This window comes from Ginsengibacter sp., from assembly GCF_057362405.1.
The window spans coordinates 1-41,684 of the sequence record NZ_JBMQQG010000273.1 but is presented as its reverse complement, the minus strand read 5'-3'; the positions used below and the strand labels follow the sequence as shown (position 1 = coordinate 41,684).

At 39.5% G+C, this 41,684-nt stretch carries 28 protein-coding genes; 21 read left to right on the top strand and 7 right to left on the bottom strand.

Going from position 1 to position 41,684, the window contains the following annotated elements:
- The 11 genes from ACO1O5_RS22675 to ACO1O5_RS22625 all read left to right on the top strand — a co-directional run.
- Positions 1 to 1,146, top strand: a 1,146-nt coding sequence (locus ACO1O5_RS22675) for an ABC transporter permease (RefSeq protein ID WP_486274379.1), incomplete at its 5' end; no start/stop codon positions are given.
- Between the two features lie 29 nt (positions 1,147 to 1,175).
- The gene (locus ACO1O5_RS22670; RefSeq protein ID WP_486274377.1) at positions 1,176 to 3,593 is read left to right on the top strand and encodes an ABC transporter permease; all 2,418 of its coding nucleotides are present in this window, start codon (positions 1,176 to 1,178) and stop codon (positions 3,591 to 3,593) included.
- Positions 3,594 to 3,971: 378 nt separating this feature from the next.
- A complete protein-coding gene (locus tag ACO1O5_RS22665; protein WP_486274375.1) occupies positions 3,972 to 6,386 on the top strand; it encodes an ABC transporter permease in 2,415 nt (804 codons plus the stop codon).
- Between the two features lie 201 nt (positions 6,387 to 6,587).
- Complete coding sequence (locus tag ACO1O5_RS22660) at positions 6,588 to 8,168, top strand: M81 family metallopeptidase (protein ID WP_486274373.1); 1,581 nt, start codon at positions 6,588 to 6,590, stop codon at positions 8,166 to 8,168.
- Between the two features lie 302 nt (positions 8,169 to 8,470).
- Positions 8,471 to 10,903, top strand: coding sequence for an ABC transporter permease (locus ACO1O5_RS22655; protein ID WP_486274371.1), 2,433 nt, complete (start codon positions 8,471 to 8,473; stop codon positions 10,901 to 10,903).
- 11 nt (positions 10,904 to 10,914) lie between these two features.
- Positions 10,915 to 13,287, top strand: coding sequence for an ABC transporter permease (locus ACO1O5_RS22650; RefSeq protein ID WP_486274370.1), 2,373 nt, complete (start codon positions 10,915 to 10,917; stop codon positions 13,285 to 13,287).
- A 114-nt stretch (positions 13,288 to 13,401) separates the two neighbouring features.
- Positions 13,402 to 15,789, top strand: a complete 2,388-nt coding sequence (locus tag ACO1O5_RS22645) for an ABC transporter permease (RefSeq protein WP_486274369.1) — start codon at positions 13,402 to 13,404, stop codon at positions 15,787 to 15,789.
- 44 nt (positions 15,790 to 15,833) lie between these two features.
- The gene (locus ACO1O5_RS22640; RefSeq protein ID WP_486274367.1) at positions 15,834 to 18,233 is read left to right on the top strand and encodes an ABC transporter permease; all 2,400 of its coding nucleotides are present in this window, start codon (positions 15,834 to 15,836) and stop codon (positions 18,231 to 18,233) included.
- Between the two features lie 77 nt (positions 18,234 to 18,310).
- A complete protein-coding gene (locus ACO1O5_RS22635) occupies positions 18,311 to 20,758 on the top strand; it encodes an ABC transporter permease (RefSeq protein WP_486274365.1) in 2,448 nt (815 codons plus the stop codon).
- A 45-nt stretch (positions 20,759 to 20,803) separates the two neighbouring features.
- Complete coding sequence (locus ACO1O5_RS22630) at positions 20,804 to 23,227, top strand: ABC transporter permease (RefSeq protein ID WP_486274363.1); 2,424 nt, start codon at positions 20,804 to 20,806, stop codon at positions 23,225 to 23,227.
- A gap of 67 nt (positions 23,228 to 23,294) precedes the next feature.
- A complete protein-coding gene (locus ACO1O5_RS22625) occupies positions 23,295 to 25,679 on the top strand; it encodes an ABC transporter permease (RefSeq protein ID WP_486274361.1) in 2,385 nt (794 codons plus the stop codon).
- A gap of 386 nt (positions 25,680 to 26,065) precedes the next feature.
- Here the strand turns inward: ACO1O5_RS22625 and ACO1O5_RS22620 are convergent, their stop codons facing one another.
- From ACO1O5_RS22620 to ACO1O5_RS22605, 4 genes are read right to left on the bottom strand one after another with little or no spacing between them, the layout of a single operon-like run.
- A complete protein-coding gene (locus ACO1O5_RS22620) occupies positions 26,066 to 26,554 on the bottom strand; it encodes a nuclear transport factor 2 family protein (protein ID WP_486274359.1) in 489 nt (162 codons plus the stop codon).
- A gap of 51 nt (positions 26,555 to 26,605) precedes the next feature.
- A complete protein-coding gene (locus tag ACO1O5_RS22615) occupies positions 26,606 to 27,592 on the bottom strand; it encodes an aldo/keto reductase (RefSeq protein WP_486274357.1) in 987 nt (328 codons plus the stop codon).
- A 39-nt stretch (positions 27,593 to 27,631) separates the two neighbouring features.
- Entirely contained in the window at positions 27,632 to 28,030 is a 399-nt protein-coding gene (locus ACO1O5_RS22610) for a putative quinol monooxygenase (RefSeq protein ID WP_486274355.1), read from the bottom strand.
- A 25-nt stretch (positions 28,031 to 28,055) separates the two neighbouring features.
- Positions 28,056 to 28,907 (bottom strand): aldo/keto reductase, encoded by an 852-nt coding sequence (locus ACO1O5_RS22605; RefSeq protein ID WP_486274353.1) that lies wholly within the window; start codon positions 28,905 to 28,907, stop codon positions 28,056 to 28,058.
- A 163-nt stretch (positions 28,908 to 29,070) separates the two neighbouring features.
- On the opposite strand from ACO1O5_RS22605, the gene ACO1O5_RS22600 reads away from it, so the two are divergent.
- From ACO1O5_RS22600 to ACO1O5_RS22590, 3 genes are all read left to right on the top strand, one after another.
- Positions 29,071 to 29,958 carry a helix-turn-helix domain-containing protein gene (locus tag ACO1O5_RS22600; protein WP_486274351.1) on the top strand — a complete coding sequence of 296 codons (888 nt, stop codon included), beginning with the start codon at positions 29,071 to 29,073 and terminating at the stop codon, positions 29,956 to 29,958.
- A gap of 166 nt (positions 29,959 to 30,124) precedes the next feature.
- Positions 30,125 to 31,273, top strand: coding sequence for a serine hydrolase domain-containing protein (locus ACO1O5_RS22595; protein WP_486274349.1), 1,149 nt, complete (start codon positions 30,125 to 30,127; stop codon positions 31,271 to 31,273).
- A 148-nt stretch (positions 31,274 to 31,421) separates the two neighbouring features.
- On the top strand, positions 31,422 to 31,976 hold the full coding sequence (locus ACO1O5_RS22590) for a pyridoxamine 5'-phosphate oxidase family protein (RefSeq protein WP_486274347.1): 555 nt from the start codon (positions 31,422 to 31,424) through the stop codon (positions 31,974 to 31,976).
- Positions 31,977 to 32,381: 405 nt separating this feature from the next.
- On the opposite strand, the gene ACO1O5_RS22585 is transcribed toward ACO1O5_RS22590, so the two are convergent.
- Positions 32,382 to 34,505 carry a PQQ-dependent dehydrogenase, methanol/ethanol family gene (locus ACO1O5_RS22585; protein ID WP_486274345.1) on the bottom strand — a complete coding sequence of 708 codons (2,124 nt, stop codon included), beginning with the start codon at positions 34,503 to 34,505 and terminating at the stop codon, positions 32,382 to 32,384.
- A gap of 128 nt (positions 34,506 to 34,633) precedes the next feature.
- Here ACO1O5_RS22585 and ACO1O5_RS22580 point away from each other — a divergent pair, with 128 nt between their 5' ends.
- Positions 34,634 to 34,894 (top strand): hypothetical protein, encoded by a 261-nt coding sequence (locus ACO1O5_RS22580; protein ID WP_486274343.1) that lies wholly within the window; start codon positions 34,634 to 34,636, stop codon positions 34,892 to 34,894.
- A 107-nt stretch (positions 34,895 to 35,001) separates the two neighbouring features.
- Here ACO1O5_RS22580 and ACO1O5_RS22575 read toward each other — a convergent pair whose 3' ends face one another.
- Positions 35,002 to 35,403 (bottom strand): VOC family protein, encoded by a 402-nt coding sequence (locus ACO1O5_RS22575; RefSeq protein WP_486274341.1) that lies wholly within the window; start codon positions 35,401 to 35,403, stop codon positions 35,002 to 35,004.
- Between the two features lie 744 nt (positions 35,404 to 36,147).
- Between ACO1O5_RS22575 and ACO1O5_RS22570 the strand changes: the two genes are divergently transcribed.
- Entirely contained in the window at positions 36,148 to 36,855 is a 708-nt protein-coding gene (locus tag ACO1O5_RS22570; RefSeq protein WP_486274339.1) for a hypothetical protein, read from the top strand.
- Between the two features lie 50 nt (positions 36,856 to 36,905).
- Here ACO1O5_RS22570 and ACO1O5_RS22565 read toward each other — a convergent pair whose 3' ends face one another.
- A complete protein-coding gene (locus tag ACO1O5_RS22565; protein WP_486274337.1) occupies positions 36,906 to 37,280 on the bottom strand; it encodes a hypothetical protein in 375 nt (124 codons plus the stop codon).
- A 320-nt stretch (positions 37,281 to 37,600) separates the two neighbouring features.
- Between ACO1O5_RS22565 and ACO1O5_RS22560 the strand changes: the two genes are divergently transcribed.
- The 5 genes from ACO1O5_RS22560 (at position 37,601) to ACO1O5_RS22540 (ending at position 41,665) form a co-directional block, all read left to right on the top strand.
- Complete coding sequence (locus ACO1O5_RS22560) at positions 37,601 to 38,158, top strand: hypothetical protein (protein ID WP_486274335.1); 558 nt, start codon at positions 37,601 to 37,603, stop codon at positions 38,156 to 38,158.
- A 479-nt stretch (positions 38,159 to 38,637) separates the two neighbouring features.
- Complete coding sequence (locus ACO1O5_RS22555; protein ID WP_486274333.1) at positions 38,638 to 39,171, top strand: DUF4251 domain-containing protein; 534 nt, start codon at positions 38,638 to 38,640, stop codon at positions 39,169 to 39,171.
- 141 nt (positions 39,172 to 39,312) lie between these two features.
- Positions 39,313 to 39,714 (top strand): hypothetical protein, encoded by a 402-nt coding sequence (locus ACO1O5_RS22550; protein WP_486274331.1) that lies wholly within the window; start codon positions 39,313 to 39,315, stop codon positions 39,712 to 39,714.
- A 91-nt stretch (positions 39,715 to 39,805) separates the two neighbouring features.
- Positions 39,806 to 40,909, top strand: coding sequence for a family 20 glycosylhydrolase (locus tag ACO1O5_RS22545; RefSeq protein ID WP_486274329.1), 1,104 nt, complete (start codon positions 39,806 to 39,808; stop codon positions 40,907 to 40,909).
- A gap of 342 nt (positions 40,910 to 41,251) precedes the next feature.
- Complete coding sequence (locus tag ACO1O5_RS22540) at positions 41,252 to 41,665, top strand: hypothetical protein (protein WP_486274327.1); 414 nt, start codon at positions 41,252 to 41,254, stop codon at positions 41,663 to 41,665.
- The last annotated feature ends 19 nt before the right edge of the window (positions 41,666 to 41,684 follow it).

The window sequence follows — 41,684 nt, the reverse complement described above, 5'->3', positions numbered from 1 at the left end:
GGCGTTATTAATTCAGGCGGAGGCGCTTCTTTTTCAAGAAAGACGTTGGTAGTAATTCAATTCAGTTGTTCAATAGCGCTTATCATAAGTACCGTGGTTATTTACCGGCAGATACAATATGTAAAAAATCGGCCCGCCGGGTATGATCTCAATCGATTGTTGTCAACGAATCTGAACGATGATTTGAGTAAAAATTATACTGCTCTTAAAAATGAATTGATAGGAAAGGGAATTGCAGAAAGTGTTACCACATCCACCAGCCCTGCTACGAACGTCTTTTGGCATACAGATATTGAGCAATGGCCGGGCAAAAATGCCGGTGAGACGGTAGAGATGGGAAATATTTTTGTTAGTGAAGATTATTTTAAAACCGTTGGAATGAAGGTAATTAGCGGAAGAAATTTTTCCAGTTCCAATGATACTACGAGTGTAATATTTAATGAAGCAGCTATAAAACGCCTTCGGCTGAAAAATCCTATTGGGCAAAAAATAACTGCTTACTTCAACGACAGGCAATATACCATTGCAGGAGTTGTGAAAGATGCATTGATGGTTTCGCCATTTAATACTGCCGATCCAACCATGTTTTACTGCTTTCCCGAACCGCAGAATGTTATGCTGTATAAATTATCGCCGCACATAAAAACGGGGGATGCCATAAACCAGCTAACGGCTATTTTTAATAAATACGATCCTGCATACCCGTATGTTTATTCTTTCGCGGATGCTGACTATGCATCGAAATTCAATCTTGAAATGCTCGTTGGGAAACTCGCAGGCTTGTTTGCGTGCCTTGCTATTTTTATTTCGTGTCTTGGATTGTTTGGCCTTGCGGCATACATGGCAGAGCAACGAACAAAAGAAATCGGGATACGAAAAGTATTGGGTGCTTCCGTATCGCAGGTTTGGCTATTGTTATCAAAGGAGTTTATACTGCTGGTCATTATTAGTTGTGTAATTGCCTCACCGGTTGCTTATTATTACCTCAGTAACTGGCTTACGCAATATTCGTACAGGATAACCATAGGGCCTTTTATATTTGTAATGGCAGGCCTCGCAGCCATACTGATAACAATAATTACAGTAAGCTTCCAGGCGATAAAAGCAGCGGTGGCGAATCCTGTAAAATCATTGCGCGCTGAATAAATCATAAGAAGTGAAGAGCAGTCAATAATATGAATACTTTTTTAAAAATATCGTTTCGTCATCTGCGGCAAAGCAGGTTGTACGCTATTATAAATATAGTGGGCCTGGCTACAGGTATTACCTGCATGTTGCTGGCTATTTTATATTGGAATGATGAACACAGCTTTGATAATTTTCATGCTAACAATCCCAATCTTTACCGCGTTACCACTACATTGACCGATGATAAAAATGAAAGCCCGCAAACCATTGGCGGCACGGGACAAGTACAGGGCCCTGCATTTAAAAATGAAGTACCTGAAGTAAAAAACTATGTAAGAGTAATGGGAGGTGATATTTACAGCGACGTTATCGCCAATGAAAAAGGAATGCATATAAAGCCACTGTTCGCTGATTCAAATTTCTTCAATGTTTTTAGTTTTAAGATTATCCATGGCAACGCGTCAACAGCTTTGTCGAATGCTTATGCTGCAGTACTAACTGAAAGTGCGGCAAGGAAATTTTTTAATAGTGATGATGTCGTTGGTAAAACATTAAGTATGGATGCAGATCCATCTTTTGACAAACTTGGCAGACCGTTAATAATTACGGCTGTTGTAAAAGATCCTCCTGCAAATTCTTCATTGCAATTCGATGCATTACTTAGTTTTCAGTTTATGCAGCTTTCATTTCAGGATAACAACTGGCTCAATGCGTACCTGGGAACATTTGTAGTGCTTGATTCGCATGCCAATATTCAAAATGTAGAACAGAAATTTGATGCAGTCTATGCATCACACGCCAGGGAACAACTTGCTCAAAATATAAAATTATATGGATATGATCCGCAGGTAAGCTATGGACTGCAACCTATAACTGATATACATCTCAACCCATTGATGCGAAGCAGTGGTAATGCGGAAGGCGGCATTGTTAATATTAGTAACCCGTCTTATTCTTATATGTTTTTGGGAATAGCATTTTTCATATTGCTTATGGCGTCTATAAACTTTATAAATATCACTATTGCTAATTCTCTTAAGCGCTCGAAGGAAGTTAGTATTAGAAAAATTTCCGGCGGAAGCAGGGGCCAAATTATCATGCAGTTTATCAACGAGTCTTTTATACTGTGTTTTATTTCATTCTTATTTTCCATGGTGTTGTTGAATATTTCTTTGTCGTTATTCAATAATCTTACCGGTAAGCAAATTGAGTTGGCACAGGCCTTCAATGGACAATTACTTTTATACTTCGTGGAATTGTTTTTATTGATCATTGGGCTAACCGGTATTTACCCCGCGGTTGTGGTGTCGCGATTCAAACCATCAGAAGTATTGTATAACCGGCAAAAATTGTCGGGACGTAGTGTATTGGGCAGAAGCCTGGTTGTATTGCAATTTTCATTAGCATTGTGTTTATTGATGGCAACTCTTGTTTATTACAGCCAGATGGATTACATGCGCACCAAAGACCTTGGTTATAATCCAAACCAAATTATAAGAACAAATATTAATGGTGACAGGGATTACAGGTCTGCCATCACGTATCTAAAAAATGAATTTGCAAAGGAGCCTTCCATTAATGCGGTATCATTTGGTAATGATGGCTACCCGGAGAATATAGAAGCAGATGGAAAAAATATAAAAGCACAATATCAAAATGTCGATGAAAATTTTCTTTCCGTTATGCAAATTCCATTGATAGCTGGTAGCAACATTGGTTCATCTTTTACGGCTTCAAAAAACGAAGTCCTTGTGAATGAAACCTTCGTTAAACAATCCGGAATGGAGAACCCTGTTGGTGCGCAAATTAAAGTGTACAGGTACGGAGATAGTGCATTGAAAACAATCACCGGCGTCATAAGGGATTTTCATTTTGCTTCATTGCGTGAGCCAATAGCTCCCATGGTGATGTATGCAAGCGAAGTTCCAGGTGGTGGTATCTGGATCAAATTTAACCGGGCAAAACAAAAAGAGGCATTGATGGCTATTGAACGCATTTATAAAAAAGCAATGCCGGGTGCGGTGTATCAATATAATTTTCTTGATGAAATAAATGCACAGCAATACTTCCAGGAGCAGCGCTGGCAGCAGGTTGTAAGCGTAGCAACTATTTTAGCATTTATTATATGTTCCCTGGGTTTATTTGGATTCGCTCATCTTTCCACCAACCAGCGCACTAAAGAAATTGTCGTGAGGAAAGTTTTAGGAGCATCAGTTGGCCAGATCGTAACACTACTGTCCAGGGATTTTCTGAAGCCGGTCGTCATCGCATTTTTAATTGCATCACCATTGTCATGGATAGTAATGAATAAATGGTTGCAGGACTATGCCTATAGGATAAACATTGGCTGGGCCGTTTTTGCGATTGCAGGATTTTTTGCCATTGCGGTTGCATTACTTACTGTCTGCTTCCAGGCAATTAGAGCGGGGCTGGCAAACCCGGTGAAGTCATTGCGGGCGGAATAATTTATAAGAAATAAAATTGCTGCCAGTTTAAGAACAACCTAAGGAGCTATCATCTTTCCATGGCGTTACCTTAATACACGCAGGCATGCAGGTTAGCAATATTTCCTGATATTTAAAACCATAGTTAGCAGTTTGCGTTCTTTAATCTTTGCAGAGAAAATACATCACTGTCCGCTTTTTTTAATTGAACTGTTCATATTCGGACACCTTCGCATCAATTGTTTTCTTATTACTTATTCTTAATCAATATTATACAGCATTGGTATGATGGTTGAAATTGTTTTGCAGATTTCAATGCCCGACGAAAGAATTGTAGGCTTACACGATAATGAATTGTCAATTGGCGAGAAAGAAATAACGGCTCAATAAGAAAAAATTATGCTCAAGAATTATTTCAAAATCGCATTTCGAAGTTTTGAAAGGAATAAAGTTTATTCCCTCACCAATATTTTCGGACTCGCTGTGGGAATAGCTGTTTGCCTGCTGATATTTTTGTTTGTTAGTAACCAGCGTCATTTCGATTCGTTCCAGGAAAAAAATATTTACAGACTATGTGAGGTTCAGCAAAAAGACGGATACGAATCTTCAAGGAAAGTAGCACAAACTATGTTTCCTATGGCCTCTACGCTGAAAGCAGAATTTGCAGAGATAAAAAATGTTGTTCAGATTATCTCATGGGAAAGGGTGCCTCTTAAAAGTGAGGACAAAGCGCCTGTAATGGGGACTTTATATGGAACTAATGAATCATTTTTGAGTGTGTTTAATTTCAGGTTGCTAAGCGGTAACGCCGCCCTGGCTTTAAAAGAACCGAACAGCATTGTGCTGACACAGGAAACGGCTCATCGGTTGTTTGGTGAACAAAGTGCAATGGGCAAAATTGTTACACATTTGGGTAGAGATACCGTGCATTATATAGTCACTGGCATTTTAGAAAATGTACCTAATCAATCTCACTTGCAGTTTGATGCATTATATTCAATGAATACAGAAGAAAGACCGTACTGGATGAATGATTGGAACGCAAATTGGGTGTTCACTTATCTGCAATTACAAGAAGGTTCTGATGCAAAAAAACTGGAAACTAAATTTACTGCGTACCTGCATAAATATTTGCCCGCTAACAAAACTGCCACCTATCATCTCTTTTTGCAACCAATAATGGATATTCATTTAGGATCGGTTGAAATAAGAGATGACTTTTTGAACTGGCAAAAGTTCGATGGGAGTTATATAAAACTGCTTATTGCAATTGCATTATTTGTACTTGCTATAGCCATAATCAACTATATTAACTTAACTACTGCAAGGTCAGTTACAAGAGCTAAAGAGGTTGGTGTACGTAAAGTAAACGGCGCAGAACGCTACCAAATTGCAGCACAGTTTTTAGCAGAAGCATTATTGTTTTCGTCATTTGCATTAATGGTAGCTGTAGTGCTTGTTCAGCTATCGTTTCCCCTGTTAAGTTGGCTCAGCCAGCAAAATATAAAATTCGATTTTTTAAAAGATCCCTCCATCTTAATTGTGGCTTTAATAATTGCCTTAATTACGGGGTTGGTTGCCGGAGCCTTTCCCGCGATAACGTTGGCTTCAATTAAACCAACTAATGTTTTAAAAGGGCAGTTGTGGGTCAATTCGCGTTCCCGGCTGCGAAACGCTCTTGTTATCGTTCAAATCGCTGTGGCAACAGGTTTGTCAATGGCTACCATAATAGCCTTTAAGCAATTAAAATATATTCAGCAGTATAATGTTGGTTTTAATAAAGACGATGTAGCGGTACTGCATGTAAGTTATACTCCACGACACCAAGTAGTACACCTAATGGAACAAATACGCAATACACCTGGTGTTGTTGATCTCACAGGTTCGCTCAGACGCTTAGGTAATAGTATTGATCAGAATGAAGTTGTTTTCGAATCGGATAATAAAGCGCGGAAATTAACCTGCGCCACAATGTTTGTTGATTATAACTACCTGAACTTTTATAATATACCATTAATAGCAGGGCGAAATCTTTCTTCTACCTACGGTGAAGACCGCTTAGGCAATTCTTATATTATCAATGAAACATTCGCCCGCCAGTTGATTGCGCAATCTTCAAATCCGCGGGCGTCATTAAACAGTCTTGTTGGTAAACCTTTTCATTATGTTTTCCAGGATTCTATCGGAAAGGTTATTGGAATTGCAAAGGATTTCAACTTTAATTCGTTGCACCAAAAAATAGAGCCGCTTAGTATCACATATCAATACGACTACTATTTCAGCGAGCTTTCTGTAAGACTAACCCCTCTGCATACTCGCAAAATCCTATCGAACATTGAACAAAAGTGGAATCGCATTTTGCCCAACCAGCAATTCGAGTATTATTTTTTAAACAATCATTTACAGCAATTATATAAAGCAGATACACAAACAGGTTTATTTATAGCAGTCCTTACAGTTATTGGCCTGCTGATTTCATGCATTGGCCTGATTGCTTTGTCGGCTTATAATATTCAAGTCAGAACAAAAGAAATAGGGTTGCGAAAAGTTTTGGGCGCATCAGTTATTAGTGTCGTGGCCCTTTTATCCAAAGATTTTCTCAAACTGGTTTTAACCGGCATTTTAATAGCTATACCAGCTTCCTGGTATATCACAAATAAATGGCTTGAAAATTTTGCTTACAAAACCAATATAGGCCTTTGGATATTCATAGTTACCGGGTTATCAGCATTACTGCTTGCATTTTTGACGGTAAGTTACCAGGCAATAAAGGCAGCAATTGCCAATCCTGTAAAATCATTACGCACCGAATGATTTATAACAATAAAAAAAGGCCTGCCGCGACTTTAAGAAAGGCTTAAAATATTTAAGACGTGTCAAAAGACAACTCTATCACTCGTACGCAGAATTGAAACATTTATTTTTTTTCAGGTTCGTTATTTGTAGGTTGCGTTCTTTAATCTTTGTAGAGAAACTACATCATCGTTAACAATCCTTACGAATAAAATTCCGTTTATGAAAAGTACTCTGCTCTTTGTTTGTTTCTTTTTTCCTGCAACGTTTACTATTGCTGCTAAGCAAATGCCGAACAATAAACCTCTTCCGCGTATAGCCATTGCCGGTATAGCCATAGAATCGAGTACATTTTCTCCGGCACAAACAGATGAAGCAGCGTTTCACGCTTACTATGGAAAAGATGTTCTTTCAGGGTATCCTTTTTTTGCCAAAGATTCACCCATGCTGAAAAGAGCCACCTGGATACCAACCCTTACCGGCCATGCGTTACCAGGCGGCATTGTAACCCGTGAAGCATACGAATCACTGGTGAGTAAGACCCTTGATTCGCTGAAAAAAAATCTTCCGTACGATGGATTATTTTTTGATATTCACGGCGCTATGAGTGTAGTTGGATTGGATGATCCCGAAGGAGATTTTATAACAAGGATTCGAAAAGTAATCGGCACAAAAACAATTATCTCTACTTGTATGGATTTGCACGGAAATGTCTCGTGGCGCCTTGCCGAAAATACGGACCTTATTACCTGTTACAGGATGGCGCCGCATGAAGATGCCATGCAATCCAAACAAAGAGCCGTGGAGAATTTACTTGAGCGAATTGAAACCGGAAAGGGCAAGCCCCGGTATAAAGCCTACATCCCCATCCCGATTTTATTGCCGGGCGAAAAAACAAGTACGAGAATAGAACCGGGAAAGAGTTTGTACGCAGAGGTAGCTCCCGCTGCGTCACAACGGGGAATCGTAGACGCAGCTATCTGGATTGGCTATGCATGGGCCGATGAACCCCGCAATCACGCTGTGGTAATGGTAACGGGAGATGATATGGAAAAAGTAAAAAGAACTGCGGAGCAGTTAGCGCAAAAGTTCTGGGAGGTAAGAAATGATTTTGTTTTTGTTGCTCCTTCAGGCTCTTTGCAGGAAGCCTTGACGAAAGCGCTGGCAAGTAAAGTGCATCCATTTTTTATAAGCGATTCCGGCGATAACCCCACGGCAGGCGGTGCCGGCGATGTTACCTGGACATTAACTGAAATACTAAATAATCCCGCATTCAGCAAAGAGGACGGCCCTTCACTTATTTATGCTTCCATTCCGGGCGCTGATTTTGTTGAAAAAGCAATAGCTGCAGGCGTCGGCCAACATGTTGATGGTTTTGCAGGAGCTGCCGTTGATTCCAGGTTTGCGCCACCTGTTCATCTTTCGGGAACAGTGGAGTCAATAGAATACGGCGATAAAGATGCTGAAGTGGAAGCGGTGGTTAAAGTGGGCAGTGTGCATGTTATTGTGACGAAGAAACGCAAGCCTTACCATAAAGAAATTGATTTTACCCGGCTTGGTCTTTATCCCCGCAAAGCTGATATTGTTGTTGTAAAAATCGGATACCTCGAACCGGAATTGTATGCAATGAGAGCAGATTGGATACTCGCTATTACTCCCGGTGGTGTTGATCAGAATCTCGAAAGACTTCCCTATAAAAGAATTATACGCCCCATGTTTCCTTTTGATAAGAATATGAAGGAGCCCGATCTTACTGCGAAAATGGTACCATTGTCCGATCATTTGAATACGACGGAAAAGTAACCTTCACCGGAATCTGTGATTGAAGAATTTAACATATACAAGCTTTGCAAATGCTTCCTCTTATTTCTTAAGTGTATCAGAAATGAAAATATTGGAAAGCTGAATTATTCAAGGTGATCACCAACTGAATTTTTATTGTGTCGCATGCGCACAATCATGTGTTCGATATCGAACACATTTTTTATATCTGCCTGATTAAATACCTAATAAGCAACTGTTTATATATTGGCACCTACGTTGTTCACTATTTGTGCGAGGTGTACCTATATAATTATTTTACAGAATCACTTAAATGAAAGCCAATGCTTAAAAATTTCTTTAAAACAGCATGGAGAAATTTGATGAAGTACAAGTTTATTTCCTTCATCAATTTATTTGGATTAACCGTTGGATTAACCTGCTGCCTCTTAATCCTCACTTATATTTTGAATGAATTAAGTTATGATCGTTATAACAAAGACGCCGGCCAGGTGTATCGTGTCACACGAACTTTTTATAATGGCAATGGCGATAAGTCACTTGAGTTAAGTACGGTTGCTCCACCTTTTGGATATTACTTTCCAACTGATTTTCCTGAAATACAAAAGATGACCCGCCTTGAGGACATCGGCAATACAGCATTCCGGTATAAAGACAAACTCATCAATGAGCCCGATGTATATTTTGCTGATGAAAATTTGTTTGACATATTTACGGTAAAGGTGTTGGAAGGTGATCCGAAGACGGCTTTGTCCGGCCCGTTTTCGGTTATGCTTACGGAGGCAACTGCAAAAAAATATTTCGGCGATGAAGATCCCATCAACAAAGTGCTTAGAGCCAACAATCAATTTGATGTGAAGGTTACAGGTGTTTACAAAGCCTTTCCTCCGAATGCGCATCTTCATCCAAACATTTTAGTTTCGTTTAACACGCTTAACGATACTGCTGTGTATGGTGCAGAAAATTTGCGAACCAACTGGGGCAACAATTCATTCTTTACGTATATAAAGCTTCCAAAAAACTACGATATCAAAAACATGGAAGCCAGGTTTCCTGCTTTTCTCAATAACCATATGGCTGACCAGTATGGCGGCACGCAACCTTCAAAACTTACGAGCCTTGGCTTGCAAAAGCTTACGGATATTCATTTGTACTCGCATACCGATTATGAAGCAGAACCTAACGGTGACATCAACCGTGTGTATATTTTTTCCGCCATCGCTTTGTTTATTCTCTTGATTGCATGTATCAATTATATGAATCTCTCCACCGCACGTTCTGCTTTGCGGGCCAAAGAAATTGGCATAAGAAAAGTAGTCGGCGCAAGGAAAAAGCAATTGATCGTTCAATTCCTGGCCGAATCTGTATTGATTACCGCGGCCGCTATTTTATTCGCGTTTGGCCTGTTGTACATTTTGCTGCCATTCCTGAATAAATTATCAGCGCAGGATTTGTCGGTAAGTATTTTAATGCGGTGGCGGATACTTGTGCCAATGTTCCTGGCGCCGTTTGTTGTGGGAATCGTATCGGGTTTATACCCTGCATTTTTCATGTCCTCGTTTCAGCCCGCGAAAACATTAAAGGGATTATTCAAAGTTGGCGGTGGAAGCATCAGCTTTCGTAAGGTATTGGTGGTAACCCAGTTTGCCATTTCAATTATCCTCATCATCACTACCATCATTGTATTTCAGCAATTGCGTTTTGTGCAAAAGGCATCGCTTGGATATGATAAAGAACACCTTCTTACGCTTCCTTATAACGGCCAAATGAATGATCAGTATGAATCTTTCCGCAACACCTTACTGCAGCATTCAAACATTAAAGATGTGGGGCGGTCTTCAAGAATACCTACCGGAAGGTTGCTGGATGATATGGGTGCCTCTGCTCCCGGTTCAGACTCTATGGTACCCGTAAAAGCTGAGATCAGGTATGTGGCAACCGACTATGATTTTATACCAACGTATGGGATTTCAATGGCAGCAGGCAGAAACTTTTCACGTGATTATAGAACTGACACATCCAATTTTGTAATCAATGAATCTGCCGTAAAAGCAATTGGTTGGAAATTGCCGGAACAGGCTGTTGGCAAAGATTTAAAATATGGTTCTATTAAAGGTCACATTATCGGCGTTGTGAAAGATTTTCATTTCGAATCTCTTCACCAGTTAATTAAGCCCATGATTTTTATAATGCCGGCGACATCAGGTAACAACAGTTTTTATAATAACATCTCGATAAAAATTTCCGGGCAAAATGTTTCATCAGCATTAGCAACCATACAGGATACCTGGCAAAAATATAATCCTGACCTGCCTTTTCAATACACTTTTTTAGATGAAAACTTTTCCAAGTTGTATGCATCAGAGCAAAAGCAGGAGACTATTTTTATGGTCTTTGCATGCATTGCCATTTTCATTGCATGCCTAGGCTTATTCGGTCTTTCTGCCTTTGCCATTTCACAACGTGTAAAAGAAATTGGGGTTAGAAAAGTTTTAGGCGCCCATGTGCCAGGTATCGTTGCACTTATTTCAAAAGACTTTTTAAAACTTGTGATGATTGCATCGTTCATTGCATTCCCGGTGGCCTGGTATGCCATGGATAAATGGTTGCATGGCTTTGCTTACCGGGTAAACATTCACTGGTGGGTATTTATTCTTGCAGCCATCGCGGCTTTGCTGATTGCCTTACTAACGGTTAGTTTCCAGGCGATAAAAGCGGCGGTTGCTAACCCGGTAAAAAGTTTGAGAACAGAATAAAGCGTATAGTTATGATAAAAAATTATTTCAAAATCGCTTTACGCAATCTTTATCGCAACAAAGTTTTCTCGATTATTAATATATCGGGGCTTGCAGTAGGCATGGCCAGTGCCATACTGATTTTGCTATGGATACAAAATGAAATAAGCTACGATCGGTTCTTCAAAAACACAGACAGGATTTACATGATGTATAACCGCGATAAATTTGATGGCGGGCTGCAGACATGGAACAGTACACCAACCCCTATGGCAGCAGCGCTTAAAAAGGATTACCCGGAAGTGGAAGATGCTGTACGGTTTAGAAACGTTACTTTTTTAACCAGTGTTGGCGATAAGCATTTGAATGTTCGGGGCGCTTTTGCAGATAGTGGTTTTCTTTCTGTGTTTAACTTTCCATTATTGAAGGGCAATCCAAATAGGTGCCTGAACAACAATTACAATATTATACTTACTGAAAAACTTGTTAAAAAACTGTTTGGCAATGAAGATGCAATGGGCAAAACGGTGCGTATAGATACTACTGAAAATTTTACAGTATCAGGAGTGCTAAAAGATTTGCCCGGCAATACTCAATTTAATTTCGAATATCTGTTACCCTGGGCTTTTATCACCAAATTGGGATGGGACCAGGAGATGTGGGGCCGCAATTCTGTAAATACTTACGTGTTACTAAAGCCGGGAACATCACAGGTGGCTTTTAATGCCAAAGTAAAAAACATAACCATCAACCATATAACCGAGGGCCAAAAATCTACAACAGAAGTATTTACCCAGCCGCTAAACAGGTTGTATTTGTATTCGAAATCAGAAAATGGAAAACTGGTTGATGGCCGCATAACAATTGTGAGGCTATTTACGATTATCGCAGTTTTTATTTTGCTTATTGCCTGCATCAATTTTATGAATTTAAGCACAGCCCGCAGTGAGAAGCGGGCCAAAGAAGTAGGCATAAGAAAAGTGGTGGGCTCCCGGAAAGGTTTACTGGTTGCGCAGTTTATTGGTGAAAGTATTATGCTCTCTTTAATAGCAGGAATACTGGCTGTTATCATTGTACAGTTTAGCCTCCGGGGCTTCAATCAATTAATTGGCAAGGACCTGTCCATTAATTTCAGCAATCCATTTTATTGGCTTTTTATGCCAATATTTATTTTGTTCACGGGCATTATAGCAGGTAGCTATCCTGCGTTTTATCTCTCTTCATTCAAACCGGTTAAAACATTAAAGGGTACGTTCAAAGCAGGGCATGCTTTGGTAACACCACGCAAAGTATTAGTGGTATTGCAGTTCAGCTTTGCTATTATGCTTATTATATGCACTGTTATTGTTAAACGCCAGATACAATATGCACAGGAAAGAAATTCAGGGTACGATAAAAATAATCTTGTATATACTTTTAACCAGGGTGATGTAAATAAACATTATGATCTTATTAAACAAGATTTATTGAACAGTGGTGCTGTCACTGCCGTTACTAAATCGGGTAGCCCTATAACGCAGCAATGGAGCGAGGGATGGGGTTATTCATGGCAGGGCAGTACAGAAGCTGATAAGAAAATGAATTTTGTAACGCTTGCTTCAGATGCTGATTTTATAAAAACAATGGGAGCTAAGCTGATAGCAGGACGTGATATCGATGTCAATAATTATCCAACAGATACAACCGCCGTACTGCTTAACGAAACAGCCGTGAAAGCGATGCGTTTAAAAAATCCTGTTGGCCAGGTAATAAAAGATGATGATGGCATATTTGAATGGCATGTAGTAGGTGTAATAAAAGATCTTATTTTAGAATCCCCTTATGAAAAGATTAATCCAATGATGATCCAGGGACCGTTGAGATGGTTGCAGGTTATTCATTTTAAGCTCAATCCGGCGCATTCCACAGCAGCAAATCTTGGCAAAGTGGAAAAAATATTTAAAAAATATAACCCGCAATACCCGTTTGAATATTTTTTTGTAAATGAATCGTATGCTCAAAAATTTGACGAAGAACAACGCACGGGAAAACTATCCGCCTTGTTTGCAGCGCTTACTATTTTTATATCCTGTCTCGGTCTATTCGGCCTCGCAACTTACATGGCCGAAAATCGTATAAAGGAAATTGGCGTACGCAAAGTGCTGGGAGCATCAGTCGCAAATATCGCAGCGCTATTATCCAAAGATTTTCTTAAGCTCGTCATCATCTCGCTCATCATTGCATCACCAGTAGCATGGTGGGCCATGAACAGGTGGCTGCAAACTTATAGTTACCGGATAAATATAGAATGGTGGGTGTTTGCAGGAACAGGTTTATTATCCATAATAATAGCGATTGCCACGGTAAGTTTCCAGGCAATAAAAGCGGCAATAGCAAACCCGGCAAAAAGTCTAAGAACGGAGTAAAGCCTCCCCAAACTCCTCCAAAAGAGGGCCTTTAGAGGCTTCTGAATATGGATGATGTTCAATGATATAAAACTTTAAATCATTCCTCCAAAAGAGGAATAAGAAGGAGGCATTATGATTAGAAATTATTTCAAAACCGCGTGGAGAAATCTTATTAAAGATAAAATGCACGCATTGATAAATATTACCGGCCTGTCCATCGGCATGGCAGTAGCGGTAATGATAGGATTATGGATATATGATGAGGTTTCTTTTGATAAAAATTTTAAAAATTATGATCACATTGCACAGGTTATTCAAAACGTAACCAACAATGGCGAAGTGCAAACATGGCGAAGCGTTCCTTATCCGCTTGCCGACGAGCTGCGAACCAACTATGGCAGCGATTTTAAGTACATCGTGATGGCTGTTGATTGGGGTGATCATTTCTTAACCGTCGGTGATAAAAAATTAAAACAGACAGGAGGTTTTTTTGAAAAGTCAATGCCTGAAATGTTTACGCTTGACATGTTGCAGGGAAACCGCAGTGCATTAAATGATCCGTCGTCTGTTTTAATTTCTGCTTCTTCTGCAAGGGCATATTTTGGATCGGATAATGATGCAATAAATAAACTTATTAAGATTGATCAAATGCCCCCCGTAAAAGTTGCAGGTGTTTATAAAGATTTTTCGCAGAACTCAACATTCGCCAACCTGAATTTTATTGGAAGCTGGAACTTTTGGTACACCGCAAATGGCTATCTGAAAAATATGGAGGACCCTTGGCGACCCAACTTTACAACATTGTTTGTTCAGCTAAATGACAACGCTGATATAAATGCTGTAAATGCAAGAATTAGAGATGCTAAACTAAAAAAAATAAATCCGCAATTGCAGAAAAAAAAGCCTTTACTTTTTCTTGACCCAATGAAGAAGTGGCATTTATACAGTAAGTTTAAAAACGGAGTAAATGTTGGCGGCGCCATTCAATATGTTTGGATGTTTGGAATTATTGGCGTATTTGTTTTATTGCTTGCCTGTATCAATTTTATGAATTTAAGCACCGCAAAAAGTGAGAAGCGTGCAAAAGAAGTGGGCATTCGTAAAACCGTGGGTTCGTTACGCAAACAAATAACAATACAATTTTTCAGTGAATCATTATTAACGGTTGCATTTGCTTTTGCATTGGCTATTTTAATTGACCAGCTTTCGCTTTCATTATTTAACCTTATTGCCGATAAACAAATTTCGCTGCCATGGCGTAATATTTCTTTCTGGTTAATTTGCCTGGCATTCATAATTGTCACTGCATTAATTTCCGGAAGCTACCCCGCGTTTTATTTATCATCATTTAAACCGGTAAGCGCTTTGAAAGGGACATTCAAAGCCGGAAAATATGCGGCCGTTCCCCGTAAAGTGTTGGTAGTATTGCAATTTACGGTTTCGGTTACGTTAATTATAGCAACCATAATTGTTTATCAGCAAATACAATTTGCAAAGAACAGGCCTGTTGGTTATTCGCGCGAAAATCTTGTGAGCATCCCAACGATGGATTCATCTATTCATGTTCATTTTAACGCAGTGAAAGATGAATTAATGCAAACCGGAATGATAACATCCGTTGCCGAATCACAAAGTCCCCTTACAGGCGTTTATGGCAGCACGAGTGGGTTTAGCTGGCCGGGTAAAGACCCGAATCTTTCAATTGACTTTAAATTTATAAATGCTTCCGTTGACTATGGTAAAACAATTAACTGGCAAATTAAAGAGGGACGCGACTTTTCAAAAGACTTTATAACAGATACTTCCGCCGTTATTTTGAATGAAACGGCCGCTCACTACATGCAATTAAAACATCCTGCAGGTACCAAGGTTACCTGGTTTGATCAGCCACTTACGATAATCGGCGTAATAAATGATATGGTGATGGAATCTCCTTACCTTGAACCGGCTCCAACTATTTATACATTAGCAACAGGCCGGGGAAATTTTTTGCTTGTTAAATTAAGTCACACCGCCAGTGCCAAAAATGCAATAAGCGCAATCAGGACAATTTTTAAAAAATATGATACAGGTGATCCGTTCGAATATCATTTTACGGATGAAGAATATGCCAAAAAATTTGATAACGAAGAACGCATTGGTAAACTCGCTAACATATTTGCAATATTGGCTATTATTATTTCCTGTTTGGGTTTATTTGGATTAACATCTTTTGTTGCCGAACAGCGCAAAAAAGAAATTGGTGTAAGAAAAGTTTTAGGCGCTTCAGTATTTAACTTATGGAATCTCTTGTCGAAAGATTTTGTAAAACTCGTAGCTATATCCTTTTTAATTGCTATGCCGCTCTCTTATTATTTTATGCATAACTGGCTACAGAATTATAGTTATCGCACAACATTGTCATGGTGGATTTTTGTTGCTGCGGGTGTTGGGGCATTGTTAATTACATTAGTAACAGTAAGCTTTCAATCAATAAAAGCGGCAATGGCAAGCCCGGTGAAGAGTTTGAGAACGGAATAAGTACTATCAGGTAACGTAAACCATTATACGCTAAAATAAAATATATGTTTAAAAATTATTTTAAAACCGCCTGGCGAAATCTTTGGAAGAATAAAATCTATTCTGCCATCAATATAACAGGACTTGCTGTTGGCATAGCAGCCTGCATCATCATCCTGCTATTTGTTTCTTACGAAAGGAGCTTTGACAATTTTAATAAGAAAAATATTTACCGCCTGAACGAAGTGCAAAAGTTTGAAGGTATGGTAGCCGCTCAGAAGGTTGCCTTGAGCATGTTTCCCATGGCACCTACGCTCAAAGCGGACTTCGCTCAAATAGTCAATTACACCCGGATCAGTGCATCTGACAATACTCCCTTATTCCATGGCGATAAAAAAGTCTTTATTAAAAGAATATGCTTTGTTGATTCCACCTTCCTTAACATGTTCGATTTTAAATTGCTAAGTGGCGACAGGAAATCTGTTTTGAATAGTAAAAATAGTATTGTGTTGACAAAGGCAACGGCAGAAATGTTTTTTGGAAAAGAAGATCCTGTTGGTAAAGTGCTGGTGAATTATGACCATGATACAACCACACTTTTGGTAACCGGCGTACTAGATAATGTTCCTCAAAATTCTCAACTGCAATTTGATGCAATCATACCATTTAGTACAATTGCCAGTCCTGACTGGATGAATAACTGGGGTAGCAATTGGCTGAATACCTACCTGGAACTTGCTCCCGGTACCAATATCGCATCGCTGGAAAAAAAGTTCCCGGATTATCTTAAAAGACACATGCAAGATGATAACTGGAAGCGCTATGAATTGTTCCTGCTGCCGCTGAAAAAAGTGCATGGAGGTGCAACGGATATCGGGCTTGACAGATTTAACTACCAGCAATTCGATGAGAGTTATACCAATCTTTTCTTTATTATCGCCCTGATAGTTTTATTAATTGCCTGCATCAATTTCATGAACTTGTCTACAGCCCGCTCTGCCGAAAGGGCTAGGGAAGTGGGCGTTAGAAAATCAATAGGCGCTTACCGATGGCAATTAGCTTTACAGTTTATCAGTGAATCGATTGTTCTTTCATTTATTGCGATGATGATTGCTGCTATACTCGTAATTATTTTTTTACCGGCGGTGAATCATTTAAGTCAGCGTGAACTCTCCTTCTCATTATTCAGTAATTGGAAACTTTTACTTTCTCTTATCCTTGGTGCCGTATTTCTCGGCATTGTTACAGGCATATATCCTGCTATTTATTTGTCATCGTTTAGCCCGGTAAAAGTGTTGAAAGGTTCTGTTCAAACAGGCAGAAATAAAAGCATGTTACGAAATGTGTTGGTGGTGGGCCAGTTTGCATGTGCAATTTTTCTTATGATTGCCACAACGTTTGCCATTAAGCAACTATACTATATGAAGAACCGGCCCACCGGTTTTGATCACGAACAGGTTGTGAATGTGAAGTTGCAGAATGGTACTTCGAAGAAGTATGAAATTCTTAAAAAAGATCTGATGCAGAACACTTTGGTAAAAGGTGTTACAGCATCACAAGATATCCTGGGCAGTCACCTCGACCAATCGGGTATACAATTTAAAGGCAATGGTCCTTTGCGCCGCCTTAGCACTACCCGTTTGATCGTTGATCCCGATTACCTCAATCTTTATAAAATACCGTTAGTAGCAGGAAAGAATTTTTCATCGGAAGCAGCCGCTAACGGTAAGGAATACATTATTAATGAAACGCTGGCACAAGAATTATTAAAAGAAGATTCATCGAAAGCCGGTATAACCTCATTATTGGATAAACAATTTGGTTTTGATTCGCTGGGACGAATAGTGGGCATCGCAAGAGATTTCAATTTTAATTCATTGCACAATAAAATTGAAACGATGTTCATGTTTAACCAGAAGGATTGGGGGTACGGTGATATGTCTGTAAAAATAAATGGTGACAGGCAACAAGATGCTGTTGCATTTATCGAATCGGTGTGGAAGAAAGATTGTGCTGATACACCTCTCGATTACCAGTTTCTCGATGATCATTTCAATGAGCTCTATCGCTCCGATTCGCAAATAAGTACCATTGTTGGAACACTGGCTATACTGGCTATTATCATTTCCTGTTTGGGCTTGTTCGGGCTGGCGTCATATGCCGCTGAACGAAGAACAAAAGAAGTAGGCATCAGGAAAGTAATGGGCGCATCGTTGCAAAATCTTGTGCTGATGCTTTCAAAAGACTTTTTGAAATATGTATTAATAGCTGCACTCATCGCGTTGCCCCTTTCATGGTTCAGCGTTCATAAATGGTTGCAGGATTACGCCTATAGGATCGATATAAGCTGGTGGATATTTCTGGCAGCAGTTTTAATAGCGATGCTGATTGCATTTGTTACGATAAGCTTCCAGGCAATAAAAGCTGCGGTGGCGAACCCGGTGAAGAGCTTGAGAACGGAATAGTTCAAGTTGAAAATTTGATGATCTGGAAATTTAAAAGGAAAATATACACCATAAATTAGAAGTCATAAATCAATTTTATGTTGAAAAATTATTTCAAAATCGCATGGAGGAACCTGGTGCGTAATCCACGCATCTCGTTTATAAATATTGGAGGTCTTGCGATAGGTGTTGCATGCGCAATCATGTTGTACTTGTATGTGCACAGTGAGTTTGGGTATGATAATTATTATGCAAATGCCAATCGCATTTACAGGTTATATACTTATATCAATTTAAATGGCGCAGCGTCTAATAGCGCTAAAAGCAGTCCGGCGGCAGCGCTGGTGCTGAGAACACAGTTGCCCGAAGTTGAAGCAGCCACCTCAATAGGCTATGAGGGATCTTACAATATGCGCTACAAAGACAAAACTTTTCGCGAACATAGTGTATACACAGCAGACTCTAATTACTTCAAGGTATTTAATCATCAACTACTAAAAGGCAATGCCGCTACTGCATTATCAATGCCACAGCATCTGGTGATCACGGAATCTACCGCAAAAAAATATTTTGGTGATGAAGATCCTGTTGGTAAGCAAATAATGGTCGATGATACTGCATCATTTATTGTATCAGCAGTAATGAAGGATTTCCCTGAAAATTCTCATTTTAATGCTGATATGTTTCTTTCTATGAGTACAATTCATGGAAGAGATGATGCGAACTGGCTTGCATTATTCTATTCCAATTTTGTATTGCTAAAAAAAGGCGCTGATGCGAAGGCAGTTGAACAAAAACTGAAACCTATCGTTGATAAAGACGCGGGCCCGCAGATTGAAAAACTTCTCAATGGACATCACGACAATTTGAGTGCAAGCGGAAATGCTTTTGAAATAAAGTTACAACCATTAACAAGCATTCACCTTTATTCAAAAGAAAATTACGGTATTGATCCTAATACTGAATGGGCTCAGTCACGCATAGGCAATATTTTGTATCTACGCATCTTTATTGCAACGGCTTTGTTTGTATTGCTAATAGCCGTTTTCAATTTTATGAATATTGCAACTGCAAGAAGCGAAAAACGTGCAAAAGAAACAGGTATTCGCAAAACACTGGGATCAAGCAGGTGGCAATTGATGATACAATATTTTGCAGAAGCAATTTTAACCACCGCCATTGCTGTAGTTGTTGCTGTTATTATAGTAGAAATAACATTGCCGTGGTTTAATCAGCTTACAGGTAAAACAATAGAACTTAAGTTTTTCGAGGGTCCTTATACAATTGTGTTGCTGCTTATGTTCACTTTTATTGTTGGGATACTTGCAGGGAGTTATCCCGCAATTTTTCTTTCTGCTTTTCAACCTGTAGAAACCTTAAAAGGATTAAAACGAAAAAGTAAGGCATCGCTTCGCAGTATACTTGTAGTAAGCCAGTTTGCTATAAGCATTGCCCTCATCATTGGAATGATGGCGATAAGAAGCCAGCTCAATTTTATGCAGCATAAAGACCTTGGTATTAAATCACAGCAATTAATTACTATCACCAACGGCACTTCCCTCGGTAATAAACTGCAGGCATTCAGGCAGGAGTTGATGAAGAATCCGGCAATTACCTCTGTTACCAACTCATCACTCATATTTGCAGCGGGTGTTCCGGAATCTGCTTACACTTATGAAAATCAAACGAACGCTAATCCTGTTTATACTGCTTTTCTTGATGTAGATGAATATTTTGTTCCAACATTAGGGATACAGATGAAAGAAGGCCGCTTTTTTGATGCATCAATGCCCACAGACAGCAGCGCTGCAGTTATTAACGAAACGGCAGCTAAAGATTTTGCACCAAATGTAAAATCCATAATTGGTCATCGCATTACCATGACTTCCAGCAATTCCGTGCCTAAAGTTTATCGCATTATTGGTGTAACAAAAGATTTCAATTTTGAATCACTTCACCAGCTTGTAAAGCCACTCGTGTTGCAGCTGAGCAAAGTTCAGCAGGCAGCTACCTATATTACCATTAAATACAATGGAAAAAATAATGCAAATGATGTTCGTACCTATATTGAAAGCACATGGAATCGCATGCATTCATTTGAAAAAAGCAACCTTAATTTTCTTACTGAAACTATTGATAATTTAAACAGCAACGAAAAAAAGGTGAGTGCACTTTCAACCTTATTATCAGCACTGAGTGTGTTGATAGCCTGCCTTGGACTTTTAGGTCTTGCAATGTTTGTTGCAGAACAACGCAAAAAAGAAATTGGCATTAGAAAAGTATTGGGTGCAAGTGTTGCAGATGTAGCTGCAATCATTTCGCGACAATTTGTTTTCTGGATATTGATTGCTAACCTGGTTGCATGGCCTGTTGCTTATATAGTGTTGTACCAGTGGCTTCAAAACTTTGCATATCATATAAGTCCTGAATGGTGGATGTTTGTTGGTGCTGGCTTGATAACACTTTTAATTGCATTGATAACGATAGGTGTTCAGTCTGTAAAAGCTGCCCTGGCAAACCCGGTGACAAGTTTGAGAACGGAATGATTTATTACCAAACAGCAAATAGCTTTTGGCTTAAAACGAAAATATATGTTTAAAAACTATTTCAAAACTGCTTTCAGAAATCTGCTGAAAAACAAGTTTTATACTTTGATCAATATCGTTGGGCTGGCTGCGGGCCTTGCCACCTGCCTGCTTATTTTTTTGTATGTAGTTGATGAATTAAGCTACGATAAATACAATGCCAATGCAGGCAGAATTTACCGTGTAAACAACGAGATAAAATTTAATGGCAATTATTTAGACCTTGCACAGGCGCCTGCAGTGATGGGCCCGACGATGCTGCGTGAAATGCCGCAGGTGCAACAGTATGTCCGCATGAACTGGCACGGAAGCTTTCTTGTAAAAAAGGGAGATGAAAACATACAGGAACCAAGGGTAGCTTATGCTGATTCAACTTTGTTTGATGTGTTTACGCTGCCTGTAATTGCCGGCAATGCTACAACTGCCTTGAAAGATTATCATTCTTTGGTGATTACTGAAACAATCGCCAGGAAATATTTCAACAGCACAGATGTGGTTGGCAAAACCATGCTGATGAATGATACTTCAAATTATAAGATTACCGCTGTTATAAAAGACATTCCGAAGCAATCACATTTTCATTTTGACTTTTTTGTGCCGATGGTGGAAAACGGCGGTAGTAACGAAGAAAACTGGTTGAGTGAAAACTACACCACATATATTCTTTTAAAGAAAAACGCAGATGTAAGGCAGTTGGAAGGGCAATTGAATTCTTTTATGGATAAGCATGTTGGTCCGCAATTGCAAAGCGTAGTGAACATAAGCTTAAACGATTTTAAGAAGGGAGGCGGTTATGTACGTGCAAGTCTTACCCCTTTAACAGCCATTCATTTGCATTCAAACAAACAGGGAGAGTTTGAAGGCAACGGTAATGCCGAATATGTTTATATTTTTTCGGGCATTGCATTGATGATTTTATTAATCGCGTGCGTAAACTTTATGAATCTTTCCACGGCACGTTCTTCTAATCGTGCAAAGGAAGTGGGTGTAAGAAAAGTGTTGGGCTCACTCAGGGCAAATCTTATTCAACAGTTTTTAACCGAATCTTTTTTAATCAGCTTTGTTGCACTGTTAGTAGCCATTTTAATGGCATGGTTGTTACTTCCTTATTTTAACCAGCTTGCGGGAAAGGAAATTAATGCGGCTGCTTTGTTACAGCCAAACATGGTATTGTCGTTAATTGTGCTTATGCTGATTGTTGGTTTGCTAGCAGGCAGCTATCCTGCATTCTTCTTATCATCTTTTCAACCTATCGATGTGCTTAAAGGTAAGCTGGCTAAGGGTTTCAAAAGGTCATGGCTGCGCAACTCGCTGGTGGTATTTCAATTTGTAATTTCCATCGTACTTATTTTCGGAACGGTCGTTATTTATAACCAGCTTAATTATATTCATAATAAAGATATTGGCTTTAACCGCAACCAGGTTGTTATTATAAATCATGCCAACACATTAGGCAGCCAGGCACAAGCGTTTAAAAATGAGTTGTCGCAGATAAGGGGAGTGCAAAGTGCAACCTTGAGTGGTTATCTTCCTGTTAATTACGGTAGAAACAGCAGTACTTACTTCACTTCACCAACGCTTGATCCAACGACGGGGATAAACGTGCAAGCCTGGACAGTTGATGAAAATTACATTCCAACACTTGGCTTAAAAATAGCAGAGGGAAGAAATTTTTCACAGCAATTTCTTACGGATTCAACAGGCATCATCATAAACGAAGCCGCTGCAAAGTTTCTGGCTACAAAGAATTTATTGAATAAAAAATTCTACACACTAAGAGATATTCAATCAAAGCAAATGATTGACTACCATATCATAGGTATCGTAAAAAATTTCAACTTCAGTTCGTTACGTGATGTGGTTACACCACTCGCCTTATTCCTTGGAAAAGATAATGGAAACATTTCTGTCCGTATCAACTCAACTGATATTCCCAACACAGTTGCACAAATAAAAAGTAAGTGGAAAGCAATTGCTCCGTCTCATCCATTTGATTATTCGTTTATGGATGATGACTTTAATAAATTATATACCACTGAGCAACGCACCGCCAATGTTTTTATAACGTTTGCGGTGCTTGCCATTTTAATTGCCTGCCTGGGTTTGTTTGGGCTCGTGACTTATGCTGCTGAACAACGCATAAGGGAAATAGGCATAAGAAAAGTGTTAGGCGCTTCCGTAAGCAATATTGCAGCTATGTTATCGACCGATTTCTTGAAACTGGTTATTATTTCTGCTGTAATTGCATTTCCCCTTGCCTGGTGGGCAATGAATAAATGGTTACAAGGTTTTGCATACCGGGTTACTATCAGTTGGTGGGTATTTGCTATAGCAGGTATTCTTGCTTTATTGATTGCGTTGATAACCGTTAGTTTCCAGGCAATAAAAGCAGCAGTGGCAAACCCGGTAAAGAGTTTGAGAACGGAATAAAAATTCAGCTGGTAGCTAATGGCCAACACCTGCCTGCAGGCAGGGCTATTAGTTCAAAACAAATTTTATGTTTAAAAATTATTTCAAAACCGCATTCAGAAATCTTGCACGCAACAAGATTTATTCTTTCATCAACATTGCAGGGTTAAGCCTTGGTTTGGCTTGCGCCATGTTGATTATGTTGTATGTAAAAGATGAGGTGAGCTTTGACAGGTTTCATAAAAATGTAAACAACATTTACCGCATTGTATCGCAGCGAAAAGAAAATAAAATGCCCGCCACCGGTCTTTTGCAGGGACCACGGTTTACCCAAAATGTTCCTGGCATAAAATCTTTTGTGCGTGTAGATAACCGCAATGAAGATATAAAGACCGGGGCGGCTATTCAATCGCAAAGTGTGTTGCATGTCGATTCGAATTTCTTTTCAGTATTTACTTTTCCGTTGCTGAGCGGCAATCCCGGAACTTGTTTAGCAGAACCTCATTCAATTGTGCTGAGTGAAGATGCAGCGAAGAAACAATTCGGCACAACGGATGCTGTGGGTAAAATAATGATGATAAAAGAAGACAGCACATTTGTTCCTTATAAAGTAACGGCTGTTGCAAAACGTTGCCCTCAAAATTCTTCTATAAGGTTTGATGTGCTCCTGCCTTTTAAAGAATCTGACGCAGATGCAAAGGACACACACAACTGGTTCAATTCTTTCTTAAACACATTTGTAGTGTTGAATAGTAAAGCCAACCTGAAAACGGTAGAAAACCAAATGCAACGTTTTTATATCGCAGATGCGAAACAGACCTTTTATGAAATGTTGAAAAATGATGGAGGGAAGCCTGATGAAATTCTTATGGGCACCTATTTTTTGCAACCGTACCTTGATATGCACCTGGATCCTGATTTGCCTGCTACCACCAGTGCAAATAATTCAAGTAACCCAATGTATTCCTATATCCTTTCCGGCATCGCACTATTTGTGCTATTGATTGCGTGTATCAATTTTGTGAATCTTACTATTGCACGTTCCGTTAGAAGAGCCAAAGAAGTTGGTATTCGTAAAGTGATTGGCGGCGAAAGAAAGCAACTCATCATGCAGTTTCTCGGCGAATCATTTATTTTATGCACTATTGCGTTTGGGTTTGCCATCATGTTAGCTCAGTTGTTGTTGCCTTTATTTAATAATCTTGCCAATAAAGCTTTATCAATTTCATATTTGTTTGATGCAAAATTGATTGCAGGTTATATCATTTTGTACCTCATTACAACATTGCTTGCCGGCTTTTATCCTGCGTTGGTTTTGTCGGGCTACAATCCTGTGCAAACTTTATATGGCCGTTTCCAGGTAGCAGGAAAAAATTACCTGCAAAAATCGTTAGTGGTATTGCAGTTCACACTTGCATCGTTTTTAATTATTGCCACATTTATTATTTATGCCCAGTTTAATTTCTTAACCAAAACAAATTTGGGATACGATGATAATAACCTTGTTGTCGTAAACAAAAGCAATCTCACGCATGCCGATGTTGCTGTTTTTAAAAATGAATTGCTACAGAATCCAAACATAGTTGGCGTTAGTGTAAAGAATGCCGGTGAATGGGGCACGGGTACAAAAAATCCGGTTGGGTCTACTATATATTTTACCAATGAAATTGTTGATGAAAATTATTTACCTCTATTGAAAATCCCATTGGTAGCCGGAAGAAATTTTTCAACGGCATTTCCTGCTGATTCTTTACAATCTGTTATCGTGAATGAAAGTTTTGTAAAAAAGGCAAACTGGAAAAATCCGGTTGGAGAAACCATAAACATGTTGGGAAGCAGCAATCAAACATATCATGTAATTGGTGTGGTAAAAGATTATCATTTTGCATCATTAACCAAAAAAATAACACCGCAATTATTTACCATGAACGGCTCGTATGGAACTTATTATATCAAAATAAAACCCAACACCGCCACTGCAAGTTTACAATGGATACAAAAAATATTTCAGCAGTTTTATCCCATGAGTTCTTATGCTTATATATTTAAAAATGATGAAAACAGGATGCAGTATGCTGATGTTGACAAGTGGAAACAGGTTATTTTATTCGGCGCTATACTAACCATTTTTATTTCCTGCATTGGTTTGTTTGGTTTATCCGTTTTATCGGCTGAAAAAAGAACAAAAGAAATTGGCATACGCAAAATACTCGGGGCATCGGTGCGACAAATCATTACCACACTGTCAATTGACTTTATGAAACTGGTTGTATTGGCATTGATAATTGCAACACCATTAGTTTATATGGCTGCAAATAAATGGTTACAGAACTATCCATATCGCATTGAGATAAACCTTTGGATGTTTTTAGGAGCCACTTTAATGGTTGTTTTTGTAGCCCTGGTTACTATCAGCTTCCAGGCAATCAAAGCAGCTGTGGCAAACCCAGTTAAGAGTTTGAGAACGGAATAGCCTCCTTAATCGCTCCAGGGGCTACTAAGGGGCTTCGACTAAATTTCCAGGGCGAATAAATACGCCCCGGCGAGAGTTTACATTTCAGAGACCGAACCTCTTGATCGCAATCGGTGTAACCCGGACGCATAAACGAAGTTCGGGTAATAAAAGTCACGCTTCCAATTCGTATAACATTTGCTGCGCAGTTGCTTTATGAATTTGCAGATAGGGTTTCTGCGATTCAAGTGCTACCAATGTTCTGCTTACATTCCTCTGTATAATTTCGTTATTGCTTTTGTATTATTTGTACGAAACAAATACACAATTAATATTAAGAGAAAAATTGCGTTTTTCATATAATAGCAATGCTAAGTTTCCTTTATTATGTTTGCGGGCTATTGATACTATTGCTTCATCTTAACTGTCCTAAGCAAATGCGAGAACGTTAGTGAGCCCATCTTCCATTGGCCGTTTTCTTTGATGTATACTTCGGTAACCATAAATGGGTTAGTCACTTCATGTCCGCCAACTACTGCCACGAGGTCGATATCATTCAACAAAATCGCGGTGTTATCAATGACGTTCACTATAACCGCGTACACTTCGGCTTGCTTATACCAGATACCACCACTTTTAATAGTAGCCAATTCCTGTGTTTTACCCCAGGTTCCTCCCATGTGAATAAACATAGCTTTATCATCAAACAGTATATTTAAAGAATCTACATTTTTGTCTGCCATCCAATCCCATTTTTGTTTTGAAAGATTGATGATTTCCTGTTGTTCAGGTGTGTTATTGGTGGAAGTTTTAATTGTTTCCGTTGGCGGCTGCTGTGCGAAGGACGATTGCGCACCCATTATTAATAGAAACAGTCCGAGAATTGTTGTTTTCATTTGTTATGTATTTATAAGTGAAAATTTTATTTTGAGAACAAGGTAATTCCGTTACAATCCCGTTGACTTTTCCATTGCCTCAGTATATCTTGTTCCCATTATTTTAATATTAGCAGAAGCTGTTTCAATTTGCTGAAGTTCCTTTTGTGTTAATTCAATGGAAGCTGCGCCAATGTTTTCCTGTAAGCGAAGTAATTTTGTTGTTCCGGGAATAGGAACAATCCATGGCTTTTGAGCGAGCACCCATGCCAAAGCAATTTGTGCAGGTGTTGCATTTTTTGTTGTCGCAAATTCCTGAATTAAATCCAGCAATTCCTGGTTTGCTTTACGTGCTTCCTCTGTGTAGCGGGGAAGAATGCTGCGAATATCACCTTCCTGGAATTTAGTATGCTCATCTATCTTTCCTGCAAGAAAACCTTTGCCTAATGGACTAAACGCAACCAAACCTATTCCTAACTCTTCAATGGTTGGAATGATTTCTTTTTCATGCTGACGAGTCCATAAAGAATATTCGCTTTGCAATGCGGATACAGGTTGCACAGCATGCGCTTTGCGAATTGTTTCTGTACCTGCTTCAGACAAGCCAAAATATTTTGCTTTGCCTTCTTTAATTAAATCTTTCACTGTACCTGCAACATCTTCAATCGGTACATTCGGGTCAACACGATGCTGATATAACAAATCAATTACATCAACCTTTAATCTTTTAAGTGAACCTTCAACGGTTTTTCTTATCTGGTCAGGATGGCTGTTTACACCAATCATTTTTCCATCCCGGATATTAAAACCAAATTTTGTAGCGATGACAACTTTATCCCGAAGCGGTGCCAATGCTTCGCCTACAATTTCTTCGTTGGTGTAAGGACCATACACTTCAGCAGTATCAAAAAAATTCACACCAAATTCAACTGCTTTTTGTAAGAGATTGATAGCATCTTTTTTTTCCGGAAATGGATAATAAGAAAAGCTTATTCCCATACAGCCTAAACCGATTGCTGAAACTTCGAGACCCTGGTTTCCTAACTTTCTTTTTTGCATGATTATATTTTTAATTTTTTGAGATTTACTATTGATTTATTATTTTATTTTCATACCAGGTACAAGGGGATCGGTCGCAATCAGCTCAAGAGACTTAACCATATTCTTAGTGCCTGTCTTGTATTTTATGAAATGAGTTGTTTGTAAATGTGCGTTGTATGCCGCGGTATCTGCATAAATTTCTAAAATCGTAATGCGGGTAGGCCGGTCTTTTTCAGACACTGCATATAAGGTTAGAACCCCTGGTTCCACACGCACAGAAGTTTCAATTTCCTCTTTTAGCATGGCTTTATAATTTTCGAGTTGAACTGAATCAATAACGAGCTTTGCCAGCCGCACCATTTGATTTTTCCCCTGTGCATAGGTGTTGCTGCAGAACGCAAATGTTATTATACTTATCGTAAAAACAAGGCGTAAAGAGACCCGTTGAATCTTCATCTTTTTTTATTTAAAGATTTTATAGTTAACTATCCAGTTTTCTTTCTCCCAGCCATTTTACCATTGCAGGGTCGCGATGATCGAAGAAGTAACTTTTATTCGTATCTAATGTTTTAATGGCTTCCATATCTTCTGCGCTTAACTCAAAATCGAGGCTGTTGAAATTCTGCTCTATTCTTTCTTTGCGAACTGATTTTGGAATGGCAATTATACCTCTTTGTGTAAGCCAGCGAATGACTACCTGTGCAATGGTTTTATTATATTTTTTCCCGATTGATGCAAGCAGGTCATTATGAAACAAATTGTTCTTTCCTTCGGCAAATGGTCCCCACGATTCTATCTGTACATTATTTGCTTCCAGGAATTTTTGCGTTTCAATTTGTTGGTGAAATGGGTGCGTTTCAATTTGGTTTACGGCCGGAACAATTTCGTTGTGAACGATTAAGTCAATCAACCTGTCAGGATAAAAATTGCTTACGCCGATTGCTCTCACCCTTCCTTCTTTGTACAAGTCCTGCATGGCTCTCCATTCTCCATACACATCGCCAAAGGGTTGATGAACGAGATATAAATCGAGGTAATCTAATTGCAATTTTTTTAAAGAATTTTCAAAAGCCTTCTTCGTTTCTTCGTAACCGTTAGACTGTATCCAGAGTTTGGTTGTGATAAATAAATCTTCTCTTGGTACACCACTCTTTTTTAGAGCCCTGCCCACCGCTTCTTCGTTTCCATAAGATTGAGCGGTATCAATCAAACGATAACCTGTTGCAATAGCATCAACCACACTTCTTTCACATTCATCTAAATCTTTTACCTGGAAAACGCCAAATCCCAGGATGGGCATTTCAACTCCGTTATTCAATTTTGCGTTTTGCATGATTCATTTCTTTTCTGGTACAAAGGTCACCCGAATTATCCCACCGTAATGTATATGGATTACGGATTTATCTACCAAAATTGCTGATTGGTGATTGCGCATTAATGAGGCGATGGATAATATAGTAATTTTGAAATTGATAAAAAAAACGGTTATGGATAACATGCGAAGATTTGAAACGATCGGTGATTACAACACATTCAACAATAATGAAACACTGCATCCGCTGGTGGGTGTTGTTGACTTATCAAAAGCAAGTCCGCGACAGGGTTCCCGTATGTATTTCGGCTTTTATACTATTTTTTTAAAAGACGTTAAGTGCGGTGATTTAATGTATGGCAGGCATACTTACGATTACCAGGAAGGTACCTTGGTTTTTCTTGCACCCGGACAAGTGGCAGGCATAAGCAGCAATGGAGAAACTTATCAACCAAAAGGATATGCGTTGGTCTTTCATCCTGATTTAATACATGGCACAGCGCTTGGAAAGCATATGCGGGATTACACATTCTTCAGTTACCAATTTCATGAAGCGCTTCACTTATCGGAGCGTGAAAGGAAGATAGTTTTAGATTGTTTTTCGAAAATTGAATATGAATTAGAACATGCCATTGATAAGCACAGTAAAAAGCTGATTGTATCTAACATCGAATTGTTTCTAAACTACTGCACCCGTTTTTACGATCGCCAGTTTATTACGCGGGATAACATACACAAAGGGATTTTAGAAAGGTTTGAGCATTTGCTGAATGGATACTTTGAAACCGACAAGCCACAGACTATTGGTTTGCCTGCTGTCGCGTGGTGTGCCGGTGAACTGAATTTATCGGCAGGTTATTTTGGAGACCTGGTAAAAAAGGAAACAGGAAAGACAGCGCAGGAATATATACAGTCAAAGCTGATTGATGTGGCGAAAGAAAAGATATTTGATCAAAGCAAATCTGTTAGTGAAATTGCTTATGAATTAGGATTTAAATATCCGCAGCACTTTACGCGGCTGTTTAAACAAAGAGTCGGGCAATCGCCAAATGAATACAGGATGCTGAATTAAAGAACCATTGTCTTGCTATTTGTGTTGACCCATCACCACAGAATAGGCCGGCTATCAACTAACGGCTAAGATTACACGAGTACAAAGTAAAAAATCCCGGTTAGGCAGAAAGTAACTTTTAATTCAGAAACATCTTATATTTATCGCATTGTGAAACTGTTCATTTATGCATAAGATTAAATATATCCGGGTGAAAAGAACGTTTTTGCCAATTGCCTTTTTTTGTATTGCCTTTAGCAGCTTTGGCCAGCATGAGCAGGCGGAACGACGCATTGATAGTGTAATGCAGCAGTACGATATGCCGGGCCTTGCCGTGGCAGTTGTAAAAAAAGGAGCGATCATGTATGCCCATTCCTTTGGTGTAAAAAACAAGGAAACGGGCGCAGCACTTACTAACGATGATATTTTTCGCATAGCCTCCATATCAAAATCCTTTTCGGCTACATCCATCATGCAACTGGTGCAGGCAAAAAAAATGTCGCTGGATGATGATGTAAGTAACCTCATTGGTTTTGCGGTGCGTAACCCAAAGTTTCCGGACCGTGTGATAACCGTTAGGATGATCTTATCGCACACATCAAGTATTAATGATTCGCAGGGGTATTTTACATTGGATGTAATTAACCCTGCTAAGAATCCCGATGCTGCAAAGTGCTATAACGATTATGCACCCGGGCAGGGTTATCAATATTGTAATTTGAATTTTAACCTCGCTGGCACCATAGTAGAAAGAGTGTCAGGTCAGCGATTTGACCAATACATAAAAGCGCATATCCTTGATCCGTTAGGTTTGTACGGCGGCTTTAATGTGGGCGCTCTTGATTCAACCCGGTTTGTAACGCTGTATGAATATGATTCAGCAACCAACAAACTAACTGCTGACCCCGAAGCTTACAACCCAAGGACGGAGCAGATCAGCAATTATGTAATGGGATACAGCACCCCGGTATTTTCGCCTGCCGGTGGTATGAAGATATCTGCTACGGACCTTGCCAAATATATGACCGTGCATATGTATAAAGGCAGGTATAAAGGCACCAGGATTATTTCGAAGAAAAGCGCCGTGACGATACAAACGCCTGTTTCGCACGATTACGGTCTTGCTATAGAAACCACAAGTAAGCTGATACCCGGCGTAACCCTGAAGGGCCATACAGGCAGCGCCTATGGATTATTCAGCATGATGTTTTTTCAGCCACGTCAAAAGTTTGGAATCGTTGCTATTACCAACGGCTGCAATGTTATTAGCTATCCTGATTTTAACCCTGCGCTTAAGGCTGTTGTGAATATATTGTATGAAGAAATGATAGAGTAGGGGTATGTAACGGTTATGATTGTACGAAAATTTAAGTGGAAATACTATATACCCGGCCCGATAGTGGTTAAACCTCAAACTTGTGTTGGTGAAGGGGACCTTCATCACTGTTTTCCTTCTTAACTTTATATTTTAAAATTCTTATAACATGGGTAAATTTCATACCAGCATCACCACTGCTCATGCTGCATTTATCGCGAAGCAGCATATATTCTTTGTGGCTACAGCACCTTTAAGTGCCGAAGGAAGAGTTAATCTATCCCCGAAAGGACTGGATTGTTTCAAGACCTTGTCTGAAAATAAAGTGGCTTATATGGATCTCATCAGCAGCGGCAATGAAACCTCGGCGCATACGATGGAGAATGGGCGCATTACATTTATGTTTTGTTCATTTGAAGGATCCCCCAATATTTTGCGCCTTTATGGAAAAGGTTTTGCCGTATTGCCGGGCACAAAAAACTGGGACGTGTATGCTCCGCATTTCAAAATATATCCAAGCACCCGGCAGATCATCGTTGCTGATATTGACCTGGTTCAAACTTCCTGTGGCTTCGGGGTTCCCTTATTCAAGTATGAGGGTGAACGCGATTTTCATTTTGAATGGGCAGAACAAAAAGGAACAGACGGTCTCCGGGATTATATGATGGAAAAAAATTGTAAAAGTCTTGACGGGTTGCCCACAGATTTGGGAGTGTCAAAATAAGCAGCCGTGTCCTGTTACAAAATTTAGCCGAACAGGTATAACACATAGCGTGGTGCAAAATCTGCACGAATTAATCTTTTGTGCTTTTTAATGCCCAATTAATAAGCGCAGGCTGAAAAAATAATCTTGCCAAACGTTTGTTATCTGTATTTAAACCAAAAGCATCGCGGCCATGTACATATTGTGCAATATTGCCCGGAAAAACGGCAGTAAAAAAGCCGCGGCAATTCTTCCGGTTGTTTTCTTTTTTTTACCACCGATTACCAGCGCTGCACCCAGCGCAATTTTATTGTTCGCGCACATAGCCCCAAGCTACCTATAGATTGCTTAAATAGTTGGGGAGCGCTGCACTGATATTAATCAACTCTTCCGAAACTCTGGCCGCTGCTTTTAAAGCCAGGATATTTATTCCTTTATTTGCTTCGCACTTGCCACAATATACTTTTTGATATTCTCCAGGTCCGTTGCAGATAAGCGACTACCAAAGTTGGGCATACCCAAAGGTTCGAACCTTCCCTTTAAAACTATTTCATTGATGATGTCAAATTTTGCTTTGGTCATAAGACCAAGGTCAGGCAGTGCGCCATAATCTTTATCGATTGTTCCATGGCAGGACATACAATACTGCAAATAAATTTCTCCTCCTCTTTTTATGTCTGCTTCTGTGCCGGGGTAATCTATATGAAGGGGAACCGGTTTTTCCGCAACAATCAATTCAGGCATTTTTTCTTTACCATCAATACAGAACGTATAGATATGCGCCGGAAAAATATCCGGGGTGGCTTTTTCATTCATTGCTCCGCCGGAACCACCCCAACCTACCTGGAAGCTTATGTATTGTACGCCATCCACGCTGTAGGTAATAGGCGGAGCGGTTACGCCTGTTCCTACATTCACTTTCCATAACAGTTTGCCATTATCTCCATCCAGTGCGGTAAGATTTCCGTCTGCTGTTCCCTGGAATACCAACCCTGATGCGGTTGTTACTACACCACCATTCCAGTGGGCTACCTGTTTAACCCGCCATACTTCCTGTTGTTTAACTGGGTCCCATGCCAATAAAAAACCTTGCGGACCTCCTTTGGGTGCATTAGCATCTTTTTTGAAAGGGAGCGCATTATTTATATCACTTGCTAAATTCCAACCCGTACCTGATCCGAAATCCTTTACCTGGTTAAACTTCCAGCCTGAATCATATCCGTATGTGAACGATGTTACGCGACCGGGTATGTACATGAGTTTATTCTTTCGGTTGAAAGCCATTGGTTGCCAGTTATGGCCGCCATCAAAATCAGGGTAGAGTTCCATATTGACATTCTTTAACCTGGCAACTTCGCTTTCTATAGGCCTTCCTTCCGGCGTCATGCCAACTGCCCAGTTCATATAAGTGAATGGTTTGGCAGAAATGAATTTTCCATTCGTACGATCGATCACATAAAAGAATCCGTTCTTTGGCGCCTGCATAATTACTTTGCGTATTTCTCCTTCAATGGTAAGATCGGCAAGCACTAACGGTTGCGTAGCCGTGAAGTCCCAACTCTCACCCGGTGTTGTCTGGTAATGCCATACATATTCTCCATTATCAGGATTGATGGCAACGATAGAAGAAAGAAAAAGGTTATCTCCGCCCCCCGGACTTCTGTGATAGCGATTCCACGGTGAACCGTTTCCGGTACCCACATACAGTAAATTCAATTCGGGATCAAAAGCCATCGCATCCCAACAGGTTCCGCCTCCGCCATATTTCCACCATTCGCCGGTCCATGTTTTAGCGGCCATCTCCATCGCTTTTGATTCAAAAGGTTTTGAAGGATCACCGGGTACGGCATAAAACCTCCAGGCCTGTTTTCCCGTTTCTGCATCATACGCAGTTATATAACCTCTTACACCAAACTCGGCACCACCATTGCCTATAATCACTTTACCTTTTATGATTCTTGGTGCACCGGTGATGGTATAATTTTTTGTAGAGTCCGTTGTCCATACTTCCCAAATAAGTTTTCCTTCTGCGGCATCAATGGCGATGAGCCTCCCGTCAAGAGCGCCCGCATAAATCTTTCCGTTATATACGGCAACGCCACGATTGACCACATCACAACAGGCTTTCATACCATACCGGCCCGGTACTTTGGGATCATAAGTCCAGAGGAGTTTGCCGCTTCGGGTATCAATTGCATACACTTTGCTCCAGGCGCCGCTTACATACATAATGCCATCTACAACTATTGGTGTTGCTTCAAAACCTCGTTTGAAACCAAGATCGATATCCCAGGCCAATCCAAGCCGGAAGACATTGTCTTTATTGATTTGCATCAGCGGACTATAACGGTCTTCACTATACGTTCTTCCATAAGAAAGCCAGTCAGCGGAATCCTTGTCTGCCTCAACTAAGGCTTTGTCATTAATACCTTGCGTGGCATTTTTTATGTACGCTGCAGAGCCGGGTTTCGGTTGTTCCTTACAACTATAAAAAAGTAAAACAAAAAGGTAAAGTGCTACGAAGAGGTGCAACTGAAATTTTGTTTGCATAAGTGTTGAGTTTGGCGAAATAAAATTGTCGTAATCGAAGGGGAGGGAAAGATGATTTTCGGAAGGCAGTATTAAATATATAGATAAATTTTGTACGCACAGAAAAAATGATATAACAATCCTGCACCTTGAAAAAGTATTCGACCCTTGCTTGCGGATATCTTCACCAGGCATTCCTATGTCGCGGCCGATTCTCCCGCAGAACACCCTGCGGCATTGTTTCATACTACTATACATCCGGGTATAAGGGTGAATATAAAGGCACAAGCATCATTTCGAAAAAAAGCGCCGTGACAATGCAAACTCCCGTTTCTCATGATTACGGACTTGCTATAGAAGCCACAAAAAAACTGATACCCGGTGTAACCATGAAAGACTGTGGTAAATAATAATTGTATGAGGACGTGATAGAGTAGGGAAGTATATAACGGTTAAGACTGTACGAAAAGTATACTCATTTGCTATAGGCGGAAACTGAATTGATGTTGCAGGTTTTCTACGATATTTTTTTCTGTATTTGCCAATAGTGACCAAAGGGATCTTTGATTGTCCCCTGCCGGTAACCATACTCATAATCCCGTGCAGGATTTATTTCGGTTGCTCCCGCTTTAATTGCTTTGTTAATTACTTCGTCCACGTTATTCACAAACAAGCCGATACAAATTGTAGTGCCGTTGTTTTTGCCAGGTGAAAAGAAATATTGCTTGCCAGTTATTTCGTGTATATGAAATATAGCTCCGTCAATAGAAAGTTCTACAACGTGAATACTGCCGTCATCATTGGAAAAACGCAGCTGTTCTGTTGCTCCGAACGCCTTCTCATAGAATGAAATATCCTTGACTCCATTGTCGATGAAAAGTTCGGGAGCAAAAAATGTTTTGTTGTTTTGAGTGATCATTGTTTATGTTTTCTTAAAGTTTGACAAAAGTAGAAATTGTTTCCTGAGGCTTGTCGCAAAAATTATGCAAACGATGGGTATGACTGAAAGCAGAATATTCATTGACCGTTTTTGCCGAAGGCATGCAGTCTTACAACCTTGACGTATAATGCTGCTGATGATTCTACTTAACAACGGCGAGACTGTGCATAAAATAACTCCCGGTTGCGGATTTACCGCATGTTATTTTTTTGCACATTCACCCGGTTGCCATAAACTTTTTTAATTTAGATCTGCCCAAAGAATAAAAAGTCCTCCGGAAATTACACCCACCATTTGAAACCCGGGAACGCCCATTTGGCAATATGACGTCAATAAGTAAATCTTAACCTGTCATGAAAAGTTTTCAACAAAAGGGTGATGTTACACATACTGGCATAGTTTATGAACTTATAAGTGTAATCTTCTGGATATCGGATTAATCGGGGTGGAGTCAAATCTGCCCCTTTTTTTTAAGGCGGCGGCCGGTACTTTTATGCTTATTAAAATTATCAGAATCTACAGGTTCGTTCTTTTTATATGAAGGCCAGGGAGCTATACGAAGACATTGTATCAGCCGAAATTAATCGGCAAGTGTAGCTTGCTATAAGTATAATTGATATCTCCACGAAACAAACTATACTTCCGGCAGAAGGCTGTTGTTGCAGGTAACAACAGGCATCGCCAATTCAAAGGTTTCCACAAATTTTTAGTATCTTAGAAGATATGAGAATAAGTCTGCTTGCTATCTTTATTTTTCTCACAAGATTTGCGTGGGCGCAAGATTCTACCACTATTTTTATTGCAGCTGGCCAGGACGTTTCTGAAGTGTTAACTCCTCAAAAGATCTTTCAATACCCGCAGTTTATTAAGGGTAAAATTTTTTTTAGAGATGGAAGCACATCTGAAGCTCCTCTCAATTACAATTACCTGCTGGGTGAAATTGAGTTTATCTCACCAAAAAAAGACACGCTGGCTATTGCAAAAGAACAAATGCTGAACATTAAGAAAGTAATCATCGACACGAATACCTACTTTTTCAACCGGCAGTACGTTGAGCTGGTGATGGAGAACGAAGTTGGCAAATTATTGAAAAGTACCATGTTTGATGTAGTAAGAAGAGAAAAAATTGGAGGGTATAACCAGCCTTCGTCTACCTCAGCCATTGATTCGTACGAAAGTTTTACCGGTCCTTACGGGGTTCCTGAGTTAAACCTTAAGATAAGGGAAAACATTACGTTGGTATTAAAGACCAATTATTTCTTTGGTGATGATTACAATTTGCTTTTGCCCGCCAATAAAAAAAATATTTATAAAGCGTATCCTTCAAAAAAGAATCGCATTAATAAATATTTAGAACAAAATGCTGTTGATTATAAAAGCCCCGGCGACTTAAAAAAATTACTTACCTACATGGCGCAAAGCCCGGGTTAACCACTGTGGCTCACACTTAGTTAAGGCGCATCTTTACATCACAAGGCCTATTAGTCCTTCAGTCCGAGATAGGCTTTAACTGCATTATAATCGTTCCAGTCAATAGCATCTTTTGGATTCTTTGTTCCGTCTTTCGAAACCGGCAATCCTGTTGATACCCCGCCGGGGATAAGGACATACCTGTATTGAAAATGGTTATACCCGTTTACTGCAAACGAGCTGGCGTCATAATTCGAAATCAGCTGAATGGTATCTCTATAGAAGTATTGATTAATGACGAGGGTAATTGGATTGTTGTTATTGTCGGTAAAAAAGAACGGTTCATTAATGGGCAATGGCGACACGAACTCACCACCTGCCGAGTCGCTTCCCAGATTCACATACACTTTTACTTCGCCGAAATTCATAATAGAATCGGTCAGCAAGAAATTTCTGTTTCATAATGAACTGGTTTTAGATTATTATTAAATCGGGTAAAAAATAGTGAACAGTATTAATCCATTTCGGATAACTGTAAGGCAGAAGTGAGACAGGGCTTCGCTGCGTCTTCATGATTTGTCTTTTCAATGCCGGATTGTTTGCATTATGTAGTAAGAGATGCAGAAGAACATAAAGAGGTTGGCGTATCCAATAAAAACTGTTTATAACAGAACAGGATAACAGGTTCCCTGCCACGCTAATATTGCGCAGCTTTCAAATACTGTTTTTCTTTTTTATATTGTTGATCTAAACCAAAATTTATTGTATGAAAAAGACTATTATCGGCGCCATCGTTGGTGGCATAATTATTTTTGCGTGGCAATTCCTTTCATGGGGTCTTTTAAATCTTCATGAGGCACAACAGAAATATACTCCGAAGCAAGATAGCATCCTGGCTTACCTCGGAACTCAGTTTAATGAAGACGGCGCTTATATGATGCCAACCTTTGCGCCAGGCACATCAAACGATGAAATGGGAAAGCAGATGAAAGCAATGGAAGGAAAACCATGGGCGCAGGTGGTATACCACACAAATATGCCCGGTATGGATAAGATGTTTATGAATATGGCCCGGAGCCTGTTGGTGGATGTTTTTATTGTATGGTTACTGTGTTGGTTAATTATGAAAATACCTTCCCCTTCATTTGGAACTATTTTTCTCGGCAGCTTAAGTATTGGGATCATCGTATTTCTTAATGTGCCCTATACGCTGCATATCTGGTATGGCAGCTTCGACCTGATGGCTCATTTTGTGGATGCATTGGTTTCGTGGGGCGTGACAGGTTTGTGGCTGGGATGGTGGCTCAGCCGCGGGAAGAAATAGTTATCCCGGTAATTCAAATAAGTCGATTTAGTTTACAACTGTCTTCTTCAGATCAGCACTCAGATCATATCCCTGGACTGAAAATTTTATTGTATGCCCACTTTCTGTTAGCTTACCAGTAACATGAGTCAATTGTTGCCGGATGGGAACATCAAATGAAATACAATCTGCGCGCTTCTCTCACCGGAATGTGCTAAAACTATGCTTGATCTCACACGAAATAATCAAACGGCCTTTTTCAGCTAGCCGTTTCCGTTAGATTCAATTATACTTATTAACACAAGTTTGTCAAATTATCAATATCAGGTTTCATAAATTTACTGTTGTGCACCTGAAATCGGTTTTGTGAGCTACGAACAGGGGCACAAACCACGGACACCTGTGATACTGTATTTTGAAATCGTTGGCTCATATTATATCTTGATCATCCCGATGTAATTAAAACGACCTTGTTAATTAATAAACTACATACAAATATTTTGAAACACGCGATAACATTTACAGTAGTAGCAATGCTTGCTTTAACGAATGCCCGGGCCCAGGAGCAAACTAACAGCACAAATAAAGGAAACAAGACGAAAAAAGAATTAAGGAAGGACGAGCAAAAAAAGCAATTTGAAAATAATTATCAGCTATTATTATCCAAAAATTTTGTGATTGAAGCGAATACGGTAAATGGACACCAGGTATATTCGAATGAAAATTTTTTTGAGGTAAGTGGAGACTCTTCTTATCTGCAGGTAACGCCAATGCAAGGTATGACGGCCCGCAGTGGATTTAGTGGGTTTATATACGTAGGAACAATAATAGACTATAAGATAACGAGAGATGAAAAAAGTTATAGTTGCACCGTTAGCTTATGGTTTAAAACCAGGCAAATTATGAGACAAGAGGTAACAATAACAGTTTCGATGGCTGGTAATGCGATTCTAAATTCCGGAGAAGTGCGGATGGTAGGAGTGATTAAAGATATACAATCGTCAAATATATTGCCCAGGATTCCTTTGAATTGAGTAAATGCAGAAAGATGCAATTCATACTGCAATTGTCTTATAGGCAGCTTTATCAGCACTTGCCCGTGTAATGATTTACATCGATAAATTTTAATGATGCAACGATTTTTGTTTGGCAGATGTCAGGCTCAAAAAACGTCGATGAAAAATATATTTTTGGCAATTGTTGTCCTGGGCTTGTTTATTAGTTGCAAGAAATCCAATCTTCCCGCTAATCCGGGTGCTCCTGTTTCTCTTATAGGGCGGTGGAAATATTCACAGGCTTTTTACAGCATCGGCGGGCCTTTAATTTATACATCTACTGAAAACTTACACCAATGGGTGCAATTCAATTCAGACGGAACCTTTTCCGGCAATACTTCCGCTTTTAAACAGTTCACATCCTTTCACATTGAAGATTCCATAAGAATAAAGTTTATTGCACCCGTTGCCCCCAACACCCGTCTGTATTTTTTTTCACTGGATTCTATTAACCGGAAGCTTTCACTAAGCCCGGCTGACTTCATCTGCATAGAAGGTTGCGGTGATATTTTTACAAAATAAACCCCGTTGATATACACGTTTGGTTTTTGTAACAATGTAACGAGTGACTTTTTTTAAATTATAACTACATTTAAAGTCTCAATTTTATTGTATGAAAAAGAACATTATTGGGTTGCTGTTTATTTTTTTGTGTTATAACGGTAGCGTATATGCGCAGCAAATGATTGACAGCCTGGTACCTGTGCGGGGATTTTGCATCGGTGCTCCAAAACCCAAAGATGTTGATGCATTTACGAAATTTATTGTTGAAGAATTAGCGCCACGACATGTGAACACGCTTATACTTCGTGTCGATTATCATTATGAATTTAAAAGTCATCCCGAACTTGCAGATAGTTTTGCGCTAAGTAAGAGTGAGGTGAGAGAAATGGTGAAAGCCTGTCAAAAGAATAACATCCGGATAATTCCACAGATTAATCTTTTGGGGCACCAATCCTGGGCCAATCACACCGGCAAATTATTAGCAGTTTATCCTCAATTTGATGAAACGCCCGGTGTACAAATGCCCGGGAAATATGAATGGCCCAATGCAGACAATTTATATTGTAAAAGTTACTGCCCATTGCACCCGGAACTGCACAAAATTTTGTTTGACATCATCGACGAAATATGTGATGTATTTGAAACCGACGCTTTCCATGCCGGAATGGATGAAGTCTTCTATATTGGTGAACCGGGGTGCCCTCGCTGCGCAGGGAGAGATAAAGCAGAATTATTTGCCGGGGAAGTGCGGTTATTGCGTGACCATCTTGTCGAAAAGAACCGCCAGCTTTGGATATGGGGCGATCGTTTGATCGATGGAAAGACCACCGGTCTTGGCATTTGGGAGGCCAGCTATAATAACACTTACCGGGCGATTGACATGATTCCGAAAGATGTGGTCATCTGTGATTGGCACTACGAACGTGCAGATAAAACGCCTGTATATTTCGCTATGAAAGGTTTGCATGTTATTACATGTCCGTGGCGCATGCCATCACTGGCAGTTGAGCAAACCGAAGACATGGTAAATTTTAGAAAAGAATCATCAGCGGAGATGCAGGACAGGTTTTATGGTATGATGCAAACAGTGTGGTCGGATGCTGCATCGTTCATGGATGGGTTTTATAATAAGAAACCCGATGCCAAAGGTGGCAGTAATACGCCCTGGAATACGTTCACTACTTTATTTGAAAAGATTAACAGCTATCAATAAATTGATAAAAATATTTTTGGTAATATCCGGGTTCTTTCCTTCAAAAAATGGCTTGCTCCAAAACACACGATTTCACTTTCTCCGCTGATAAATGATTATAGCCCTTTGTGTAGTTTTTCGCCTGTTCTCTCTCTGGCGAGCTCCATAAATATGATTTTGGACATCAAGGCGATTATTTTGTCAAACCCTTTACTGTAGAGGGTTTTTACCTTTCATTAACACATTTACCATAGTGAAGAGAGACTACATTGGACTCAAACCATGATTTGTTACGACGTAACTTTGCGCCCGCTTGTTTGATTTGAGAGAAAATATTAATCGTACAAATTAAAACAGAATGAAATGAAACAAACGATCAAGAAAACAAGAATAATTGCAATGGGTTTATTTACCCTTTGCACTTTGGGGTTAACGAATGCAACTTTCGCCAGTGCTGAAAATGATAATCCTGTTGAGGTAAAATTCATCAACGAAATCAACAACCTGCCCGTTATACAGCTTAACTTAAATAACAGGGAATCGGGTGAGTATTGTATTATCATAAAAGATATGAATTACCATATTTTGTATTGTGAAATTGTGAAAGGCGTAGATCTTTCCCGCACTGTAAAACTTAATATGGATAAGGAAGAACTAAGTACTCCCGGTTTTATGGTACATGTTGAAGTAACGTCAACAGAAACACGCAATACCGAAGTGTTTAATATTAACAATCCCGGCCATGTAAGTGAAACGACAGGGATATCAAAATTATAATCAGGCACGTTTAATTCTT

Bases quoted from the DNA above. Each gene is read 5' to 3' on its own strand.
- ACO1O5_RS22670 (WP_486274377.1), top strand. From the start codon at position 1,176: ATGAATACTTTTTTAAAAATATCGTTTCGTCATCTGCGGCAAAGCAGG.
- ACO1O5_RS22665 (WP_486274375.1), top strand. From the start codon at position 3,972: ATGCTCAAGAATTATTTCAAAATCGCATTTCGAAGTTTTGAAAGGAAT.
- ACO1O5_RS22660 (WP_486274373.1), top strand. From the start codon at position 6,588: ATGAAAAGTACTCTGCTCTTTGTTTGTTTCTTTTTTCCTGCAACGTTT.
- ACO1O5_RS22655 (WP_486274371.1), top strand. From the start codon at position 8,471: ATGCTTAAAAATTTCTTTAAAACAGCATGGAGAAATTTGATGAAGTAC.
- ACO1O5_RS22650 (WP_486274370.1), top strand. From the start codon at position 10,915: ATGATAAAAAATTATTTCAAAATCGCTTTACGCAATCTTTATCGCAAC.
- ACO1O5_RS22645 (WP_486274369.1), top strand. From the start codon at position 13,402: ATGATTAGAAATTATTTCAAAACCGCGTGGAGAAATCTTATTAAAGAT.
- ACO1O5_RS22640 (WP_486274367.1), top strand. From the start codon at position 15,834: ATGTTTAAAAATTATTTTAAAACCGCCTGGCGAAATCTTTGGAAGAAT.
- ACO1O5_RS22635 (WP_486274365.1), top strand. From the start codon at position 18,311: ATGTTGAAAAATTATTTCAAAATCGCATGGAGGAACCTGGTGCGTAAT.
- ACO1O5_RS22630 (WP_486274363.1), top strand. From the start codon at position 20,804: ATGTTTAAAAACTATTTCAAAACTGCTTTCAGAAATCTGCTGAAAAAC.
- ACO1O5_RS22625 (WP_486274361.1), top strand. From the start codon at position 23,295: ATGTTTAAAAATTATTTCAAAACCGCATTCAGAAATCTTGCACGCAAC.
- ACO1O5_RS22620 (WP_486274359.1), bottom strand. From the start codon at position 26,554: ATGAAAACAACAATTCTCGGACTGTTTCTATTAATAATGGGTGCGCAA.
- ACO1O5_RS22615 (WP_486274357.1), bottom strand. From the start codon at position 27,592: ATGCAAAAAAGAAAGTTAGGAAACCAGGGTCTCGAAGTTTCAGCAATC.
- ACO1O5_RS22610 (WP_486274355.1), bottom strand. From the start codon at position 28,030: ATGAAGATTCAACGGGTCTCTTTACGCCTTGTTTTTACGATAAGTATA.
- ACO1O5_RS22605 (WP_486274353.1), bottom strand. From the start codon at position 28,907: ATGCAAAACGCAAAATTGAATAACGGAGTTGAAATGCCCATCCTGGGA.
- ACO1O5_RS22600 (WP_486274351.1), top strand. From the start codon at position 29,071: ATGCGAAGATTTGAAACGATCGGTGATTACAACACATTCAACAATAAT.
- ACO1O5_RS22595 (WP_486274349.1), top strand. From the start codon at position 30,125: ATGCATAAGATTAAATATATCCGGGTGAAAAGAACGTTTTTGCCAATT.
- ACO1O5_RS22590 (WP_486274347.1), top strand. From the start codon at position 31,422: ATGGGTAAATTTCATACCAGCATCACCACTGCTCATGCTGCATTTATC.
- ACO1O5_RS22585 (WP_486274345.1), bottom strand. From the start codon at position 34,505: ATGCAAACAAAATTTCAGTTGCACCTCTTCGTAGCACTTTACCTTTTT.
- ACO1O5_RS22575 (WP_486274341.1), bottom strand. From the start codon at position 35,403: ATGATCACTCAAAACAACAAAACATTTTTTGCTCCCGAACTTTTCATC.
- ACO1O5_RS22570 (WP_486274339.1), top strand. From the start codon at position 36,148: ATGAGAATAAGTCTGCTTGCTATCTTTATTTTTCTCACAAGATTTGCG.
- ACO1O5_RS22560 (WP_486274335.1), top strand. From the start codon at position 37,601: ATGAAAAAGACTATTATCGGCGCCATCGTTGGTGGCATAATTATTTTT.
- ACO1O5_RS22550 (WP_486274331.1), top strand. From the start codon at position 39,313: ATGAAAAATATATTTTTGGCAATTGTTGTCCTGGGCTTGTTTATTAGT.
- ACO1O5_RS22545 (WP_486274329.1), top strand. From the start codon at position 39,806: ATGAAAAAGAACATTATTGGGTTGCTGTTTATTTTTTTGTGTTATAAC.
- ACO1O5_RS22540 (WP_486274327.1), top strand. From the start codon at position 41,252: ATGAAACAAACGATCAAGAAAACAAGAATAATTGCAATGGGTTTATTT.